Source organism: Streptomyces sp. NPDC055239 (genome assembly GCF_053606205.1).
This window is the reverse complement of sequence record NZ_JBSGRD010000001.1, coordinates 1234887-1290314: the sequence shown is the minus strand read 5'-3', so window position 1 is coordinate 1290314 and position 55428 is coordinate 1234887. Positions and strand designations below refer to the sequence as shown.

Annotated in this window: 51 protein-coding genes and 1 pseudogene (2 of these 52 running past the window's edge); 19 read left to right on the top strand and 33 right to left on the bottom strand. The window is 70.5% G+C overall.

Going from position 1 to position 55428, the window contains the following annotated elements:
* On the bottom strand, positions 1 to 820 hold the 5' portion of the coding sequence (locus ACWFRJ_RS05350) for a LysR family substrate-binding domain-containing protein (protein ID WP_453524847.1). 8 nt of this gene lie to the left of the window's left edge; 820 of the gene's 828 nt are visible here — the first part of the coding sequence; it begins with the start codon at positions 818 to 820; its stop codon lies beyond the left edge, outside the window.
* 58 nt (positions 821 to 878) lie between these two features.
* Between ACWFRJ_RS05350 and ACWFRJ_RS05345 the strand changes: the two genes are divergently transcribed.
* On the top strand, positions 879 to 1283 hold the full coding sequence (locus ACWFRJ_RS05345; RefSeq protein ID WP_453524846.1) for a DUF5997 family protein: 405 nt from the start codon (positions 879 to 881) through the stop codon (positions 1281 to 1283).
* Positions 1284 to 1447: 164 nt separating this feature from the next.
* Complete coding sequence (locus tag ACWFRJ_RS05340; RefSeq protein WP_453524845.1) at positions 1448 to 2212, top strand: YqjF family protein; 765 nt, start codon at positions 1448 to 1450, stop codon at positions 2210 to 2212.
* A gap of 39 nt (positions 2213 to 2251) precedes the next feature.
* On the opposite strand, the gene ACWFRJ_RS05335 is transcribed toward ACWFRJ_RS05340, so the two are convergent.
* Positions 2252 to 3595 carry an SLC13 family permease gene (locus tag ACWFRJ_RS05335; protein WP_453524844.1) on the bottom strand — a complete coding sequence of 448 codons (1344 nt, stop codon included), beginning with the start codon at positions 3593 to 3595 and terminating at the stop codon, positions 2252 to 2254.
* 272 nt (positions 3596 to 3867) lie between these two features.
* A complete protein-coding gene (locus tag ACWFRJ_RS05330; RefSeq protein WP_453524843.1) occupies positions 3868 to 4647 on the bottom strand; it encodes an IclR family transcriptional regulator in 780 nt (259 codons plus the stop codon).
* Positions 4648 to 4743: 96 nt separating this feature from the next.
* Here ACWFRJ_RS05330 and ACWFRJ_RS05325 point away from each other — a divergent pair, with 96 nt between their 5' ends.
* A complete protein-coding gene (locus ACWFRJ_RS05325; RefSeq protein WP_453524842.1) occupies positions 4744 to 5910 on the top strand; it encodes a pyridoxal-phosphate-dependent aminotransferase family protein in 1167 nt (388 codons plus the stop codon).
* Positions 5911 to 5962: 52 nt separating this feature from the next.
* The gene (locus tag ACWFRJ_RS05320; protein WP_453524841.1) at positions 5963 to 8923 is read left to right on the top strand and encodes an FAD-binding and (Fe-S)-binding domain-containing protein; all 2961 of its coding nucleotides are present in this window, start codon (positions 5963 to 5965) and stop codon (positions 8921 to 8923) included.
* A gap of 55 nt (positions 8924 to 8978) precedes the next feature.
* Here the strand turns inward: ACWFRJ_RS05320 and ACWFRJ_RS05315 are convergent, their stop codons facing one another.
* From ACWFRJ_RS05315 to ACWFRJ_RS05300, 4 genes are read right to left on the bottom strand one after another with little or no spacing between them, the layout of a single operon-like run.
* On the bottom strand, positions 8979 to 10121 hold the full coding sequence (locus ACWFRJ_RS05315) for an XdhC family protein (RefSeq protein WP_453524840.1): 1143 nt from the start codon (positions 10119 to 10121) through the stop codon (positions 8979 to 8981).
* Positions 10114 to 12240, bottom strand: a complete 2127-nt coding sequence (locus ACWFRJ_RS05310) for a xanthine dehydrogenase family protein molybdopterin-binding subunit (RefSeq protein WP_453524839.1) — start codon at positions 12238 to 12240, stop codon at positions 10114 to 10116. Before ACWFRJ_RS05310 ends, ACWFRJ_RS05315 begins: the two co-directional genes overlap by 8 nt.
* Positions 12237 to 13229: an FAD binding domain-containing protein gene (locus ACWFRJ_RS05305; RefSeq protein ID WP_453524838.1), complete on the bottom strand. Its 993-nt coding sequence runs from the start codon at positions 13227 to 13229 to the stop codon at positions 12237 to 12239. The genes ACWFRJ_RS05310 and ACWFRJ_RS05305 overlap by 4 nt, the downstream gene beginning before the upstream one ends.
* Positions 13226 to 13780, bottom strand: a complete 555-nt coding sequence (locus ACWFRJ_RS05300) for a 2Fe-2S iron-sulfur cluster-binding protein (protein WP_453524837.1) — start codon at positions 13778 to 13780, stop codon at positions 13226 to 13228. Before ACWFRJ_RS05300 ends, ACWFRJ_RS05305 begins: the two co-directional genes overlap by 4 nt.
* Positions 13781 to 14086: 306 nt before the next feature.
* Here ACWFRJ_RS05300 and ACWFRJ_RS05295 point away from each other — a divergent pair, with 306 nt between their 5' ends.
* Complete coding sequence (locus ACWFRJ_RS05295) at positions 14087 to 14665, top strand: TetR/AcrR family transcriptional regulator (protein WP_453524836.1); 579 nt, start codon at positions 14087 to 14089, stop codon at positions 14663 to 14665.
* Positions 14666 to 14694: 29 nt separating this feature from the next.
* Here the strand turns inward: ACWFRJ_RS05295 and ACWFRJ_RS05290 are convergent, their stop codons facing one another.
* Complete coding sequence (locus ACWFRJ_RS05290; RefSeq protein WP_453524835.1) at positions 14695 to 16191, bottom strand: MFS transporter; 1497 nt, start codon at positions 16189 to 16191, stop codon at positions 14695 to 14697.
* A 220-nt stretch (positions 16192 to 16411) separates the two neighbouring features.
* Between ACWFRJ_RS05290 and ACWFRJ_RS05285 the strand changes: the two genes are divergently transcribed.
* Positions 16412 to 18613, top strand: a complete 2202-nt coding sequence (locus ACWFRJ_RS05285) for an FUSC family protein (protein WP_453525072.1) — start codon at positions 16412 to 16414, stop codon at positions 18611 to 18613.
* A gap of 19 nt (positions 18614 to 18632) precedes the next feature.
* Here ACWFRJ_RS05285 and ACWFRJ_RS05280 read toward each other — a convergent pair whose 3' ends face one another.
* Both ACWFRJ_RS05280 and ACWFRJ_RS05275 read right to left on the bottom strand, forming a co-directional pair.
* Positions 18633 to 19121 carry a hypothetical protein gene (locus tag ACWFRJ_RS05280; RefSeq protein WP_453524834.1) on the bottom strand — a complete coding sequence of 163 codons (489 nt, stop codon included), beginning with the start codon at positions 19119 to 19121 and terminating at the stop codon, positions 18633 to 18635.
* Between the two features lie 252 nt (positions 19122 to 19373).
* Positions 19374 to 20075: a TetR/AcrR family transcriptional regulator gene (locus ACWFRJ_RS05275; RefSeq protein WP_453524833.1), complete on the bottom strand. Its 702-nt coding sequence runs from the start codon at positions 20073 to 20075 to the stop codon at positions 19374 to 19376.
* A gap of 106 nt (positions 20076 to 20181) precedes the next feature.
* On the opposite strand from ACWFRJ_RS05275, the gene ACWFRJ_RS05270 reads away from it, so the two are divergent.
* On the top strand, positions 20182 to 21186 hold the full coding sequence (locus ACWFRJ_RS05270; RefSeq protein WP_453525071.1) for an NAD(P)-dependent alcohol dehydrogenase: 1005 nt from the start codon (positions 20182 to 20184) through the stop codon (positions 21184 to 21186).
* A gap of 80 nt (positions 21187 to 21266) precedes the next feature.
* Here the strand turns inward: ACWFRJ_RS05270 and ACWFRJ_RS05265 are convergent, their stop codons facing one another.
* Complete coding sequence (locus tag ACWFRJ_RS05265; RefSeq protein ID WP_453524832.1) at positions 21267 to 22742, bottom strand: FG-GAP and VCBS repeat-containing protein; 1476 nt, start codon at positions 22740 to 22742, stop codon at positions 21267 to 21269.
* Positions 22743 to 22863: 121 nt separating this feature from the next.
* Positions 22864 to 23409: a GNAT family N-acetyltransferase gene (locus ACWFRJ_RS05260; RefSeq protein ID WP_453524831.1), complete on the bottom strand. Its 546-nt coding sequence runs from the start codon at positions 23407 to 23409 to the stop codon at positions 22864 to 22866.
* Between the two features lie 187 nt (positions 23410 to 23596).
* Between ACWFRJ_RS05260 and ACWFRJ_RS05255 the strand changes: the two genes are divergently transcribed.
* Positions 23597 to 24163 carry a dihydrofolate reductase family protein gene (locus tag ACWFRJ_RS05255; protein WP_453524830.1) on the top strand — a complete coding sequence of 189 codons (567 nt, stop codon included), beginning with the start codon at positions 23597 to 23599 and terminating at the stop codon, positions 24161 to 24163.
* 78 nt (positions 24164 to 24241) lie between these two features.
* Entirely contained in the window at positions 24242 to 24805 is a 564-nt protein-coding gene (locus ACWFRJ_RS05250) for a dihydrofolate reductase family protein (protein WP_453524829.1), read from the top strand.
* On the opposite strand, the gene ACWFRJ_RS05245 is transcribed toward ACWFRJ_RS05250, so the two are convergent.
* Entirely contained in the window at positions 24802 to 25779 is a 978-nt protein-coding gene (locus tag ACWFRJ_RS05245; RefSeq protein ID WP_453524828.1) for a helix-turn-helix domain-containing protein, read from the bottom strand. The genes ACWFRJ_RS05250 and ACWFRJ_RS05245 overlap by 4 nt on opposite strands.
* Positions 25780 to 26083: 304 nt before the next feature.
* On the opposite strand from ACWFRJ_RS05245, the gene ACWFRJ_RS05240 reads away from it, so the two are divergent.
* The 3 genes from ACWFRJ_RS05240 to ACWFRJ_RS05230 all read left to right on the top strand — a co-directional run bounded on the left by ACWFRJ_RS05240 (position 26084) and on the right by ACWFRJ_RS05230 (position 28635).
* Positions 26084 to 26908, top strand: coding sequence for an alpha/beta fold hydrolase (locus ACWFRJ_RS05240; protein WP_453524827.1), 825 nt, complete (start codon positions 26084 to 26086; stop codon positions 26906 to 26908).
* An 81-nt stretch (positions 26909 to 26989) separates the two neighbouring features.
* On the top strand, positions 26990 to 27829 hold the full coding sequence (locus ACWFRJ_RS05235) for an alpha/beta fold hydrolase (RefSeq protein ID WP_453524826.1): 840 nt from the start codon (positions 26990 to 26992) through the stop codon (positions 27827 to 27829).
* 14 nt (positions 27830 to 27843) lie between these two features.
* Positions 27844 to 28635, top strand: coding sequence for an alpha/beta hydrolase (locus ACWFRJ_RS05230; RefSeq protein ID WP_453524825.1), 792 nt, complete (start codon positions 27844 to 27846; stop codon positions 28633 to 28635).
* A gap of 103 nt (positions 28636 to 28738) precedes the next feature.
* On the opposite strand, the pseudogene ACWFRJ_RS05225 reads toward ACWFRJ_RS05230, so the two are convergent.
* Positions 28739 to 28966 (bottom strand): annotated as a pseudogene (locus ACWFRJ_RS05225) (GNAT family N-acetyltransferase); the annotation flags it as partial.
* A gap of 96 nt (positions 28967 to 29062) precedes the next feature.
* Between ACWFRJ_RS05225 and ACWFRJ_RS05220 the strand changes: the two are divergent.
* The 4 genes from ACWFRJ_RS05220 to ACWFRJ_RS05205 all read left to right on the top strand — a co-directional run bounded on the left by ACWFRJ_RS05220 (position 29063) and on the right by ACWFRJ_RS05205 (position 34112).
* Positions 29063 to 29572: a MarR family winged helix-turn-helix transcriptional regulator gene (locus ACWFRJ_RS05220; RefSeq protein ID WP_453524824.1), complete on the top strand. Its 510-nt coding sequence runs from the start codon at positions 29063 to 29065 to the stop codon at positions 29570 to 29572.
* Positions 29573 to 29823: 251 nt separating this feature from the next.
* Positions 29824 to 32223, top strand: coding sequence for an MFS transporter (locus ACWFRJ_RS05215; RefSeq protein WP_453524823.1), 2400 nt, complete (start codon positions 29824 to 29826; stop codon positions 32221 to 32223).
* A 75-nt stretch (positions 32224 to 32298) separates the two neighbouring features.
* Positions 32299 to 33399: a sulfite oxidase gene (locus tag ACWFRJ_RS05210; protein ID WP_453524822.1), complete on the top strand. Its 1101-nt coding sequence runs from the start codon at positions 32299 to 32301 to the stop codon at positions 33397 to 33399.
* A gap of 122 nt (positions 33400 to 33521) precedes the next feature.
* Positions 33522 to 34112, top strand: a complete 591-nt coding sequence (locus tag ACWFRJ_RS05205) for a histidine phosphatase family protein (protein WP_453524821.1) — start codon at positions 33522 to 33524, stop codon at positions 34110 to 34112.
* Between the two features lie 47 nt (positions 34113 to 34159).
* On the opposite strand, the gene ACWFRJ_RS05200 is transcribed toward ACWFRJ_RS05205, so the two are convergent.
* The 3 genes from ACWFRJ_RS05200 to ACWFRJ_RS05190 form a co-directional block, all read right to left on the bottom strand.
* Entirely contained in the window at positions 34160 to 34546 is a 387-nt protein-coding gene (locus tag ACWFRJ_RS05200) for a hypothetical protein (RefSeq protein WP_453524820.1), read from the bottom strand.
* 130 nt (positions 34547 to 34676) lie between these two features.
* On the bottom strand, positions 34677 to 35435 hold the full coding sequence (locus ACWFRJ_RS05195; protein WP_453524819.1) for a CbtA family protein: 759 nt from the start codon (positions 35433 to 35435) through the stop codon (positions 34677 to 34679).
* A 20-nt stretch (positions 35436 to 35455) separates the two neighbouring features.
* The gene (locus ACWFRJ_RS05190; RefSeq protein WP_453524818.1) at positions 35456 to 35677 is read right to left on the bottom strand and encodes a CbtB domain-containing protein; all 222 of its coding nucleotides are present in this window, start codon (positions 35675 to 35677) and stop codon (positions 35456 to 35458) included.
* Between the two features lie 335 nt (positions 35678 to 36012).
* Here ACWFRJ_RS05190 and ACWFRJ_RS05185 point away from each other — a divergent pair, with 335 nt between their 5' ends.
* Positions 36013 to 36720 (top strand): NUDIX domain-containing protein, encoded by a 708-nt coding sequence (locus ACWFRJ_RS05185; protein WP_453524817.1) that lies wholly within the window; start codon positions 36013 to 36015, stop codon positions 36718 to 36720.
* A 78-nt stretch (positions 36721 to 36798) separates the two neighbouring features.
* A complete protein-coding gene (locus ACWFRJ_RS05180) occupies positions 36799 to 38520 on the top strand; it encodes a GAF domain-containing protein (RefSeq protein ID WP_453524816.1) in 1722 nt (573 codons plus the stop codon).
* A 15-nt stretch (positions 38521 to 38535) separates the two neighbouring features.
* On the opposite strand, the gene ACWFRJ_RS05175 is transcribed toward ACWFRJ_RS05180, so the two are convergent.
* From ACWFRJ_RS05175 to ACWFRJ_RS05105, 15 genes are all read right to left on the bottom strand, one after another.
* Positions 38536 to 39219: a response regulator gene (locus ACWFRJ_RS05175; protein ID WP_453524815.1), complete on the bottom strand. Its 684-nt coding sequence runs from the start codon at positions 39217 to 39219 to the stop codon at positions 38536 to 38538.
* Between the two features lie 127 nt (positions 39220 to 39346).
* On the bottom strand, positions 39347 to 40390 hold the full coding sequence (gene hypE / locus ACWFRJ_RS05170) for a hydrogenase expression/formation protein HypE (RefSeq protein WP_453524814.1): 1044 nt from the start codon (positions 40388 to 40390) through the stop codon (positions 39347 to 39349).
* A complete protein-coding gene (gene hypD, locus ACWFRJ_RS05165; protein ID WP_453524813.1) occupies positions 40387 to 41487 on the bottom strand; it encodes a hydrogenase formation protein HypD in 1101 nt (366 codons plus the stop codon). The genes hypE and hypD overlap by 4 nt, the downstream gene beginning before the upstream one ends.
* Complete coding sequence (locus ACWFRJ_RS05160) at positions 41484 to 42146, bottom strand: CBS domain-containing protein (protein ID WP_453524812.1); 663 nt, start codon at positions 42144 to 42146, stop codon at positions 41484 to 41486. The genes hypD and ACWFRJ_RS05160 overlap by 4 nt, the downstream gene beginning before the upstream one ends.
* A 17-nt stretch (positions 42147 to 42163) precedes the next feature.
* Positions 42164 to 43495, bottom strand: coding sequence for a Ni/Fe hydrogenase subunit alpha (locus tag ACWFRJ_RS05155; RefSeq protein ID WP_453524811.1), 1332 nt, complete (start codon positions 43493 to 43495; stop codon positions 42164 to 42166).
* Positions 43492 to 44247: an NADH-quinone oxidoreductase subunit B family protein gene (locus ACWFRJ_RS05150; RefSeq protein ID WP_453524810.1), complete on the bottom strand. Its 756-nt coding sequence runs from the start codon at positions 44245 to 44247 to the stop codon at positions 43492 to 43494. The genes ACWFRJ_RS05155 and ACWFRJ_RS05150 overlap by 4 nt, the downstream gene beginning before the upstream one ends.
* Before the next feature lies 1 nt (position 44248).
* Entirely contained in the window at positions 44249 to 45055 is an 807-nt protein-coding gene (locus ACWFRJ_RS05145) for an FAD/NAD(P)-binding protein (protein ID WP_453524809.1), read from the bottom strand.
* Entirely contained in the window at positions 45052 to 45516 is a 465-nt protein-coding gene (locus ACWFRJ_RS05140) for a Crp/Fnr family transcriptional regulator (protein ID WP_453524808.1), read from the bottom strand. The genes ACWFRJ_RS05145 and ACWFRJ_RS05140 overlap by 4 nt, the downstream gene beginning before the upstream one ends.
* Positions 45513 to 46694, bottom strand: a complete 1182-nt coding sequence (locus ACWFRJ_RS05135) for a 4Fe-4S dicluster domain-containing protein (RefSeq protein WP_453524807.1) — start codon at positions 46692 to 46694, stop codon at positions 45513 to 45515. The genes ACWFRJ_RS05140 and ACWFRJ_RS05135 overlap by 4 nt, the downstream gene beginning before the upstream one ends.
* A gap of 116 nt (positions 46695 to 46810) precedes the next feature.
* Positions 46811 to 47326 (bottom strand): flavodoxin domain-containing protein, encoded by a 516-nt coding sequence (locus ACWFRJ_RS05130; protein ID WP_453524806.1) that lies wholly within the window; start codon positions 47324 to 47326, stop codon positions 46811 to 46813.
* 16 nt (positions 47327 to 47342) lie between these two features.
* Positions 47343 to 48074, bottom strand: coding sequence for a CBS domain-containing protein (locus ACWFRJ_RS05125; RefSeq protein ID WP_453524805.1), 732 nt, complete (start codon positions 48072 to 48074; stop codon positions 47343 to 47345).
* 13 nt (positions 48075 to 48087) lie between these two features.
* Positions 48088 to 50781, bottom strand: a complete 2694-nt coding sequence (locus tag ACWFRJ_RS05120) for a bifunctional acetate--CoA ligase family protein/GNAT family N-acetyltransferase (protein ID WP_453524804.1) — start codon at positions 50779 to 50781, stop codon at positions 48088 to 48090.
* A gap of 96 nt (positions 50782 to 50877) precedes the next feature.
* Complete coding sequence (locus tag ACWFRJ_RS05115) at positions 50878 to 51147, bottom strand: HypC/HybG/HupF family hydrogenase formation chaperone (protein WP_453524803.1); 270 nt, start codon at positions 51145 to 51147, stop codon at positions 50878 to 50880.
* A 7-nt stretch (positions 51148 to 51154) separates the two neighbouring features.
* Positions 51155 to 53449: a carbamoyltransferase HypF gene (hypF, locus tag ACWFRJ_RS05110; RefSeq protein WP_453524802.1), complete on the bottom strand. Its 2295-nt coding sequence runs from the start codon at positions 53447 to 53449 to the stop codon at positions 51155 to 51157.
* An 11-nt stretch (positions 53450 to 53460) separates the two neighbouring features.
* Positions 53461 to 53961 (bottom strand): hydrogenase maturation protease, encoded by a 501-nt coding sequence (locus tag ACWFRJ_RS05105; protein ID WP_453524801.1) that lies wholly within the window; start codon positions 53959 to 53961, stop codon positions 53461 to 53463.
* Between the two features lie 171 nt (positions 53962 to 54132).
* Here ACWFRJ_RS05105 and ACWFRJ_RS05100 point away from each other — a divergent pair, with 171 nt between their 5' ends.
* Positions 54133 to 54996 (top strand): universal stress protein, encoded by an 864-nt coding sequence (locus ACWFRJ_RS05100; protein WP_453524800.1) that lies wholly within the window; start codon positions 54133 to 54135, stop codon positions 54994 to 54996.
* Between the two features lie 46 nt (positions 54997 to 55042).
* On the opposite strand, the gene ACWFRJ_RS05095 is transcribed toward ACWFRJ_RS05100, so the two are convergent.
* Positions 55043 to 55428: the 3' portion of a hypothetical protein gene (locus tag ACWFRJ_RS05095; RefSeq protein WP_453524799.1), read on the bottom strand. The gene runs 358 nt beyond the window's last position; the window shows 386 of its 744 coding nt (coding positions 359-744); the start codon falls outside the window, past its right edge — the gene reads right to left on this strand; it ends in the stop codon at positions 55043 to 55045.

Below are 55428 nucleotides of genomic sequence, written 5' to 3'. Positions count from 1 at the left end.
GGCGTCCGCCGCCGGGCTTGCCCCGCTTGCCGCTCTTCGATGCGCCGCCGGAACCGCTCCGTGCGCTCTTGCCGGTCTTTCCGGTCGGCTTGCCCGTCTTGCCCGTCTTCCCCGTCGGCTTGCCCGCCGCGGGTTTGCGCCGGGCGCCGGCCTTGTCGGGGCTCTTGCCCTTCGGCTGGTCCGGGGTGGCGGCGGGAGTCTGGGCGCGGCCCCGTGAGCTGTTGACGGTGCGGCCCCGGACGATCCCGATGAAGTCCTCGACCAGGTCCGTGGTCGCGTCCTGCGGCCACGCCAGCGCGATCCGTGATTCCGGGGCTTCTGAGAGCGGTCGGTAGGTGAGGTCCTTGCGGTGGTGCAGGCGGGCGAGCGACTGCGGGACGACGAGTACGCCGACGCCCGCCGCGACCAGCTCGACGGCGTCCGCCGTCGTGGCGGGGCGTTCGCTCGCGGGCTGTCCCGGCAAGGTCTGGTTCTCCCACTCGAGGGTGTCGTCGAGCGGGTGCAGCACGATCTCGTCGGCCAGGTCCTCCGCGGACACCTCGTCGACCGCCGCGACGACGTGGTCCTTGGGGATCACCACGACCGTCGTCTCGGTGTAGAGGGGGATCGCGCTGAGGTCCGTACGGTCGACCGGCAGCCGTACGAAGCCTGCGTCGGCGCCGCCGTCGCGCAGGAGCTCGAACACCTCGCCCGGGGTCACGGAGACGAGGGTCAGCGGCACGTCGGGCAGCCGCTCGTGCCAGATCCGCACCCACTTGGTGGGCGTCACCCCCGGGACATACGCGAGCCTGAACGAAGGGGTTACTTGCGAGTCTGTCACTCCGCCAGGTTACCGGTCGTGGTCGGCGGTAGCTCACACGCTCGATACCCTGGTACCCATGACGTCGCACCAGACCACCCAGACCATGAAGCCCGCGACCGCGGCGAAGAAGCTGGGTGTGTACCTCGAGGCCACCCCCGCCGAGTTCCAGGAGGGTGTCGTCTCGCGCACCGAGCTCAGCGCCCTGCAGACCGAGCCGCCCGAGTGGCTGCAGGAGCTGCGGCGCACCGGCCCGCATCCCCGGCCGGTCGTCGCGTCGAAGCTCGGTGTGTCCATCGCCGGTCTCGCGCGTGGCGGGGTCACGGAGGCCCTCACCACGGAGCAGATCGACGCACTGAAGACGGACAACCCTGAGTGGCTGCAGAAGGAGCGTGCCACGCAGGCCGAGGTCCGCAAGGAAACGGTACGCATCAAGGAGAAGAACGCGGAGCGGGCCGAGCAGGACCCCAAGCCGCGTTCCTGACCTCGCTCGCAGCGCGAAGCCCCCGGCCACCGACGCGGTGAGCCGGGGGCTCAGTCGTGCGCGGTTGACGCCGATCCTCCTGGTCAGCGGCGCGCGGGCCCGATACCAACCCGAATGTCCGACCCCGTGACGGGCGTGGCCGACGTGCCTGCGATCCTGATCCCGTGGCCATCGTCCCCGCCGTACCGGAACCGATATCCGCCGATCCCCCCACCTCCGCCGAGAATCCCCTGCTCACGCAGTCGTGGCTCGACCTCGCCTTCGTGCACTGGGCCGTCGACCCCGCGGACGTGGCGCCGCTCCTGCCCGCCGGGACGTTTCCCGATCTCCACGACGGGGTGACCTACGTGGGTCTCGTCGCGTTCCGCATGCACCGGGTCGGCTGGTTCCGGCTGCCCGGGATCCCCTATCTGGGTACGTTTCCCGAGACCAACGTACGGCTCTACTCGGTGGACGCCCATGGCCGCCGCGGAGTCGTCTTCCGCTCCCTGGACGCCTCGCGCCTGATCCCGGTGGCGGTCGCGCGCGGCGCCTTCCGGCTGCCGTACCAGTGGTCGCGGATGAGCATCCGGCACAGCGGCGACACCGTCACGTACACGAGTGCCAGGCGTTGGCCGGGGCCGCGCGGCACGCACAGTCGTATCGCCGTCAGGGTGGGCGAGCGGGTCGAGGAGCCGACCGACTTCGAGCACTTCCTGACGGCCCGGTGGGGCATGCACAACACGTTCTTCGGGCGGCAGATGTTCCTGCCGAACGTGCATCCGCGCTGGCCGCTGCACCGGGCCGACCTGATCGAGTGCGACGAGGACCTGGTCGCGGCCGCGGGGCTGTCGCGGCCGGTCGGGGACCCGGTGAGCGTGCTGTATTCGCCGGGTGTTCCGGTCCGTTTCGGGCGTCCCGCCCGGCCTGGTGGCATCCCGACTCCCTGACGGGCGCCACGACGGCGTACGACATCACCCCGTGCGGCCTCACAGCGAAGTGGGCACGACGAACAGACCCCAGGTGACGAGCGGGCCGACCAGGCTGATGCCGAGCCCCCAGGCCATGAGGCGCCGGAAGACGAAGTCGCGCTGTTCTTCGGGGGTGTTGGCGGTCACCAGCGCTCCGCTGGTGGAGAACGGCGATGCGTCCACGACGGACGCGGAGATGGCCAGTGCCGTGATGAGTCCGACGGCTCCCACCTCGCCGGCGAGCAGGAAGGGCACGGCCAGCGGGATCAGCGCACCGAGCATTCCGGTGGTCGAGGCGAAGGCGGAGACCAGGGCGCCGATGAGACAGATCAGTAGGGCGCCGACGAGGGGGGCCTGGATGGAGGCGACCTGTTTGCCGAGGTAGTCGATGGTGCCCATGCGCTCCATCTGGCTCACGTAGGTGACGATGCCGCAGACGAGCAGCACGGTCGACCACGCGCAGCGGTCCACGGCGCCGGTGACCGACTTCGGTGAGACCAGGGAGAGGACGACGGTGATGGTGAGCGCCATCAGGCCGACGTCCAGGTCGAAGAAGAGCGCTCCGGCGACGAGGCTGAGCAGTCCGATGAGGGTGAGCGCGCGCGGCCCGTCGAGCTTGAGGGGCTCGGCCGGTGCCGTGCGGGTGGCGGTGGCCGCGACGGCGAGCGTGCGCCCGGGCGTCGGCGCCCCGCCCGGCTCGACCGGTTGCCCGCCGGGCGGGGGCCCGCCTCCGCCTTTGTACGTTTCCGCGCGTTGCCCGAGCAATCGCCGCCCGCCGAAGGCGAAGAAGACGATGACGCAGAGCACCACGTTGAACAGGAACGAGGCGGTGAACAGGAGGGCGGGGTTGCCCGGCAGATGGTTGCGCTCGACCACGTTGTTGGTGATGCTGCCGAACACACCGATCGGCGAGAAGCCTCCGGCGCTTGCCCCGTTGGCGATGAGCAGCCCCATGAGCACGGGGTTGATGCCGTAGGCGGCGGCGAAGCCGAGGCCGATGGGGGCGACGATGCCGACCGCCGCCGGGGTGACCGCGCCGACCGCGGTGAGGACGGCGGTGACGAGGAACATGACCCAGGGGATGAGGGCGATGCGGCCCCGGACCGCTCTCACCGCCGCGTTGACGAGCCAGTCCACCGTGCCGTTGTTCTTCGCTACGGCGAACAGAAGCGTGACGCCGACAAGGACGACGAAGAGGTCGCCGGGAAAGCCGGAGAAGAGGTCGTCCGTCGACTCGTCCGCCACGGTGGAGCCGACGATGAACGCGGCCACGAGGGCCAGCGCTCCCAGGTGAACGGCGGAGAAGGTCGCTATGGCGAAGACGAGGACCAGGGCGATGATGGAGATGACTTGATCTGACACGAGGGCTCCCTTGCCGTCGGCCGATGGTCATGTCGCGGTGTGCCGGGGCGCGTGACGAGGGGTGCGCGCGGCATCGAGGAGTGCGCGGTGTACGAAGGCGCGCACGGACGTCCACCCATGGGCCGAACGAGCCCAGGGGGGATGGTTAATTCCGCCTGACGGAATTGAGCTTTCGCATTGGGGAGTATTGGAGGGCGCTTCCCGGGGCGTCAAGGGGGACGCCCGAAGTCGTTGCGCGGGGCGGAGTGCGGGTGGAGTGCGGGCGGATTTCGCTAGCGTCCGGCCGTCGGGCCGCCCCCGCCACCCTGCCGCGGATGCCCCAGCGCGGCGCTGACCTGCCGTGCCGTCTCGCTCACCAGCGCTCCGAACTCGGCACTCGCCTCTCGCGTCATCCGGCTCGTCGGCATGTTCACGCTGATGCTCGCGACCGGCGTTCCCGACTCGTCCCACACGGCTGCCGCGACCGCGGAGACGTCGTCACGCCACTCTCCGCCGTTGGTGGCGTACCCCCGCTCCCTGATCCGCGCGAGCTCGGTGAGCAGCCGCTCCTTGTCCGTGATGGTCGAGTCCGTGAACCCCTCAAGGCCGAGGTCCAGTTGACGGTCGATCACTTCCCGAGGGCTCACCGCGAGGACCGCCTTGCCGTTCGCGGATGCGTGGATGGGCAGCTGGGTGCCGAGGGCCAGAATGATCCGTACCGGCTTGGAGGTCTCCAGGCGCTCGATGAGGACCACCCTGTCGCCGTCCGGGACCGTCAGATGAACCGTCTCGTCGATGCGCCGCCGCAGCTCTTCCATCAGCGGCAGGGCAACGTCTCGCAGGCTCAACTCCCCCGTGGCACGGCGGCCGACCTGCAACGCCTTGGTCGTCACGACCCAGCGGGTGACCTCTCCCCCGGCCGGGCGGATCCAGCCCGCCGTGTGCAGAGTGCGCAGGGCACGCTGCGCCGAGCTCTTGGGCAGCTCCAGGCCGCGGGCCAGGTCGGCGACGCCGATCGGCTGCCGCGCGGCGACCTCTTCAAGCACCCGAAGTGCGTTCAGAACGCTCTGCATCCGTTGACTCCCCACGCGGTCGGCCCTACGCTCCCCGTGCCACCTTACGACACACCGTGCCACAATGCGGCACACTTCTCAAGGGAGTTGGCCACAGTGACCTCTCAACCCGGGCGGCACTTCCTCCAGATACCGGGCCCCACCAACGTTCCCGACCAAGTGCTCCGCGCCATCTCGGCGCCGACCATCGACCACCGAGGCCCCGACTTCGCCGCTCTGACCACGGAGTTGCTGGCCTCCCTGAAGCCGGTCTTCGGTACATCGGGACCCGTCGTGGTCTTCCCCGGATCCGGCACCGGCGCCTGGGAGGCGGCCCTGGTCAACACGCTCAGCACCGGAGACCGGGTGCTGCATGTGGAGACCGGCCACTTCGCCACGCTCTGGCAACGGATGGCCGCAGGCCTCGGCCTGTACGTCGACTTCGTGCCCGGCGACTGGCGCCACGGCGTCTCGCCCGAGGCCGTCGCCGAACGCCTCACGGCCGACAGCGCTCGTACGATCAAGGCCGTCTGCGTGGTGCACAACGAGACCTCGACCGGCGTGACCAGCAGAGTGTCCGAGATCAGGCAGGCGATGGACGCCACGGGACACCCGGCGCTGCTGCTCGTCGACACCATCTCCTCGCTGGGTTCGATCGACTACCGGCACGACGAGTGGGGAGTCGACGTCACCGTCGCCGGGTCCCAGAAGGGGCTGATGCTCCCGCCGGGGCTCGGTTTCAACGCGGTGAGCGAGAAGGCTCTGGCCGCATCGCGCACCGCACGGTTGCGCAAGTCCTACTGGGACTGGCAGCCGATCATCGAGGCGAACCGACGCGGCTTCTTCCCGTACACCCCCGCCACCAACCTTCTCTACGGTCTGGCCGAAGCGCTGCGGATGCTGGAGGCCGAGGGGCTCCCCGCCGTCTTCGCCCGGCACGACCGGCATGCGGCAGCCACCCGATCCGCCGTGCGCGGCTGGGGACTTGAGGTGCTGTGCGCCGACGACCGCGAATACTCGTCCTCGCTCACCGCCGTACTCATGCCTGAGGGCCAGGACGCCGACAAGGTGCGCGAGATCATCCTGGAGCGGTTCGACATGTCCCTGGGAGCGGGCCTCGGCAAACTCGCCGGACGCGTCTTCCGCATCGGGCACCTCGGCCACTTCAACGATCTGACGCTCGCGGGCACGCTCGCAGGTGTCCAGATGGGCCTTCAGCTGGCCGGCGTACGCATCGACCCGAACGGGCTCACCGCCGCCCTGGACGTCCTGCGCTCCGAGTGACGGCGGCCGTGCGCACGCCGAACTCCCCACCCCGCCGAGGAGGTTGCCGAGCATGACCGTCACCGAGGGCGAGAGCCCCACCCACGAAAGCCCCGAGAACGCCGAGAGCCGGGATCGGGCCCGCGGTCTCCAGAAGGACCTGGTCAGGGATCTCGACGGAGAGGTCCAGTTCGACGACTACACACGGCACTTGTTCGCCCGGGACGCGAGCATGTACGCCATCACGCCGATGGGTGCGGTCTTCCCCCGGCACGCCGACGACGTCGCGGCCGCGGTCGCCGCCGCCGCGGCCCACCGGGTGCCCGTCGTGCCGCGCGGGGCCGGGACCAGCCTGGCGGGCCAGACCGTGGGACCCGGTCTGGTCCTGGACCTGTCCCGGCACATGAACCGCATCGTGGAGCTCGACCCGGGCAGCGGTACGGCCCTGGTCGAGGCCGGTGTCGTACAGGACCAGCTCAATCGTGCCGCGAGCCCGTGGGGGCTGATGTTCGGTCCCGACACCTCGACGAGCAACCGCGCCACCATCGGCGGGATGATCGGCAACAACTCGGCAGGCAGCGGATCGGTGCGCTACGGCATGACCATCGACCACGTCCGCGAGCTGGACGTGGTGCTCGCGGACGGCAGCCGGGCGCCTCTCGGCCGGGTCGACGAGGCGGAACGCGTCCATCGCGCCGCGCAGTTGACGCTCGAAGGCTCCCTCTACCGGGAGCTTCCCGAGATCGTCCGGGCCAATGCGACGGCCATCGCCGAAGGGTTCCCGGCACACTGGCGCCGCGCCTGCGGCTACCGCCTCGACCGTCTCGCCGGCGATGACGCGCCCTTCGACCTCGCCAAGTTCGTCGTCGGCTCTGAGGGCACCCTGGCCGTAGCTACTTCGGCCCTCGTCGATCTGGTGCCCAAGCCCGGCCGCACGGTGATCGCCGTCGGCCACTTCACCTCCGTGGCGGGTGCCATCGCGGGGACGGAGGACGCGCTGGCCTGCGATCCGGCCGCCGTGGAGCTGATGGACCGTACGATCCTCGATCTGTCCCGGCGCAAGATCGAGTACGCGGCGCTCGGCGACCTCCTCGAAGGCGAACCCGAAGCCCTGCTCTTCGTCTCGTTCACGGGCGACGAGGAGGGTGAACTCCTCGACCGGATGCGGCAGCTCACCGCGCTGTGGTCCCGGCACGGGCACGGCTACCACACTCTCCAGGCCATCACCCCGGCCCAGCAGTCGTCGCTCCTGAAGGTCCGCAAGGCGGGGCTCGGCCTGCTGATGGCCGCCAGCGAGGGCACCCGGCGCCCGCTCGCCTTCGTCGAGGACACCGCGGTCGACCCCGTGCATCTCGCCGAGTACACCCGTAGGTTCAAGGACGTCCTCGACCGGCACGGCATGACGGCCGGGTTCTACGGCCACTGCTCCGTCGGCTGTCTGCACATCCGGCCCTACCTCGACCTCGCCGACCCGGCGGACATCGGCCGGATGCGTGCCGTGGCGGAGGAGGTCAAGGATCTGGTCGCCGAGTACGGCGGGGTGAACTCCAGCGAGCACGGCGACGGGCTCGCGCGCAGCGAGTTCAACCGGGAGATATTCGGCGAGAAGCTGTACGAGGCGATGCGCCAGGTCAAGCGGCTCTTCGACCCCGACGGCATCCTCAACCCCGGCAAGATCGTGGACGCGGCGCCGATGACGGAGAACCTGCGCGACGCGGCGCTGCCGCCCGCCGAGCCGCTGCGCACCCGCCTTTCCTTCGAGGTCGTGGGCGGTGGCGGCATGCGGGCGGCGGCGGACCGGTGCATGAACATCGGCCTGTGCCGCAAGTCCGGTAGCGGCGCCATGTGCCCCTCGTACATGGCAACGCGCAAGGAGGAGGACTCCACCCGCGGTCGGGCGGGGGCCCTGGTCAAGGCGCTCTCCGAGCCCGACCCGCAGGCCGCGCTCGGGGACGAGCGCCTGCACGAGATCCTCGACCTGTGCCTGATGTGCAAGGCGTGCAAGAGCGAATGCCCCCTCGGCGTCGACATGGCCACCCTCAAGAGCGAGACCCTCTCGCACTACCACGACACGCACGGAGTGCCCCTGCGCACCCGCCTGTTCGGTGCGATCCGGCTCCTGAACCGGCTGGGTTCGGCGACCGCACCGCTGTCCAACCTGCCGGGGCGCATCACCCCCGTGCGGCGCCTCATGGACAAGGTGCTCGGCATCGCCCCGGAGCGGCCGCTGCCGGTGTTCGTACGCCGCAACCTGCTGCGCTGGTTCCGGCGACGTACGCCCGGCACCTATCCGGTCACCCAGGGCACCGTCACCTATCTCGCCGACTCCTTCACCACGTTCACGGAGCCCGGCATCGGCAGGGCGGCCGTCGAGCTTCTTGAACGGGCGGGGTGGCAGGTGCGGTTGGAGAGCGGGGGCTGCTGCGGCAGGTCCAGTCTCTCCAAGGGCTTGGTCGACGACGCGAAGAACAAGGCGCGTCAACTCGCGCATTCCTTGCGGCAGTCGACCGAACCGGGTTCGCCGATCGTGGGCTGCGAGCCCTCGTGCCTGATGACCCTGCGCGACGAGCACCGGGCCCTGCTGCCGGACGACACCGCAGTCAAGGACATCGCCGGCCGGGTCCGCCAGGTCGAGGAGCTGCTTGTGGAGGCCATCGACGACGGGCGGCTGCGGCTGCGCGACGACTCCTGGCTCGCGGGACGCAAGCTGCTCTACCACGGTCACTGCCACCAGAAGGCGGAGGTGGGGACGGCCGCGACCGTCGCGCTCCTGAACCGGATCCCGGGGGCATCCGTTTCCGAACTCGACGCCGGGTGCTGCGGGATGGCGGGCTCCTTCGGCTTCGAGTCGGAGCACTATGAGGTGTCGATGACGGTCGGCGAGGACCGGCTGTTCCCCGCGATCGAGGCGGAGGACGCCGACACGGTCGTGGTCGCCACCGGTGTGTCGTGCCGCCAGCAGATCTTTCACGGCACCGAGCGGAACGCCTGGCATCCGGTGCAGTTGCTGTGGGAGGCGGTGGAACCGGCATGAGAGCGAGGGCGGCCGTGGTGCCCGAGCACCACGGCCGCCCTCTTACTCAGCCAGGTCACGCAGCTACGGTGGAGCCGCCTGCCTCCGCTTCGTGGTGGATCGGCATCCCGGAGTCGGTCAGCGGAACGCCCGTCCCGCCCCGCCGCGCGGCGACGATCTCCGCCGCTATGGACAGCGCGGTCTCCTCCGGGGTGCGGGCCCCGAGATCGAGCCCTATCGGAGAGTGCAGGCGAGTCAACTCCTGCTCTGTGACGCCGACTTCACGCAGTCGGTGGTTGCGGTCCTCGTGGGTGCGGCGCGAGCCCATCGCGCCGACGAACGCGACCGGAAGGCGCAGGGCCACCTCCAGCAACGGGATGTCGAACTTCGCGTCATGCGTGAGTACGCACAGGACCGTGCGCCCGTCGACATCGGTGTCCCGGAGGTAGCGGTGCGGCCAGTCGATCACGATGTCGTCGGCCTCGGGGAAACGAGTCCGCGTGGCGAAGACAGGACGGGCGTCGCACACCGTCACGTGGTAGCCGAGGAACTTCCCGGTACGCACCAGGGCCGCGGCGAAGTCGATCGCGCCGAACACGATCATGCGGGGCGGAGGCACGCTCGACTCGACGAACAGGGTCAGGGGCACACCGCAGCGCGATCCGCTCTCCGAGACGACGAACTCGCCGGTGCGGCCCGCGTCCAGCATCGCGCGGGTCTCCCCCACCACCGTACGGTCGAGGTCCGGATGGCCGTCCAGGCCTCCTTCGTACGATCCGTCGGGGTGCACGAGCACGACCCTGCCGAGGAGTTCGGCCGGGCCCAGGGCCACGCGGGCGATCGCCGCCGCCTGTCCCCGGGCCGCGGCCGAGAGTGCCGCCGCGAAGACCTGTCTGCCCGGCGCGTCCACGCCCAGCGGCGTGACGAGGACCTCGATGACGCCGCCGCAGGTCAGGCCGACCGCGAAGGCGTCCTCGTCGCTGTAGCCGAACCGCTCGCGGACGGCCTGGCCGTCCTGGAGCGCCTGGACGCACAGGTCGTACACCGCCCCTTCCACACAGCCGCCGGAGACCGAGCCGATGGCCGTGCCCTCGCTGTCGACGGCGAGGGCCGCGCCGGGCGCGCGCGGCGCGCTGCCGCCCACCGTCACTACGGTGGCGACGGCGAAGGCCCGGCCCTCCTCGACCCAGCGGTGCAGCGCGTCGGCGATGTCAAGCATCCAGGGCTCCTCCCGCGTTCAGGACACGGTCGGGCCGGATCGGCAGGTTCCGGTGGCGTACGCCGGTCGCGTGCCAGACCGCGTTGGCGATCGCCGCGGCGACTCCGACAATGCCGATCTCACCGATGCCCTTGATGCCGATCGGGTCGTCGGCGTCCGTGTCGTCGACCCAGTCCGCCTCGATGAGCGGCACGTCGGCGTTCGCGGCGAAGTGGTAGCCCGCGAAGTCCGCGCCGACATGGCCGCCCGACGCCTGGTCCCGGTGGGCCTCCTCGTGCAGGGCCATGGACAGGCCCCAGGTCATCCCGCCGACGAACTGGCTCCGTGCGGTCAGCGGGTTGATGATCCGGCCCGCCGCGAAGATGCCGAGCATGCGCCGCACACGGATCTCACCGGTGGCGACGTCGACGGCGACCTCGGCGAACTGCGCACCGTAGGAGTGCCGTTCCTTCTTCGAGAGGGCCCCGACGGCCGCACTGGTGTCGGAGCGCACCGTGATTCCCTGCGGCGGAATGTCGCCGCCCAGGGCCAGTTGCTCCCGCAGTTCACCCACCGCGGCCGTGACCGCCCAGCCCCAGGAGCGGGTGCCCATCGAGCCGCCCGAGATCGCCGCCTGGCCGAAGTCGCTGTCGCCGATGCGCACATGGACGCGGTCCTGGGGCACCTCGAGGGCTTCCGCTGCGATCAGGGTCAGGGCGGTCCGCGCTCCGGTCCCGACGTCGGCGGCGGTGATCCGCACGGTGAAGGTGCCGTCGGCCTCCGCCGTGACGGCCGCCGTGGACGGCGCGACGATCACCGGGAAGGTGGCCGACGCGGTGCCTGTGCCGAGCAGCCAGCGCCCTTCGCGTCGCACGCCGGGACGCGGGTCACGGTCCGCCCAGCCGAACCTGCGGGCGCCTTCCTGGTAGGCGGACAGCAGATTGCGGCTGGCGAACGGCAGCCCGGAGACGGGGCCCACGTCCGGTTCGTTGCGGGCGCGCAGCGCGATCGGGTCGACGCCGCACCGCTCGGCGAGTTCGTCGAGCGCGGACTCCAGGGCGAAGGAGCCCGGAGCCTCGCCGGGCGCACGCATGTAGGTCGGCGTCGGCACGTCGAGGCGCACGACACGGTTGACGCTGCGGTGGGCGTCGGAGGCGTACATGGGGCGTCCGAACCCGGCGCTCGCCTCGACGAATTCATGGACCGTCGAGGAGAGGCTGTGCGCCTGGTGGTCGACGGCGCGCAGCCGTCCGTCGGCGTCGGCGCCGAGCCGCACGCGCTGGGCGGTGGGGCTGCGGTAGCCGGTGAGCGTGAACAGCTGGCGGCGGGTGATGACGACCCTGACGGGGCGGTCGAGCTGGGTCGCCGCCATCACGGCGAGGATCTGGTGCACGCGTAGGCCCTTGGACCCGAAGGCGCCGCCGACGTGTTCGGACCGTACCCGTACCGAGGAAGGGTCGAGCGAGAACAGCTTCGCCAGTTCGTCCGCGACCCAGGTGCTGCCCTGGTTGGAGTCGACGACTTCGAGGCGTCCGTTGTCCCAGCGCGCCATCGCCGCGTGCGGTTCCATCGAGCTGTGGTGCTCTTCGGGGGTGGTGTACTCCTCGTCCACCACATGGGCGGAAGAGGCGAGTTCGGCCTCCAGGTCGCCCTTCTCCACCAGCATGCCGTCGCCGTCCGGCGTGTACGTGCCGGGGTGCGCCGAGGAGAACGCGACGTCGTGCGGCTCCTCCTCGTACCGCACCACCAATGCCTCGGCGGCCTCCCTGGCCTGCTCGGAGGTCTCGGCGACGACCAGCGCCACCGGCCAGCCGACGAACGGGATCCGGTCGTGCTGGAAGACCTCGACGATCGGGTCGGGCTTGCCGAGCACGCTGACGTAGTCCGCGTCGACGCGCGGCGCGTTCCCGTGGTGCAGGACGGACAGGACACCGGGCATCTTGCGGACGGGATCGCTCTCGATCGAGCGGATCCGGCCGCGGGCGATCGTGGACAGCACCAGCCAGCCGTGGCCGAGTTCCGCGAAGGGGATCTCCCCCGCGTACCGGGCCGCGCCGGTGACCTTGTCCCGGCCCTCCACGCGGGTGAACGAAGCGCCGACGGCGCTCGCAGCCCCGGTGGATGTGGTCGTCGCCGTCATCGCGCGGCCTCCTCGGTGAGCTCGGTCAGCAGGGCGACGACGAGGTTGCGCATCAGCGTCACCTTGTAGCCGTTGTGGGGCAGTGTCCGCGCGGCGGCCAGTTCGGCGTCCGCAGCGGCGGCGAACGCCTCGGCGCTCGCCGGGCCTCCCGTCAGGACCCGCTCGGCCTCCAGGGCGCGCCAGGGCCGGGACGCCACCGCGCCGAAAGCCAGGCGTACTTCGCGTACGACACCGTCCTGGACGTCGAGCGCCGCCGCGATCGAACCGATCGCGAAGGCGTAGGACGCGCGCTCGCGCACCTTGCGGTAGCGGGAGTGGGCGGCGACCGGTGCGGGCGGCAGGGTGATGCCGGTGATGAGCGCGCCGGAGGGCAGTGCGGTCTCCAGGTGCGGAGTGCTGCCCACGGCCAGATAGAAGTCCGCGAGCGGCAACTCGCCGGTGCCCTCAGCCGTTTCGTACGAGATGACGGCGTCGAAGGCGGCGAGGGCCACCCCCATGTCGGAGGGGTGAACGGCCACGCAGTGCTCGGTGGCGCCGAGGATGGCGTGGTTGTGGTGTTCACCCCCGACAGCGGGACAACCGCTGCCGGGGTCGCGTTTGTTGCAGGGTTTGGAGAGGTCGGCGAAGTAGCCGCAGCGGGTGCGCTGGAGCAGGTTCCCGCCGACGGTGGCCATGTTGCGCAGCTGGCCCGAAGCGCCGGCCAGGACGGCTTCCGACAACGCCGGGTAACGGCGGCGCACTTCGGGATCGGCCGCGAGGTCGCTGTTGGTGACGGTCGCGCCGATCCGCAGACCGCCGTCGTCCGTGACCTCGATCCGGTCGAGAGGCAGCTCGCGTACGTCGATGAGCAGTCCGGGCCGCTCCACGCCGCTCTTCATCAGGTCGACGAGGTTCGTGCCGCCGCCCAGGACGCGCGCGTCGGGGTCGGTGCCGAGCAGCGCGACCGCGCCGGGGACGTCGAACGCCCGCTGGTAACCGAATTCCCTCATGCCACGGCCTCCGCACTCTCGGTCTCGGTGGCTGCCGCCTGTGCGACTGCCTGGACGATCGACACATACGCGCCGCAGCGGCACAGGTTGCCGCTCATGCGCTCCCGGATCTCGTCGGCGCTCAGCTCGGGCACACCCGCTTCGGGCCGTACGTCGGTGGTCGCGGCGCTCGGCCAGCCCGCCGCGTGCTCCTCGATGACGGCGATGGCCGAACAGATCTGCCCGGGTGTGCAGTAGCCGCACTGGTAGCCGTCGAGGTCGAGGAACGCCTGCTGCACCGGGTGCAGCCGCTCTCCTTGCGCCACGCCCTCGATGGTGGTGATCTCGCGGTCCTCGGAGGCGACGGCGAGTTGCAGGCAGGAGACCGCCCGGCGCCCGTCGATGAGGACCGTGCAGGCTCCGCACTGCCCTTGGTCGCAGCCCTTCTTGGTGCCGGTCAGATCGAGGCGCTCACGCAGGGCGTCGAGCAGGGTGGTGCGGTGGTCGACGGGCAGCGTGTGCTTTTCGCCGTTGATGTTCAGGGTGATGGCGCTGGACGTCGATAGGGCCACGATCAGCCTTCTTTCGCTTCTGTCAGCTTTTGTCACGTGAGGGGGGCGTCGTGCGGGGGTACGGGGCGATCCCGGCGGAGAGTCCGGGAAGGGATGGCGCTGTGCGTAAAGGGGGTCCGCCCGGGGCACCCATGGCGTACGCGAGGGAGCGAGCGGTCCGCGGCGATCGCGGCCGACCGTCCCCACCGGCTGGTTCTGCCGGTATGGTGACCCTAAGCGGACAGCTGTCCGTTAGCCTCAAAACTTAACGGACAGTTGTCCGCTTAGCAAGAGCGGCCCGGGCCGCGATTCTCGGTAGGAGGTCGAGTGCACCCGAAGAAGGACGCACAGTTGCGCTCGGACGCGCAACGGAATCGCGAGCGCATCCTGGAAGTGGCACTGGCCGAGCTCACGCGCTCGGCGGACGCCCCGCTGAGCGCGATCGCGAAGAAGGCCTGTGTCGGACAAGGGACGTTCTACCGCAACTTCCCCAACCGCGAGGCACTCGTCCTCGAGGTCTACCGCTACGAGGTACAGCAAGTCGCCGACACCGCCTGCCAGCTCCTCGACACCCGCGCCCCCGATCAGGCCCTGAGGGAGTGGATGGACCGCCTCGCGCAGTACGCCATGGCCAAGGCGGGCCTGGCCGACGCGATGCGCAAGGCCACCAGCACCATGGGCACGCTGGCCGGAGTGGGGCACGGCCCTGTGACATCGGCCGTCACGCTCCTCCTGAAGGCGAACGAGAAGGCCGGCACCATCCGCCCGGGGATCACCCCCGACGACTTCCTCCTCGCGATCGCGGGTCTCTGGCAGATCGATCCGCACGGCGACTGGCAGTCGCGCGCCGGACGGCTCATGGACCTGGTCATGGACGGACTGCGCGCCGGGGCGCCCGGGCGCTGAGGCGCCACACGGTCAACGGGACCGCGGGGTCAGCGGGATCGTACGGTCCTGGTCAGCGGCGCCGCGACGCACGCGGCGACGATCAGGATGACGAAGGCGACCGTCAGGGCCGTGGTGTATCCGTGCACGGAGGCCGCCGTGGAGGTGGCGTCCGCGGTGGACGCCGCATACGAGGCGGCGGCACTGGCCGCGACCGTGTTGAGCAGGGCCGTGCCGAGCGCGGCTCCCAGTTGCTGGGACGCGTTGTAGGCCGCCGCGGCTGAGCCGATGTCGTGCGGGGGCATGTCGGCGGTGGCCAGGCTCGCGGTGGGCGGCAGGACGCAGCCGAGACCGAGGCCGGTGAGGACCAGCGCCGGTACCAGGTAGAGCGGGAGGACCTCCGTGCTCTGCGATGTCAGGCGGGTCAGGAGGAGCATGCCCGCCGCCGCCGCGAGCAGCCCCGGCACGATCAGTGCGGCGGGCGCGACGCGTCCGTGGAGCTTCCCGGCGATCAGCGTCGCGCCGACCAGCGCGGCCACGGCGTTGATGATCAGGGTCAGACCCGCCTCGACGGGTGAGTAGCCGAGGATCGTCTGCGTGTAGTAGCTCATGAACAGGTAGAAGCCGAACATCGCGACGAACAGCAGGGTGATCGAGGCGAACGCGCCGGCGCGGGCCCGATGCACGAGTACGCGCATCGGGAGCAGTGGCCGTGGCACCCGGACCTCCACGGCGGCGAACGCGGCGAGCAGCAGGACACCGCCCGCGAGCAGGGCGAGGACCTTCGGTGCACCCCATCCGAGCGGTTGGGCCTCGTTGAAGGCGTACACGATCGCTGCGAAGCCCGTGGCGCTGAGCAGGGCGCCCGCCACGTCGAGCCGTCCCTCGCTCCGGACCGGCCGGTCCCGTGGCACGAAGGCCGCGCCGAGCACGGCGAGCAGGGCGACGGGGACATTGACGTAGAGGCACCAGCGCCAGCTCGCGTACTCGGTGAGCAGTCCACCTGCGACAAGCCCGACCGCCGAGCCCGCGGCGCCCACCGCGGCGAACACGCCGAAGGCCCGGCCGCGTTCGCCCGGCTCGGTGAAGGTGATCGTCAGGAGTGAGAGTCCCGCAGGCGCGAGGAGCGCGGCGAACACCCCTTGCAGGGCCCGCGCCCCGAAGAGCATCCCTGGATCCACAGCGGCACCACCGAGCGCCGACGCGGCGGCGAAGCCGATCAGACCGATGAGAAACGTACGCCGATGGCCGAGGGCGCTGCTGACCCGGCCGCCGATCAGCAGCAGCCCTCCGAAGGCGAGCGCGTACGCGGTGACGGCCCACTGCCGGCTCGCGTCGGACATGCCGAGCGCGCTCTGCGCGGAGGGCAGCGCGATGTTCACGATGGTCCCGTCAAGGACCACGAGGAGCTGGGCCGCGCTCACCGCGAGGAGCGTCCACCATCGGCGCCGGGTGAGTTCGGGAGCGGTCCCGCCTTGCGTGTCGTGGGGCTCCGAGGTGTCGGCGCGCAGCTGCGCCCCGGTCAGTTCGTCGTCTGCTGGATTCATGACTTCAAGTGTTTCGTTGAACTCGCCCCGGAGACTTCTCCTCACTTCCGGCCGACGCCCTGGGCGTATCACGCTGTGAACCCTCAAGCCCCGGTTGCACCCGCCATGACAGAATCGCGCCTTGAACAGCGGCGATGAGGGTGTGAGCGCAGTGAGACGGCGGACCAGGACCGGCACATGGGATCGTTTTGTGGCGTCGGACCCCGGGCTCCTGCGACTGATGGCGGGCCTGCGGACGGTCGGCTCGATCGCGCTCACGCTCGTCGTTCTCGCGCTGCTCGGCACCGACGTCACCCACATGGTCGCGGGCGCCATGACCGCGATGGTCTCCACCTTCGCCATCAAGGAGAAGGAGGTGCGCGGCCAGGCGATCACGCTCGCGCTCAGCCTGCCCGTCGCGATCACGGCGATCTCGCTGGGGGCGCTGCTGCACGATCAGGTCGTCGCGGGTGACATCTTCTTCATCGCGCTGATCTTCGGCGCCGTCTACAGCCGCCGGTTCGGCGACCGGGGCACGACCCTCGGTCTGATCGGCTTTCAGGTCTACTTCGTCTCGCTGTTCGTGGGCGCCACCGTGTCCGCGCTGCCCAGCCTGTACCTGTCTCTGGCCGTCGCCTTCGCGTGCAGCGCCGTCGTACGGTTCGCCGTCGTACCGGAGACGCCCGGGCGTGATCTCGCTCGGCTGCGTGTCGCCTTCAGAGCGCGGCTCGCGCAGCTGGTGGCGACGCAGACGGAGCTCCTCGACGCCACGCCCGAGCAGTTGGAGAAGGTACTCGGCGAGCTGCGGCGAGGCACCGCCCGGCTGCACGAGACGGCCCTGATGATCCAGGGCCGCCTCGAGGAGGGCACCCCCGACGCGGCCACGGCGACGCTGGTCCAACGCCGCGTGGCGGACGCGGAGATCGCGGCCGAACGTCTTGGCGTGCTGCTCCTGAACGCGCGCAGCGCCGAACGCGCGGACACCCTCACCCTGCACCTGCCGCACGCGCCCGTACCGGCGACGGGGACGCGCATCCGCGCCGAGGACGACGCGACCGTCACCCTGCGCCGCGATCTCGGCGCGCTGCACCTGCTGGTCGGCCGCCCGGTCGCCGACGACCGGGGCACGGGCCTCGCCCACGTACGCAACAGGCTGCTCGGCTACCGCGACGAGGACAATCTGCCCCGGGCCTCGATGGCCGTCCAGGACGTCTTCCGCGGAATCGGTGAGGCCGCGCGCGCCGTGCTCGGCCTGCGGATCGCGCTCGACGGCCCCCAGGACGAGTCGGACGACTCACCGGCGACGACCCGCTCCCGCGAGGAGTTCGACGCCGAGGACATCGCGATCGCCGGTGCCGAGGAGGCCGCCGAGAGCGACGAGGACGACCGCACGGGGCTGCGGCGCCCCACCACCAGGGCCGCTTTCCAGGTGGCGGTGGGCTCGACCCTGGCCATCATCGGCGGCGAGTTCCTCTCCACCCAGCGCTGGTACTGGGCGGTGCTCACCTGCTGGGTCGTGTTCCTCAACACCGCGTCCACGGGCGAGATCCTGGTCAAGGGCTATCGACGGCTCCTGGGCACGGTGCTCGGGGTGGTCGCGGGTGTGGCGCTCGCGGGTCTGGTCGGCAACCACACATGGGTGGCGTTCGCGCTCGTCCTGGTCTTCATCTTCGCGATGTTCTTCACCGCTCCCCTGTCGTACGCGCTGATGTCCTTCTTCGTCACGGCGATGCTCGGCCTGCTCTACACGCTCCTGAACACCTACAGCCTCTCGGTGCTCTGGCTGCGCATCGAGGAGACGGCGCTCGGGGCGGCCTGCGGCATCATCGCGGCGGTCCTCGTACTGCCGGTGCACACCGACCGGCGTACGGACGAGCTCCTGAACACGGTCCTGACCAGGCTCGCCGATGTCATCTCCGCGTCGGTCGAGCAGCTCAGCGGTGGTCCGGCGGCCGATCTCCTGGACAAGGCGCGGGATTTGGACACCGCGCTCGACGATCTGCGGGCCTCCATCCAGCCGTTGACCCACCCGATCACTCCGCTGCGCGGCCGCCGCCGTACCGCCCGCTATCTGGTGGCGCTCCTGGAGACCTGCGCCTATCACGCCCGTTCCCTCGCGGCGACGGCCGAGCTCGTGCCGTACAGCAAGAACATCGCGGCCGATCCGCGTCTGGAGCGGGCGGGCCTGCGCATCGCCCACAACCTCGAAGTCATCGCCGCGTACGTGGAGGACGACAAGGCCACCGGTGAGGTCGAGTCGGGTGCCAGCATCGCCTCGATGCTCGATGCCGAGGGATCCGGCGCGCCCCGCTCCGGCACGGTGACCTACCGCGTCCTGCGCCATCTGCAGCGCCTCGACGAGGGAGTGGTGGGTCTGGCCCGCCCGCTCGACGTGCCGGTCGAGGGCCGGGGCCGGTCGGCGAGCAGGGCTCCGCGGGTCTGAACGCGTCCGCGGACGCCGGTCACCTCGCGACGGCGCTCCTGGGCGCCTGTGCTGACGCGAGCCTGAGGTGCGCCGCCCCGCGCAGTGCGGTGCGGTGGCCGGAGAGCGCGGGATGGGTCAGGGCCAGGAACCAGGCGTCCAGGGCGGCGTGCATGCCGCGGGCCGCGGCGGCGCGGCGGCACGCGCGCAGTCCGTCGACGCTGACGATCCAGCGGGGCCGGGCCACGACGGTGACGGAGCTCACCCAGCGCTGGGCGTCGGTCAGGTCGTCGGTCTGCATGGCGACCAGTCTGCGCGGGGAGATGACGGCCGAGAGGGCCCGCGCGATGTCGCTGTCGTCGGGCAGCAGGGCCACCGGCTCCCCGTCGAGGTCGATCAGGCCGACCAGTTCGATGTACGGAAGGCCGCGATGGACGACGGACAGTCGAGCGGCCAAGGCACAGGCCAACAGCTCGCGGCATTCCTGGTCGGTCAGCGCACTGCGTGCGTGTCGTTCGCGTCGGTCCATGTCCCGGCTCCCCCGGCGGGATGCCCGCTGGGCGGGCAGGGTCCACATCACAGGCGTGATCTGTCGCCGGGGTCCGGGGCGGCCCTCCGTGGGCGAGCCATCAACTCGCCCTCACAAAGGGCACTTTGACTGTCGTACGACTGGGACGCGGACGCAATACGCCGCGGTGCGGCTCCGGTCGGAGGCTGAATGTCGCCCCATCGGAGCCGTCAGATGTCTCAGGTGTCCCCGGCGCACCGTGCGTGCGTCACCTCACCTGCCGGACCCCACGTGGCGCAGCTCCAGCGGAACCGGTGCGGGCAGGGGCTCGGGCGGTGCGGTGCGATCGGCGCGGAAGGAATCGAGGAGGTAGGCGACGAAGCGCCGGGACGCGGCCGCTGCCGCCTCGGCGGAGCCCATGGCGATGCCGCAGTTGGCCATGAGGAGGAGCGCGAGGTCCGCCGGGTCGAAGTCGGCGCGCAGCCGCCCGGTGTCCTTCGCGCGCCGCACCAGTTGTGCGAAGCCCCGCTCGGCACGGGCGCGTTCCCCCTCGTAGTCGATCGCGTCCGGGAATGCCGTCAGGAACGCGGCGGTGAATCCGCGGTCGACCACGTGCATGGCGCACACCTTCTCGATGGCCGTTCGGAACCCGCGCCACGGATCGGGGTCCGCGAGGGCGTGGTCGACGACTGCCACGCAGGCCGCGAACTGGTCCGCGAAGACCTCCGTGACCAGGGAGTCCCTGGTGGGAAAGCGGCGGTAGAGCGTGGCCACGCCGACGCCTGCCCGGCGGGCGATGGCGGCGATCGGCACGTCGAGGCCGCGTGTGGCGAACAGTTCGCGGGCGGCTTCGAGGACGCGTTCGCGGTTGTGGAGCGCGTCCGCGCGCAGCCCTGCGGCCGCGGCCGGAGCGAGCTCCGTCGTCGGCCGTACCGGAGAGGAATCGGTCCGCATCCGAGAGGAATCAGCAGGCATGTTTCTCACATTAGCTCAAGTGGACGATCCTCTCCGTTTAGGGCGTTAACGTCGCTGACAGTGACATCCAGCAGCCATAGACAGGGATACGGAAACGATGAGTGACATGCGTGCGGCGTTGTACGACAGCTACGGCTCTCCGGAGGTCCTGTACGAAGGCACCCTGGCGAAGCCGGTCGCGGGCCCGGGTGAGGTGTTGGTGCGCGTCCGTGCCGCCAGCGTGAACGGCGGCGAGCTGATGGGCCGTGCGGGCAAGGTGCGGCTGGTGACGGGACTTGCCGGGCGGGGCTTCCCCAAGCGCATGGGGATCGACTTCGCCGGTGAGGTGGCGGCTCTGGGCTCCCCCGTGCCCGGCCTCGCGGCGGGCGACCGGGTGTGGGGCGCCCTGGCACGGTCCCAGGGGTTCGGCAGCGCGGCGGAGTTCGTGGTCGTACGCCCTGGGCAGCTGGCCCTCGCTCCGGCCGGTCTTGATCTGGTCCGGGCCGCGGCTCTGCCCGGTGTCGGCACCACGGTGATCACGGCGCTGCGGGACAAGGCCCGTCTGGCGGCGGGTGAGCGGCTCCTCGTACGTGGCGCGAGCGGCGGCGTCGGGAGCGTCGCCGTCCAGTTCGGGCGGGCGTACGGCGCGCATGTCACGGCGCTCGCGAGTGCCAGGAACCTCGACTTCGTGCGGGACCTGGGAGCCGATGAGGCCTTCGACTACGCGACCACCGGGCCGACCGACCTCGACCGCTTCGACGTCGTACTCGACGCGGTCGGCACGGAGTTGAGCGCGTACCGCCGGTTGCTCGCACCGGGGGGCCGCATGGTGGCGGTCACCTTCGACGCCCGGCGTATGGCCGCTTCGCTCTCCTACATCGCGGGGTCCACGGTGTTCGGTTCGCGACGCGTGCGGTCCTTCAGCGGCAACCCCGGGCACCAACTCTTCGCGGAACTGACCCGGTTGACGGAGAGCGGTGCGATACGGCCCGTGGTGGACACGGTGTACCCACTGGCTGACATCGCTGGTGCGCACCGTGCGCTGGAAGCGGGCGGAGTCCGCGGGAAGCTCGTGGTCGACGTCAGAAAAACACAGGACGTCAGGACATCAGGGGCAGTGGAGCCGGGCTGAGCAGGTCACTCGGGCTCCGCCAGAGCCAGCGCCCGTGCGTTCGTCCGGTGGGCCTCACGGAGGCCCACCGGACGCGAACTCTAGGGGATCACCGTTCCGGGGCCGTTGTCGCCGCTCAGGTTCAAACCGAACAGCGCCTTCGCCGCCGGTGCCCCGATGTCCGTCGGGTTCTGCGCGGCCGACTGCGAGGCCGTCACGCCGGAGGCGGCGCCGCGCAGCAGCCACACCGCGCCAGCGTTCACGACGGTACCCAGGTTCTCGCCCGGCGCGCCCGCGGCCAGGTCCGCCTTGCCGTCCCCCGTCACGTCGAGCAGTCGTACCGAACCGCCGAACACGTCGCCGGACTCCGCGACACCCGGCACGCCCTCCGTGTCCTGGTGGAACGCCTGCGCGCCCTTGCCGGTGAGCCCGCTCTTGCCGCTCTTGAGCAGCACCACTGCGCCGGCCTTCGCCTTCGAGCCGATCGCCTCGCCGGGGACGCCGACAGCCAGGTCGGGGTATCCGTCACCGTTCGCGTCGCCCGCGCTCAGCCGGCCGCCGAACTGGTCGCCCTTCTCGCTCGCCCCGGGCACGCCCGCCGTGTTCTGCGTGATCGTCTGCGTACGGGTCTGGCTGGGGCCGGACGACGAACCGTAGTAGATCTTTACGGTGCCGGGGTCCTCCTCGGTGCCCTCGGTGTCGCCGTTCGGGAAGATGCGCGTGGCGAGGTCGGCGTAGCCGTCCTGGTCGAAGTCGGCGACGGCGGTGCTGGACGCGGAGTCGAGCCGCTGCGGGACGGTGGACAGGCCATCCTTGGTGCCGAGCCACAGTTTGCCGCCCTCGGCGTGGTTCTCGTAGACGTAGAAGGTCGCGAGGTCCTCGATGCCGTCGCCGTTGAAGTCGCCAGCGGCGGTCGAGTTGATGGAGTTGTCGGTGCTGTACACCTTCACCTGCTGCTCGCGGGCGGGGGCGCCGTCGCGGTCGAAGGGGCCGTAGAGCACGTCGTGGTAGTCGTAGTCCTCGCCGTTGCGCATGAACAGGTCCATGTGCCCGTCGTCGTCGAAGTCGCCCGCGGTGATGTCTTCGCCGACCTGGGCGTTCGCCGGTGCGTCGATACGGACGGCGTCTTGACCGGAGACTCCGGTCTTTCGGCCCCACAGGACGATCACCGATCCGCCGACGTTGTTCTCCGGCCGGTAATCGCGGGTGACCACCGCCAGGTCGGTCAGGCCGTCGCCGTCCAGGTCGCGGGAGACCATCGCGTAGCCGAAGACCTGGTTGTCGCCGGAGTCGCCGGGCACGCCGGGGGTGTCCGCGGTGATGACCGTGGTGCGCGCGGGGTCGAGGCCGTGCGCCGAGCCGTAGCTGATCGTGATGTAGCCGGCCCAGACATGGCCGCCGACCTTCGCGCCGGGGGCGGCGACGGCGATGTCCTGGTAGCCGTCGCCGTCGAAGTCCTCGCGCACGGTGGTGGCGCCGTCCTTCGCGGATGCGGTGCCCGCGACGATCGGCACGCCGAGAGACCCGATGAGGGCGGCGGCTACGGCGGTGGAAATGGCAGGTCTGCGGATGCCCACGGTTCCTCCTCATGGCGCGAGCGATGTCGAGACGCGTGCGCGCGAATGTGATTCATTTACGAGACACGCGGAAACAGCTGATGGTTGTGCGCCGAACGGCACGTGAACGGGCGCAGGCCGACTACGGGACGGACCCGGCTCCGGGCACCTGAGCTGTGTTCAGAAGGATCCAGTTGTCGTTCGGCAGATTCGCGGGAGCCGGTGGGGGCACCGGACGGGCCTCCTCGCGCCACGCGGAACCCACGGCCGCCGTGGCGACTCCCCGCCAGAAGCGCGCGGCCCCCGCGTTGGCTTCCTGGAAGGCGATGGCCCAAGCACCGGGCCGGGAGTGCAGCAGTTGCAGGGCAGCCTGCCGACCGACGCCGCGCCTGCGGAGCGCACGTACGACGAAGAACGCCGAGATCGAGGTCGCCCCCTCGGACAGGGGACGGGTCAGGACGAAACCGGCCGGTGCCGCGCCGTGCTGGATCAGCAGGGCCTGGCGCCCTGGCTCATCGAAGAACAGCGGCAAAGTGCTGAACCCGAACGTTCCGTCGAGTGTCGGGAGATGGCCCAGGAACTCCGACAGGTCGTGCCGGTACAGCTGCGCCAGCTGTTCGACGACGGGGCGCAGCTCGGCGGTCGCGGGGCGGATGGTGAGTGGCGCGCAGTCCATGGTCGAGCCCATCGGGAGATTCTGGCACGGTACGCGATCTTGGGCCGAGCGTCGTCTTCGAGGCGAGTGCGAAGAACCCCGGCGTCAGGCTCTCGGCGAAAGATGTGGCCGGGATGCCGAAACCGGCGTGGCGGCTCCGTCCCAGGGGCAGAGGATGCGGTCAGCACGGCCGCACCATCGCCGTACCGGAAGGACAGCCATGCGAAAGCTCGTAGTCCAGCAGTGGGTCACCGTCGACAACATCGCCGCGGAGGAGGACGGCGGACTCAGCTTCGTGTCGGGCGAGCCCTTCTCCGAGAAGACCGACCCAGCGTTCAAAGCGAGCGTGATGGGGTTCATCGACTCGGTCGACACGATGATCCTCGGCGCGAACACCTACGCCATGTCCAAGGACTACTGGCCGAACGCCGACGACCAGGGCGAGTACGGCGAGAAGCTCAACAACCTCACCAAGTTCGTCGTCTCGTCGAAGCTGGACGACGCCCCCTGGGGCGACTTTCCCGCCGCGACCGTGACGCGCGACCCGGTCGCTACCGTCCGGGAGCTCAAGGAGCAGAGCGGCAAGGACATCTGGCTGTGGGGGAGCTTGGAGCTCATGCACTCCTTGCTGGACGCCGGCGTGATCGACGAAGTCCGGATGCTGGTCTGCCCGGCGTCACGCGGGAAGGGAACGCGCGTCTTCGAGGATGGGCAAGATCTGAAGCTGGTCGAGGCCACCTCGTTCGAGAACGGCCTGGCACTTCTGCGCTACGAGATCAAGAAATAAGGGAATTCACCGCGCCGCGATGAATTCTGCGGCGTCCGGCGGTCATATGGGTGAACCCGTTACCGAGGAGGACATTTGATGCGCAGCGTGACCTATTCGATGGGCGTCTCACTCGACGGCTACATCGTCGGGCCGGACGGCGGCTTCGACTGGACGGAGCCCGACCCGGAGGTCTTTCGCTTCTGGATCGACGAGATTCGAGAGGTGGGCGTCCACCTTCTGGGACGACGGCTGTACGAGACGATGCTGTACTGGGAGACCGCCGACCAGGATCCATCGCTCGACGACGCGGCGCTTGAGTGGGCCGCGCTCTGGAACCCGCTGCCCAAGGTGGTGTTCTCCACCACGCTGTCGGCGGTGCAGGGCAGTGCCCGCCTGGCCTCCGGCGGCCTGGCGGAGGAGATCGAGCGGTTGCGGGCCGAGCCGGGGCCGGGTGACATCGCGATCGGTGGCGCGACGCTCGCCGCCGAGGCGGCCACGTCGGGTCTGATCGACGAGTACCGGACCATGGTCCACCCGGTCCTTGTGGGCGGTGGCATTCCGTTCTTTCCGCGGCGCGAGCGCCGGGTGGATCTCGAACTCGTCGAGAGCCGCGCCTTCGGCTCGGGAGTCGTCTACCTCCGCCACCGCGTGGCGCGTTAGCCGAACCGTCCGCCGAGCCCCGCCGTGTGGTGGTGGAGGCGGCGCCATTGGCGGGGTGTGGCGCCGTAGGTCTGGTGGAAACGGCGGGAGAAATAAGCGGGGTTGGTGAAGCCCCAGGACCGGGCGACGGCCTCGATCGTGCGGTGGGCGTGCTCGGGCGTGGCCAGGTCGTGGCGGGTGCCTTCCAGGCGTCGGCGGATGATCCATTTCTCCAGGCCCAGGCCACCCTGCTCGCACAGTCGGTAGAGGGTTCGTTCGGATACGTTGTGGGCCGCCGCGATGCTGTGGGGCGTGAGCCCGGGGTCGCTGAGATGCGCGCGGATGTAGGCGAGGACGCGGGTCAGGAGGGTGTCTTCCGCGACCGACCGCCGGGTGTGTTCGTCGGCGGCCACCGAGACGATGAGGGCACGGGTGAGTTCCAGGGTCGCGGAGGCGAGCGCCTCCGCGCCGGGGCCGGCGCTGAGCTGGTCGGCGCGTTCGTGCAGATCTCGTATGTGACGCAGTAGCAACGGCGCGACATCGCTGTGCCGCAGGAGCGGTATCGCGGTCCGGATCTGGTGTTCGGGCAGGCCGAGAAGTTCGGTGTCCACCATGAACGCGACGGAAAGACCGGCCCCGGACCACGCGTACTCGTAGCCGGCGGTCTTGTGTGCAAGAACCAGGGAATCGGGCCCCACATGCTGCTGATGGCCGTTCCAGGTGAAGGTCCCCGTCCCCTGGCTCTGGGTGATGATCGAGACGGTGTTCATCGAGTCGGATCGGGCGTGCCGCGAGGTGCGCCAGATGCGCATGCCGGAGCCGCGCGTGGCGAACAGGGTCAGGGGACCGAAGTTCCAGACTTCCAGCTTCTTCCGTGCGCCGCCCTCGGGGTGTTCCTGCTCCACCGAACAACTGCCGCTCTCACCGACGGCCGCGGCCTGGAAGGCCTCGATCCGGTCGGTGGCGGGTAAGTCGTCCGTGTCCAAGACCAGCATGGTCCCCCCAGGGCGGCGGCATCGGGCAGCGGCCTTTCCGCTGCCGTGCGGCGTCAGAATTCTTCAGCACCACGGGCGGCTTGGACAGGCGGGTTCACGTACTCCTGGGCACCCTTGAACCGGTGCTTCACCTCCCGCCACAGGAGTCACCGGAACGGACGGTGCCTTGGCGCGCAGGGAACAGTTTTCGGCGCGCACGGTAAAGAACCTCGACCGGGGTGCTGACACCATCCCCCTCACCTGAGTCGGGTACCGCGACCGGCACCGGCAGACACCGACACCGACTGCTGAAGGGTGTGCTCTCATGAGCAACTTCATCACGACGCGCGACGGTACAGGGATCTTCTACAAGGACTGGGGCAGCGGCCGGCCGGTGGTGTTCAGCCACGGCTGGCCGTTGAACGCCGACGCCTGGGACGACCAACTGCACCTGGTCGCCTCGCACGGCTACCGGGCGATCGCGCACGACAGGCGCGGCCACGGCCGCTCCGCTCAGCCGTGGAACGGCAACGACATGGACACGTACGCCGACGACCTCGCCCAGCTGGTCGAAACCCTGGACCTGCGCGAGGTCGTGCTGGTCGGCCACTCGACGGGCGGCGGTGAAGTGACCCGTTACATCGGGCGGCACGGCACCTCCCGGATCGCGAAGACCGTCCTCCTGGGTGCGGTGCCGCCCCTCATGCTCAAGACCGGCACCAACCCGCAGGGCCTGCCGATCGAGACGTTCGACGCCATGCGTGCGGGTGTGTCGGAGGACCGGTCACAGTTCTACCGGGAGCTGAGCCTGCCCTTCTACGGATTCAACCGGCCCGGCGCGAAGGTCTCGCAGGGTGTGTCGGACGCGTTCTGGCTGCAGAGCATGCAGGTCGGGCTCAAGGGCGCCCTCGACTGCATCCGCGCGTTCTCCGAGACCGACTTCACCGAGGATCTGGGGCGCTTCGACATCCCCACCTTCATCGCTCACGGCGACGACGACCAGATCGTCCCGATCGTGGCCGCAGGACTGGAGTCGGCCAAGCTCGTCAAGGACGCGACGCTGAAGGTCTATCCGGGTGCTCCGCACGGTCTCGTGGGCGCGCACAAGGCCGAGTTCAACGCCGATCTGCTGGCGTTCCTCTCCTCCTGACCCGACCGCGCCGACCGCGCCGATCCCGCCGACCGCCGGTACAGCCGCACCGTCCGACCCTCCCGTCCGAAAGGGTTAGCCATGCGTGTTCCAGCACCGCGCCGTCTGTTGACGGCAGTGGCCGCCGCCGTTCTCATCGTCGCCGGCGCGGTCTCCGCCCAGGCGACCTCCCATGAAGTCGAGGGAGCCGTACAGGCCGGGAAGAAGGAGCCGAAGCCGACCGTCGTGCTCGTGCACGGGGCGTTCGCCGACGCCTCGGGCTTCAACGACACGATCGCTCTGCTGCAGAAGGCCGGCTTCCCTGTCATCGCGCCCGCCAACCCGCTGCGGGATGCGGTGGACGACGCCGCTTACCTCTCCAGCGTGCTCGACACCATCGACGGCCCGGTCATCCTGGCGGCCCACTCCTACGGCGGACTGGTCATCACCAACGCCGCCCGCGGACACGCCAACGTCAAGGCCTTGGTGTACATGGGGGCGTTCGCGCCGGACAAGGGTGAGAGCGCGCTGCAACTGTCGGACCGGTTCCCCGGCAGTGAGCTGGGCGGCGCCCTGATCACCCGGCAGTACCCGGTGCCCGGCGGCGGTACGGGCACCGACGGCTACATCGATCCCGCGAAGTTCCGGTCCGTTTTCGCCCCCGACCTGCCCGCCTCCCGGACCCGTCTCATGGCGGCCACCCAACGCCCCGCCAGCGTCCAGGGCCTCAGCGGCGCCAGCGGTGCTCCCGCATGGAAGACGATCCCGTCCTGGTATCTGATCCCGACCGAGGACAAGGTCATCCCGCCCGCCGCCCACCGGTTCATGGCCAAGCGCGCAGGCAGCAAGGTGACCGAGATCCGGTCCTCGCACGTGGTCATGATCTCCCACCCGGAAGCCGCCGCGAAGATCATCAAGTCGGCCTACACCGCGACCCGTTGAAGGAGCGAAGGCTCATGAAACCGGACACGATCGTCCTCGTCCACGGCTTCTGGGTGACGCCCCGCAGCTGGGAACACTGGCTCGCTCACTACCAGTCCCAGGGTTTCAGAGTCCTCGCCCCGGCCTACCCCGGTTTCGAGGGGGAGGTGGAGGCGCTCAACGCCGACCCCACCCCGATCGAGGAACTCGCCGTCCCCTCGGTCATCGCGTCACTGGAGAAACTGATCGACGGCCTCGGCACGCGCCCGATCATCATGGGCCATTCCGCCGGCGGAGCATTCACCCAGATCCTGCTCGACCACGGGTACGGCAGCGCCGGAGTGGCCATCAACTCCGCGCCCACCGAAGGGGTGGCGACGGTTCCGCTGTCGCAGCTGAAAGCGGCGTTCCCGGTCCTGAAGAACCCGGCCAACCGGCACAAGGCCGTCGGACTCACCTACGACCAGTGGCGCTACGCCTTCACCAACACCTTCCCCGAGGACGAGTCCCAGGCCCTGTACGAGCGCTATCACATCCCCGCGTCCGGCCACGTGTTCTGGGGCAGCGCGCTGGCGAACATCCACCCGGGCCACGCCGACACGTACGTGAACTACCGCAATGACGACCGGGCTCCGCTGCTGTTCATCTCGGGCGAGCGCGACCACCTGATGCCGCCGAAGATCCAGCAGTCCAACGCCAAGCACTACAAGTCCAACACCGTCACCGAAATCGTCGAGTATCCGGGACGGTCCCATCTGATGCCCGCGCAGGACGGCTGGGAGGAGATCGCCGATCACGCCCTGGCATGGGCACTCGATCACACCTGACCACCGCCTGACCCCAGCCTGACCTCCGCCTGACCAACCGGCCGTGGTGCCCGATCCCGCCGGGCACCACGGCTCTGGTGCGCGCGGTGATCCAGCAGGAGGCTCAAGCGGGCGGCGCGACCGGGGACCACACGCCCATCAGCTGTTCGGCGCCCCACGCCTCGTACCGTCGTACCTCGGCGAACCAGTCGAGCGCCGCCGCGCACGCCTCGGCGGCGTACCCGCGACCCCATGCCTCTGGCAGGAGCAGGTAGCCGAGTTCGGCCTCCCCGGCATCCGGACGGACCTGACTCCGTCGCTCCGCGTCGCGCCGGTTGAGCACGATCAGGCCGTCACTCCGCCACGCCCCCCCCTCCCCGCAAGTGGTCGAGCCCGGGCCGGTCCCCCACCGCTAGGATGAGGGCCGTTTGCCCGCAGGGAGTTGAAGATGCCGAGCCGTCGCCCGGAGGGGACCGCCTCCGACACGCCGTGGAACCAGACGTTCAACCACTCGATGTGGCGGGCGAACAACTCCGTGCATCGCGCCCTGAACGAGCGGCTGCGCTCCCTGGACGTCACGATGACGCAGCTCGGGATCGTGATGACGCTCGACCAGTACGGGCCGCTGTCCGGGGCGGACCTGGCCCGGATGCAGAACATCACGCCGCAGAGCGTGACGACGGCGCTGGCGCATCTGGAGCAGATCGGGTGGATCGAGCGGCATCCGCACGCCGTGCACAAACGAGTGGTGCTCGTCGAGCCGACCGAGGCCGGACTGCTCGGCATGGCCAAGGGGCGGCGGCTCGTCGAGGCGGTAGTGGAACGACTCTCCGACGCGGTCGGCGGGCCCGAGGAGCTGGCCCGTCTGACGCTCGGCATGCGCCGCATCGCCGTGGCCCTCGACGGCCCCGACTCCCCCGTGGCCCGCATGTGGCCCGACCCGCCCAAGGCCGACTGAGAGCCTTTCGCCGCCGGACCACCCGGCACAAGCCCCACGACGAACGGGCACCGCCGACGACCGGCCGGCCCACGCCTCGACGCCCGAGCAGGCACCACAACCCCCGATCGCGCCACAACCCCTGATATCGGGCGGACCCACGCGCCCCAGCAGGGGCCAAGCCTCCCACCCCCTCTGATCTCAGCCATTTGGGACTTTGACAGGCAACTGATAACTTGACCGGCGCGTTCGATCAGGAGGGCCGTCTCACCATGTCCGCGATATCCACCCCCCACCACCGCGCCGTCGCGCGCCCGGCACTGACCACCGTCCTTGCGTGTCTCGGGATGTTCGCCGCATACGTGCCCATCGGCAGCGTCTCGGTGTCCCTGTCGCGCATCCAGCAAGGGCTCGGCGCGTCCACGTCCGACCTGCAATGGGTCTCCGACGCGTTCATCCTGCCGATGGCCGCGCTGATCCTCACCTTCGGCCTGATCGGTGACCTGTACGGCCGCAAGAAGGCCTATCTCGCGGGCATGCTCCTGTTCGCCGCCGGTTCCGTGACCTCTCTGACCGCGCACAGCGTCGAGCAGGTCTGGGTCGGCCAGGCCGTCGCCGGCGCGGGTGCGGCGGCTCTCGCCTCCTCCACGCTCGCCCTCATCAGCCACGCCTACCCGGACTTCCGGGCCCGCGCCAAGGCCATCGCCGCCTGGGCCGCGTCCCTGAGCATCGGTATGGCCCTTGGCCCGCTGATCAGTGGCGTCATCCTGGAGCACGCCTCCTGGCGCTGGATCTTCCTGCCCGCCGCCGTCATCACCGCCGTCACCGGCCTGGTGGCCCTGCGGATGCTGGAGGACTCCCGCTCCGCGCACGGCCGCGCCATCGACGTCCCCGGTCAGATCGCCGCGATCATCTTCATCATCGGCCTGATCTACGGTGTGATCGAGGGCGGCGGGGCCGACGGCTGGGGCCAGACCAAGGTCATCGTCGCGTTCGCCGCCGCCGCGCTCGGCCTGATCGCCTTCGTCATCGCCGAACTGCGCTCCCCCTCGCCGATGCTCTCCCTGAAACTGTTCGCGGTGCGCCCCTTCACCGGCGCCGGCGTCGTGAACGCCATCGTCATGTTCGGGATGATCGGCTCCGTCTTCACCCTCAGCCTCTTCTTCGGCAGCGTCCAGCAACTCTCCGTCCTCGACATCGCCTGGCGGATGCTGGTCTTCAACGGCGTCTCCATCGTCACGGGACCGCTCGTCGGCCGTCTGATGGGCAAGGTCGCCCCCGGCGTGCTCCTGTGCGTCGGCCTGCTCGGCACCGGCGGCGCCATGCTGTGGCTGACCGGCCTGGAGACCGACTCCGGATTCGGCGCGATGGCAGGCCCGCTCGCCCTGTTCGGCCTCGGCATGGGCTTCGTGATGACGCCGATCAGCGCGGTCGCCGTCAGCAGCGTCCCGCACCATCTCGCAGGCATGGCGGGCGCGGGAAACAACACCCTGCGCCAGCTCGGCGGCGCCCTTGGTCCCGCAGTCCTCGGCGCCGTTCTCACCAGCCGGCTCACCTCCGCCCTGCCCGGGCACCTCGCGGACTCCGGACTGCCCGCCGCCGAACAGGAGCAGGTGAGCGAGGCCCTCGCGAAGGGCGGCGTGGGCGCCGCGGGTCACCTCGGACTCTCCCCCGAGGCGACAGGACCCGCGCTCGGAGCGATCGGCGCGAGCTTCACCGACGCCGTCCACGTCTGCATGACCATCGGCGCGGTCGGCATGCTGGTGGCCCTGATCGCCACGGCCACCTTGATCGGCTTCCGCCGCCCGCAACCGGCCCGGCCGACTCCGGCCTCCGCCCAGGCGACGCCCCCGGCTAAGACCCAGGTCCAGGTCCAGGCCCAGGTCCAGACCCAGCAAGCGGCAGTCCGGACCGGCCCCGTCGTCCACGGACTCATCCGCAGCTCAACCGGCGCCGCCCGCTCCTCCACGGTCACCCTGATCTCCCTGACGGGACGTCAACTGAGCCGTACCGTGGCTGGTTCAGACGGCGGCTACGAGCTCACCGCACCGGGCGCCGGGACCTACGTACTGATCGCTGCCGCCGAGGGGCACCAGCCGGAGGCGGCCACCGTCACCGTCGGCGACGAGCCACTCGCGTACGACATCCTGCTCTCCGGCACCCGAGGCCTGAGCGGGGGCATCCGCGACGCCGCCGGGCTGCCGGTCGCCGCCGCCATGGTGATCGTGACCGATGTGCGCGGCGAGGTGCTCGCCACCGGACGTACCGGCCAGGACGGAGAATTCGCCTTCGGGGATCTGCCCGCCGGTGAGTTCACCGTCGCCGTGAACGCGGAGGGGCACAGGCCGGCCGCCGCCCCCGTCATCGTCGGCGACGGCGGACCCGGCCGGGTGGAGATCGCCCTCGCCCCCGGCACCTGGCTCCGGGGCGAGGTGCGCGCCGGAGCCGACCAGCGCTTGCTGCCCGACGCCCGCGTCACACTCGTCGACGCGGCCGGCAACGTCGCGGCGACGGCCACCACCGACGCGGAGGGCGTGTACGCCTTCACGGACCTGGACACCGGTGAGTACTCCGTCATCGCCAGCGGCTACCCGCCTCTCTCCACCCCGTTGCGCGTCACGGGCCCCGGCACCGAGGCCCTCGACATCGAGCTGTCCCACCCCATGTCCTGAGCCCCATGAGTTCTGAAGGCCAAAAGAAGCCGGTCGCCCGTGCGCGTCCGGCCCGTACGGGCTCATCATGGAGGCATGAAGCGGACATCCCTCGGTGATGTCAGCACACCGGGGCGCGTCGCCGCTCCCGGTGAGGGCATCGGCGAGGAAGAACTGGCGCTCGCGGCACGCAATCACGGGCTGCCGCTGGAGGCCTTGCGCTACGACGTCACACCGCTCGGCCTCCACTACGTACTGGTCCACTACGACATCCCCGTGATCGACGCGGGCGCGTGGCGGCTGTCCGTCGGCGGGCAGGTCCGTACCCCGCTGGAACTGGGGCTTGACGAGTTGCGGGCGCTGCCGGCCGTCACTCACCGGGTCACGATGGAGTGCGCGGGCAACGGCCGTGCCCGCCTGAGCCCGCGTCCGGTCAGCCAGCCCTGGCTGGTGGAGGCGGTGGGTACCGCCGACTGGACGGGCGTACCTCTGCGGACGGTGCTCGCGGAGGCGGGGGTCCAGGACAGCGCGGTCGAGGCCGTTTTCACGGGCGCCGACCATGGAGTCGAGCGGGGCGTCGAGCAGGACTACCGGCGCAGCCTGCCACTCCCCGTGGACGCGGACGTGCTGCTCGCGTACGCGATGAACGGCGGGCCGCTGCCGCCCCAGCACGGCTACCCGCTGCGGCTCGTGGTCCCCGGCTGGTACGGCATGGCGCACGTCAAATGGCTCCGCGCCGTCGAACTGACCGACACCCCGTTCACCGGGTTCCAGCAGGCCGTGGCGTACCGCTTCCAGCAGTCTCCCGACGACCCGGGCGAGCCTGTCACCCGGATCGCCCCGCGCGCCCTGCTGATCCCGCCCGGCTTCCCGGACTTCATGTCACGTGTACGGGTCGTGCGCCCCGGACCCCTGGAGCTGGAGGGACGCGCCTGGTCCGGGTACGGGCCGGTGACACGGGTCGAGGTCAGCGCAGACGACGGCCGCACCTGGATCGACGCCGAGGTCGCTCCCCGTGGGCCGCACCGCTGGGGATGGCAGACCTGGCACACCAACTGGACCGCAGTCGCCGGCCGCCACACCCTGACCGTCCGGGCGTCCGACGCCGACGGCCATACCCAGCCCCTCGAGCAGCCGTGGAACCGGGGAGGCTTCGGGAACAACCTCGTACAACGCGTCCCTGTGCTGTGCTGCTGATCGACGGCCAGGAGGACTCCTGTGGAGAGCGACGCCCGCGCGGGGCGCACGTATAGTGCGCCGCTGTGATGCCACGCAGACGTCGTGCGCATGCACCCGGCACGAGGAACAGGAGCGAAGGCGTGACCAGTCGCGTCACCTTGATCTCGCCGGCGACGAGCCGATCCCTGCGGGAGGCCCGGTTCGACGACGGCAGCCCGATCGACACGCGAGGCGCCGCACTCGCCAAAGCGGCCGCCGGTACGCTTCCCGCCGCCGACCGGGTGTTGGCCTCGCCCACCGTGCGCTGCCGGGAAACGGCGTCGGCCCTCGGTCTCGCGGCCCTGGACCAAGCCGAACTGGGCGCTCTGGACATGGGGCACTGGCGGGGCAGAACACTCGAAGAAGTCAGTACCTGGGAGCCGGAGGCGGTGAGCCGCTGGCTGTCGGCCCCGGCCATCGCGCCTCCCGGCGGAGAATCGGTACTGGCCCTTTGTGAGCGCGTCGCCATATGGCTGGAGGCGGCTTCCGAGGTCACGGGCAGAACCCTGGCCGTGGTGGAGCCGGAGATCGTTCGGGCCGTCGTGGTCACGGTCCTCAAAGCACCCTCGGCGGCCTTCTGGCGGCTCGACGTGCCTCCGCTGACGGCTACCCACATCAGCGGACGCTCCGGGCGATGGAATCTGCGGCTCGGAGAGGCGCTCGGCACGCAGCGTGCCGACACTGAAGAATGATGCGGCAACCGTCGGCGACCGGAGTCGGAAGCTGCCTGCTACGCGCCTCACGACAGCGAGGTCTGCCCGCTGCCTGAGGCTCCCGCGCTGCGACCGTTCCGGTGGCGCTGGAGCAGGGCGGCGAGCGCGCAGCGGAGACATTCGCTGTCCGACGCTCCCGCGACATCTGCGTCTGCGTCTGCGTTGGCGTCTGCGTCTGCGTCTGCGGAGATGTGCGGACCTGGGCAGGCGTCCGTCGGCTGCTCGACCAGTAACGCGATTTCCCGCAGCAGTTCTTCGGTCTGCTTCACTTGCTGCGCCAACACCCTCACCCGAGCGCTCTGGCCGCCGATCTGCTGCCGACTGACGATCAGCCGTTCGTACTCCTGCGGGGTCAGTGCCACAGCGTCGCGGCCGCCGAGAGTGATGTGCCGTGGTTGTGGTGGTCTGGCCACTCGATCCTCCGCCCCTTTCGGTACCGGGATAACGCGAGAGGGCCCCCGGATGGTTCCGGTGGGCCCTCTGTCAACGACTGCCTGCTGGTGTCTCGGACACTGCTTTCGGACACTGCTCGGCAGGAATGTCTCAATGCGGTGCGGGAGTTGACTCCGTCGATACTGTCGCTTCCGCTCGCGGAGTCAGCACACGGTGTGCCAACTCCCCGAAGATCAGCCCGAATCCGGTCCACATGGTGAGCTGGATGGCGAGCGCCGAGGTGCGGAACCGCCACAGCAGAGTGGCGGGGAAGTCCTTCGGGACCTCGTTGATCACCGGCAGGAACTGATACGCGAGAGCGATCACCAGGATGAAGAAGGCGCCTGCCGCGACAGTGGCGTACCAGGTGCCCCATCTGGGCGCGAGCCGCTTGCCGAGGATCACGGCGGCGATCGCGAGGAGCACGCTGAGCACCATCATCAGGAAGTACAGGATCGTGCGCTTGCTGATGGTGTCGGGGTCACCGACGGACGGCGGGTTGGCCGGGTACTTCAGGAACGGTACGACGTATACGGCGAGCAGGGCCGTGCCCGAGAGCAGCAGTGCCGTGGCACGAGGGGTGAAGCGGCCGACGCGTCCGAGGGCGAAGCAGTAGGCGAGGGCGGCGATGCCGCCGAAGGCCACACCGTAGATCAGGACGCCGGTGGCGAGGCCGCCGGTGGACTGGAGGCTACGGCTGACGAGCTCGACCTCGTGTTCGTGGGCAGGGGCGTGAGCCTCTTCGAAACCGATGGCGTTGTCGACGCTGGGTTCGCCCAGGAAGTAGGCGACGAGAAGGGCGAGCACGCCGGCGCCCAAGCCGGCGAGCATGCCCCGCACCAGGAGTTTTCTGACAGTTGCGGAGTTCATGGGGTGCGCGGTCTTCCTCGTCAGTGGCAGGGGAAGCCGAGCAGGTGGCGGGCGTCGTGGACCCACTCGTGAACACCTGCGCCATTGACCACGGAGGTGGCACCCTGCTCCGCGCCGACGAAGTACAGCAGGACGAGCATCAAGATGCCGAAGAAAACCGCCCAGGGGACGATCGCGCCGATCGGCAACTTCGCAGGAAGAGCAGGGGTGGTGGCTGTCGACTGGGCGACGGTCTGCGCCATGGCAGATCCTCCTCGGGAGTTCGCGTCCCATCTCGGTGGTGCACAGGACGACAGCTGCGGGTCTGACTCACGCGACATTTCCCCCTCTACGGGGAGCTGCCTCGTTCACAGTGGCGCGACCGTGCCGGAGTTCCACCGGCTTCCGCCTGCCGTCGTCGATATCGAACAGACCGTACCGCGCACAAGCTGCCTGGCCAAGAGCGCCTCCAGTTCCGTGACCTTGCGACACCGGCCACGAGCCCCGCACACCGTCCACGTGAACCGGGGCCGCCCGAGATCCCGGGACAGTGATCGCAGGCTCAGCATCCGCCATGGGAGGGATCTAGTCTGCCCGGATGAACGACGAACCCCTCACGGTGAACCTGGAGTTTGACGCCACCGGTCTGGTCGTGGCCGAGCACCCCGATGAGGACGGGACGTACTGCCTGCCTCGCCATGGCGAGAGGTCCGACAGCAACTGCCGCACTCTCCCGCTGGCCGAGGCACTGCACGCGCGTATCCGGCCCGTCGGCACTGCCGAAGTCGTGCTGCGGGACTGGGCTACGGGAGCCCCCGCACGGCGAACAGCCGCCTGGGATGATCCGACGGCAGCCGAGCCGGTGCGGGTCCGGGCCGGTGCGATCGTGATACGTGATGCGCAGATGCTGCTCATCGGCTTCGAGGAGCACGGACAGCCGTACTACGAGATCCCGGGCGGCGGAGTCGAGGACGGCGAGACCCTGCACGCTGCGGCCGTTCGCGAACTGCGGGAGGAGAGCGGTCTTGCGGGGCACGTGGTCGGGGAGGTGGCTCGCGTCTGGAAGGACGATCGCCTCGAGCACTATTTCCTCCTGAACGCCACAGGCGAGCTCGGCGCCCATGAGGAACTCGACAACCACGGCGGCACTCCCACCTGGGTGCCGGTCGATCAACTTTCCTCCACCCCGGTCTGGCCGCGGCGCCTCGCCTGGCGCATCGCCCACTGGCACGCGACGCATTGGCCGGCCCGGCCTGCCGAACTCGCCGACAGCATCCACGACCTCCGAGCAGACTGCACGTGGTGAGCCCTACACAGGGGCCCGGTGGCTACCGTGAGGACATACCTGCAATGCCTTGTCCGACAGACCCGGCGGAGGCAGCACATGGGTGGGGACGCGCAGAACGAGTCACAGCGATTGCCGCGACTGCGTCTGGATGAGCTGCTCGAAGAGCTCCAGGTACGGATCGACGCGGTTCGCGGAACCCGGGACCGGCTGCACGGCCTGCTGGAAGCTGTGTTGTCCGTCGGGCGCGAGCTCGATCTTCCGCAGGCCCTTCGGCGCATCGTCGAGACCGCAGTGGCGCTGGTGGACGCGGAGTACGGGGCGCTCGGCGTCATCGGCGCGGGGCGCAAGTTGGACGCGTTCCTGCCGGTGGGGATCAACGAGCAACTGCAGGCGCAGATCGGTGATCTCCCTTCGGGGCACGGGCTGCTGGGTGAGTTGATCCGGCATCCCGAACCGTTGCGCCTGCGGGAATTGTCGGAGCACCCGGCCTCGTCCGGCTTTCCGGCCCACCATCCGCCGATGCACTCGTTCCTCGGCGCGCCCGTCCGGGTCCGCGAGGAGGTGTTCGGGAATCTCTACCTCACCGAGAAGCGTGGCGAGGTCGAGTTCGACGCCGAGGACGAGGCGGTGCTCTCGACGCTGGCCGTGGCGGCGGGTGTGGCCATCGAGAATGCCCGGCTCTACGAAGAGGCGCGACTGCGCGAGCGGTGGCTGGCGGCCGGAGCCGAGTTCACCAACGCCCTGCTGTCCGGGACATCCGAGACTCGCGTACTGGAGTTGATGGTCGAGCGGGCCCTTGAGATCACCTCGGCCGACATCGGTGTGGTGGACCTGGTCATGGCGGAGAGGGAAGAGCTGCAGGGCGCCCTGGCCCTGGGCGAGGGCGCGGCAGTGCATCAGGGCCAGCGCATTCCCCGTCGAGGGACCCTGGCCGGGGCCGCGTTGAGCAGCGGCGGAGTGGTGGCCACGGAGGATGTGACCAGCGATCCTCGGGTCACCTTCAGTCCTGACAGGTGGAAGGGGATGGGTCCTGCGGTCGCCGTTCCCATAGGGACGGCCGAAGGGTCGCGCGGTGTACTGGTCCTCGCGCGCCGGGCGGGGCGTCCCGCCTTCAGTGAGGCCGAGATCGCTCCGCTGCCCGGGTTCGCCGGGCAGGCCGCACTGGCCCTGGAACTCGCGGAGCGGCGACGCGACGCGGAGCAGATGAGTCTGCTCGAGGACCGGGACCGGATCGCTCGGGACCTCCATGACCTCGCGATCCAGCGGCTGTTCGCGACCGGCATGACGCTCCAGAGCACGCAGCGCTTCGTCCAGCACCCGGAGGCTTCCGAACGCTTGATACGCGCGGTCGACGACCTCGACACCACCATCAAGATCATCCGTTCGACCATCTTCGGGCTCCGTGCCCACGACACGGGCGCTACGGCCGAACCCGGGTTGCGCGTGCGGACCGCGCGGACGGTGGAGGAGGCCGTCGCCACCCTCGGGTTCACACCCGCGCTGCGGATGGAGGGACTGATCGACACCGATGTGCCGGCCGATGTCGCCGACGACGGCGTGGCTGTGCTGAGCGAGGCGCTTGCCAATGTCGCCCGGCACGCCGAGGCAACGGCCACAGATGTCTCCATCGTCGTACGCGAGAGGCACCTGACGCTCACCGTGGCGGACAACGGCATCGGCATCGGCGAGAGCGGACGCCGCAGCGGGCTGCGCAACATCGCGGAGCGGGCTCAAAGGCTGGGTGGCACGCTGGCTCTTGAGAGCGGGCCGGATGGCGGCACGCGCCTGGAGTGGCGGGTTCCGCTGCCCGGCCGGTGAAGCAGGAGAGAGCGATCAGCGTGACTGCTCCGGGTCGAAGTGAGCGGCGATCACGGCGGCTTGAACGCGGCGCTCGACACCCAGCTTCGACAAGAGCCGGGAGATGTGGTTCTTCACGGTCTTCTCGGAGAGATAGAGCTGTTTGCCGATCTGGCGGTTGGTGAGGCCTTCGCCTATCAGGGCCAGGATGTCGCGCTCGCGTTCGGAGAGTCCGGCCAGCTTGTCGTCCTGCGGCGGCGCCGTCTCGTCCGGCCCCCGCAGCGTACTCATCAGGCGGGTCGTGGTGGCCGGGTCGAGCAGGGACTGGCCCGCGGCGACGGTGCGTACCGCGTCGATCAGGTCGGTGCCCTTGATCTGCTTCAGGACGTAGCCCGCGGCCCCTGCCATGATCGCGTCCAGGAGCGCGTCGTCGTCATCGAACGAGGTCAGCATGAGGCAGGCCACATCCGGCAGCTTCGAACGCAGCTCACGGCAGACCGTGATGCCGTCGCTGTCGGGCAGGCGGATGTCGAGGATGGCCACGTCCGGGCGCAGGGCGGGGCCACGGATCAAGGCCTGCTCACTCGTGCCTGCTTCCCCGACGACCACGATGTCGGGTTCGGAGTCGAGCAGGTCGTGCACTCCCCTGCGCACGACCTCGTGGTCGTCGAGGAGGAAGACCCGGATCGGGTGGTCAGGTGAGAAGGAACGTTCGGCCATGACTGCCCCCTGGGTGTCGACGGGTCCGTTCAGATCGTGTCGGGTGGGCGGTGCGGCGCACCAGGGCCGGATGGGCCCCACTGCCCGATTCCGAGGCCGTCTCCCGGCAGATGCGCGGGAGTTGCTCTCAGCAGATGCGCGGGAGTTGTTCGCCCAGCGGCATGTCCACGACCCGTCGCGCGCCGATCAGCGTGCGTAGCTCGACCCGGCCGGCCGGGCTTGCCGTGCAATGCCCGATGCGGACGGCCTGGGCTCCTTCGGGGTACGCGCGCAGTGCGGTGAGCGCCGCGTCGGCCCTGTCCGCCTCGATGAAGGCGGCCAAGCAGCCCTCGTTGGCGACGATCAACGGATCGAGGCCGAGCAAGTCGCACGCGGCGGCCACGGCCCGGGGTATCGGAACAGCACACTCTTCGATCTCCACTCCGACCCCCGAGGTACCCGCGATCTCGTTCAGCGTGGCGGCAAGGCCGCCCCTCGTGGGGTCGCGCAGGCTGTGGACGGCTGCGCCCAAGGGGGCGAGGGCCTGGACGAGGCGGTGCAGGGGGCGGGTGTCGGAGGCGATGTCCGTCTCGAAGCCGAGCCCTTCGCGCGTGGAGAGGACGGCGGAGCCGTGCAGGCCTATCGGTCCGGAGAGCAGGACCACGTCACCTGGGCGGGCCCCGGCGGCGGAGGGCACCAGGCCGGGGATGCGGCGGCCGATACCGGTCGTGTTGAGGAAGAGGCGGTCGGCGGCGCCGCGGCCGACGACTTTGGTGTCCCCTGTGATGAACGGGACACCTGCCTCGTACGCGGCTTTCCCCGCGGAGTTGAGGACGGCACGGAGTTCCGCCAGCGGAAGTCCTTCCTCGGCGATCACCGCGAGGGTCATGGCCAGGGGCAGGGCGCCGCGCATGGCCAGGTCGTTGACTGTGCCGTGGACGGCAAGGGAGCCGATGTCACCGCCGGGGAAGACGAGCGGGCTGACCACGAACGAGTCGGTACTGACGACGAGCTCGTCCGTCCCCGGAAGGCGCGGGAGAAGGGCCGCGTCTTCGAGTGGACCATCCGGCGGTCCGCCCAGCGCGGGCAGGACGAGCGTGTCGAGCAGTTCAGCGGTGAGTCTGCCGCCCGCGCCGTGGCCCAGCTGGACGAGTTCGTGCTCGCCGTTCGGGAGGGGGCAGTCGAGGTTCATGACGGGGTGCTCCTCGTTCGTCCGGCGGCGTGGAAGGCCGCACAAGTGCCCTCGCCGGAGACCATGGGGGCACCGAGCGGGGTGCGGGGCGTGCAACGGGTCCCGTAGGCACGGCAGTCAGTGGGCAGTCGGGCGCCGGTGAGGATGCCGCCCGCGATGCAATCGGGGTCCTCGGTGGAGTGCGGACCGCGCACGTCGAATCGGTCGGCGGCGTCGAAGGAGGCGTACTCCGGGGCGAGTTCGAGGCCGCTCGCGGGGAGTGTTCCGATGCCGCGCCAGGCCCGGTCGGTGATCCGGAAGACGCGGTTGAGGATGTCCTGGGCCTCGCTGTTGCCCGTGCGGTGGACGGCCCGGACGTACTGGTTCTCGACGTCGTGCCTGCCCTCTTCCAGCTGAGTGACCGCCATCAGGATGCCTTCGAGCAGGTCGAGCGGCTCGAATCCGGTGACCACGACCGGCACGTGGTACCGCGCGGCGATCGGCTCGTACTCCGTCCAGCCCATGACCGCGCAGACGTGCCCGGCGGCGAGGAACGCCTCGACCTCGCACTCCGCGTCGTCCAGGAGGGCGGTCATGGCGGGCGGTACGAGAACGTGGCTGACCAGGAGCGAGAAGTTGGAGAGGCCGACCCGAGAGGCGTGCAGGACGGTCATCGCGTTGGCGGGCGCGGTGGTCTCGAACCCGACGGCCAGGAAGACGACTTGGTGGTCGGGGTTCTGCTCGGCGATCCGCACGGCATCCATCGGCGCGTAGACCACCCGTACGTCCGCTCCACGCGCCCGCAGGGCCAGCAGGTCGGTGGTACTGCCGGGGACGCGCAGCATGTCGCCGAAGCTGGTGAGGATCACTCCGGGGCGAGCCGCGATGGCCATGGCGCGGTCAAGGGTCTCCAGCGGGGTGACGCAGACCGGGCAGCCGGGGCCGTGGATCATGCGGATACCGGCGGGGAGCAGTTCGTCGATGCCCTGCCGGACCAGGGTGTGGGTCTGGCCGCCGCAGACCTCCATGATCCGCCAGGGGTGTGTCGTCGTGCGCCGCAGCTCCGCAAGCAGCTTCCGGGCCAGTGCGGGGTCACGGTATTCGTCGAGGTACTTCATCGGGGCAGTGCCTGATCGGGTTCGGGCCGGTCCAGGTCCATGCGGACGTCCACGACTCCTTCGACGGCCCGGGCGAGCCGGGCGGCGGCCGGGACGAGGGTCTTGTCGCGGACCGCGCCGCCGAGGGTGACCACGCCGTCCTCCACGACCACCGTGACGGCGCCGTCCGGGAAGAGGAGAGAGGTCACGGTGCGGGTCACCTCGTCGGCGAGTTCCTCGTCGGTGCGCAGGAACACCTTGAGCAGGTCGCTGCGGCTGACCACACCCTGCAGCAGTCCGTGGGCGTCGGTCACGGGGAGCCTTTTGACATGCCGCAGGGCCATGATCCGCGCGGCCTGCGGCAGAGTGGTGTCCGCGTGGACGGTGACGGCGGGAGTGCTCATCACATCGCCCGCGCTCACGCCACCGGCCTTGGCCAGGTCGGGGAGGCGGCGCACCTGGTCGAAGCGGGAGGGGTCGCTGTCGCGGAATTCCTCCTTGGGCAGCAGATCCGCCTCGGAGACCACACCGATCACCCGGCCCTCGCCCTCCAATACGGGCAGCGCGCTGATCTTCCACTGTTCCATCAGCGAGACGATCTCTTTGAAGGGGGCCTCGCGGCCCACGGCGATGACGGTGTGGGTCATCACGTCGCTCACGGTGCGCGGGGTGTGGAGCACGGCAGCCTCCCCAGGAGTCAGGTGCGGTCGACGGTCAGGTCGAGGAAGTGGGTGGAACAGGAGATGCACGGGTCGTGGTTGCGGATGGCGCGCTCACACCACCGCGTCAGCTGCTCGTCCCCCGCGTCGTACCGGGTGATCGCGTGCTGGGCGGTGCGGCGCAGGTCGTCCTCGATCGCCCCCTGGTTCTGCGCGGTGGGCGGCACGAGACGGGCGTCGGTGACGGTGCCTTCGGCATCCAGGACGTAGCGGTGGTAGAGCAACCCTCGGGGGGCCTCCGTCGCGCCGTGCCCGGTGCCCGCGAGTGCCGGGACTTCGGTGTACGGGCGCCTGGGTGGCTCGTACGCCGCGATGATCCGGAGCGCTTCGTCGACGGCGTACACGGTCTCGACGGCTCGGACCAGGATCGACCGGTACGGATTGCGGCAGACGGCACCTTCTCGGGGATCCCCGAGCCCCGCGGTGCGGGCGGCTTCCACGGCCGTACGGGACAGGCGCCTGCCGCCGATCGCGAACCGGGCGAGGGAGCCGGTGAGATGGCGGCGCCCGTCAAGGGTGGAGTGCAGGGCGGTGGAGTGCGGGAGGTGCTCCTCACGCACGTGGTCCAGGAAGGCCGGTAGGAGGAAGGCGCTGCGCGTGCCGTCCGCGCGCAGGACGGTGGGGGTACCGCTCTCGATGGCGTACGTTCCCGGGTCGGCGAGGGCGAGCAGGTCGGCGTCGGTCTGCGCATCGGGGAAGTCGAAACCGGAGACCCACTCGACGGTCCGCCAGGCGTCGTCGAGAGCCCGCTTCAGCTGGACAGCCAACGGCTTGAGTTCGCCCGCTGTCGGGGTGCGGTGGAAGCCGCCGAGGCGGACGTTGACCGGGTGGATGGCACGGCCGCCGAGGAGTTCGAGGATCGCGTTGCCGGCCTGCTTCAGGCGCAGTCCCCGTTCGACGTGCCCCCGGGCGGTGCGGGCGAGCTCGATGGCGCTGTCGCAGCCGAGGAAGTCGGGGGCGTGCAGGAGGTAGATGTGCAGGGTCTGGCTCTCGATCCACTCGCCGCAGTACAGCAGCCGTCGCAGTGCGCGCAGGGCCGGGTCGACGGTGACTCCGCAGGCGTCCTCGATCGCGGCGCAGGCGCTCAGCTGGTAGGCGACCGGGCAGATTCCGCACACGCGGGCCGTGATGTCGGGCGGCTCGGTGTATGACCTGCCCCGCAGGAACGCCTCGAAGAACCGCGGCGGTTCATAGATCTGCAGCCGTGCCTCCGTGACGGTCCCGTCGTGGACGCTCAGGTGCAGCGCGCCTTCGCCCTCGACCCGGGAGAGCGAGCCGACGTGGAGGACACGGGAGCCGCGGTGCGTCATCGGCGTAACTCCTCCTCGAAGGCAGCCGAGTTGAAGGTGTGCAGGAAGCGCTCGGTGTCGCGGTCGTCCATGCCGTCGCGGTGCAGGACCGGGATCAGCGCGGGCAGGTTGACCGAGCCGGACGGGCCGAAGCAGCCGTAGCAGCCGCGTCCGTAGGCCGGGCAGATCGCCCCGCATCCGGCGTGGGTGACCGGGCCGAGGCAGGGCGTGCCGTGGGCGACGGTGACGCAGACCGTGCCGCGCCGCTTGCACTCGAAGCACACGCTGTGGTCGGCGATGTCCGGCTTGCGGCCCGCCAGGTACGCGGTGATGACCTCCAGGAGCTGACGGCGGTCGACGGGGCAGCCTCGCAGCTCGAAGTCGACGTCCACGTGCGCGGACACCGGTGTGGACGTGGCGAGCGTGTCGATGTAGTCGGGGCGGGCGTAGACGGTGCGGGTGAACTCCTCGACGTCGGCGAAGTTCCGCAGCGCCTGGATGCCACCGGCCGTCGCGCAGGCCCCGATCGTCACCAGGTGCCGGCAGACGTCCCGGATCTCGCGGATCCGCGCGGCGTCGGCGGGCGTGGTGACGGAGCCCTCGACCAGGGCCAGGTCGTACGGGCCCGGTGCGGTCGCGCTGGAAGCCTCCAGGAAGTGGGTGATCTCCACCTGCCCGGCGAGGCCGAGGAGTTCGTCCTCGCAGTCGAGCAGGGTGAGCTGGCAGCCGTCGCAGGAGGCGAGCTTGAACACGGCCAGAGTCGGTGGAGTCATCTCACAGCTCCCTGACGTAGAGCAGTGGTTCCGCCTGGCTCCAGGTGACGACGGGGCCGTCCCGGCACAGCAGCAGCGGGCCGAGCTGGCAGTGGCCACAGTGCCCGGTCGCACAGCGCATGTTGCGTTCGAGGGAGACGCGGATGCGGTCGCCGGACACGCCACGGTGCAGCAGGTCACGGGCGGTCGCCCGGATCATCGGCTCGGGTCCGCAGACGAATGCGGTGGTGTCCCGTGGAGCGAACCGCGCCTGGTCGAGCAGTCTGGTGACGACGCCGATCTGGCCCGTCCAGCGGCCGTCGGGCCGGTCGACGGTCACTCCCGTGTACGCGGTCTTCCACCGCCGGGTCTCGATCTTCGCCATGAGGTCCGCGGGGGTACGTGCGCCCACCAGGACGTTCAGTCTCCCGTACGGTTTCGGGTCGGCCTCCGCGTCCCGGATGAGGGGACGCAGCGGTGCGAGGCCGATGCCGCCCGCGACGACCACGAGGTCCTGTCCGACGGCCTTCTCCAGCTCCCAGCCGGTGCCGTACGGCCCGCGCAGTCCGAGTGTGTCGCCGACTTCTGCGGCGTACAGCCCCTCGGAGACGGCACCGACGCCGCGTACCGTGTGCGCAAGCCCGCCGGTGGTGGGGAGGGCGCTGACCGACAGCGGGATCTCGCCCCGGCCGAACGCCCACACCATGGCGAACTGCCCCGGCACGAAGGCGGGCAGCGGCTCCCCGACCGGCTCGAGGCGGAGCGTGGCCGTGTCCGGCGTCTCCGTCCAGCGGGCGACGACCCGGTAGGGAACCGGCGTGGCGGTCATCCCCGCACACCGCTTCCGCTGCCGTAGGGGGCGTACAGGTCCAGGAGGCGGGTCCTGGCCGCCTGCAGGCGGTGGGCGAGGACGCGCCCCACCCACTGGCCGACGACCGTACCCAGGGCCGGGTCGTCCTCGCACATCAGCCGCACGGCGAGGGCGTCGAACTCGTCGGCCCGTACGGGGCTCTGTGCCACGGCGCCCAGCTGCCAGACGTACGGCGTGAACATCCAGGACCAGCCGAGGAGTTCACCGTGGCCGAGGGTCTCGATCGCGGGTGACCGGCGGCCGGGGACGTGCATGTCGAGCACGACTGATCCGGTGCGGATGATCCAGAACCGGTCGGCGTGCCCGCCCTCCTCGAAGATCCGGCTCCCGGCCGGGAAGGAGACCTGGCGGGCGATCCGCATCAGCCGGTTGCGGTGCTCGGCCGGAAGGGCGCTCATCATCGTCGTGGTGTTGCTCATCGCTGTGTCTCCTTCTGGTCTGCCTCGTCCTTGAGGGCCGCCACCTCTTCGGTGATGTCGATGCCGACCGGGCACCAGACGATGCAGCGGCCGCAGCCCACACAGCCGGAGCTGTCGAACTGGTCGTGCCAGGTGCCGAGTTTGTGGGTGAGCCACTGCCGGTAGCGGCTGCGGGCCGAGGAGCGCACGGGCCCGCCGTGCACGTAGGAGAAGTCCAGGTCGAAGCAGGAGTCCCAGCGCTGCCAGCGCTCCGCGTGGTCGCCGGTGAGGTCGGTGACCTCCTCCGTGGTGGTGCAGAAGCAGGTCGGGCAGACCATCGTGCAGTTGCCGCAGGTCAGACAGCGCGAGGCGACGTCGTCCCAGCGTTCGGCGTCCAGACTCGAACCCATCAGCTGCCGCAGGCTCACCGGCGGCATGGCCCGGCCCATCTTGTCGACGGCCTCGGACACCGCGGTGGCTGCCGCGTCCTGTGTCCCGATGTCGGCCTCACGGTGCGGGATCTTGGCGAGCAGTTCCGCGCCCGCCTCACTGCCGACGCGTACGAAGAAGCGGTGCTCCCCGGCGTCGATCACCTCGGTGAGTGCGAGGTCGAATCCGGCATCGGCTCCTGGGCCGCTGCCCATGGAGACACAGAAGCAGGTAGCGCCCGGTTCGGTGCACTCGGCGGCTATGAGGAACGCTCCCCTCCGGCGGACCCCATAGCCGCTGTCCTGGGGTGGGGTCTCCCCTGCTCGAGCGGAGCCGAGAGCTTGGGGAAGTCCGCCCGCCAGTACCCGGTCCTGGATCGCTATGGCCCGCAGGTCGCAGGGCCGGACTCCGAGGAACGCGTACGAGGGCTGATCGGCGGCATCGGTACTGATGGCCACCGTTCCGTCGGGTGCGCGGTCCGCGCTCCACATGCGCTCGCGCTGCGGGTGGAGATAGTTCTTCCAGGACTGCGGACCGGCGGAGTGCGCGAAGGCGGCGCCGTCCTCGCGGGGCCGCAGGCGGTAGTGTCCGGCTTCCAGCTCCACGCCCCAGCCGTACGGGAGTTGATCGGCCGAGTCGAGTTCGGCGAGGACGACGGCACCGTCACGGACAGTGGGTCCGACGACGGTCCGGCCGTCGGCCACCAGCTGCGCGACGAGGGCGTTCAAGCCGTTCCGGTCGAGGACTGCCGTGGCTCCGGGGGTCGTCATGTCCGTCCTCCCACACATCGGGTGGTTCTTCCCTGCTCACCAGGCTCGAAGAGGAGCCGCACGCGGGGCAGGGGCCGAGCGGTCCCCTTTCGGGTCCGGCCGGGCCAGGTTGAGGCTCACCACCGGTCCACCGCGACCTCGCCCCGCAGCGTGGCGCCGATGCCCCGCGCCCAGGCGGAGATCTGGTCGAAGTCGCGGAAGTCGCCGCCCTTCCCGGATTTGATGATCATGCGGGCGATGCGGCCCTTCGCTCCCTCTTCCAGACAGCCGCCGAAAGTGACGTGATCCCTGGCGTCGAGCCGGATGAGGGCACGGCGCACGGCAGGTACCGGTGGGATGTCCCGCTCGCCCGCCGACGCGTCGAGAGGGCCGCTGCTGAACAGCCACACCGGCCGCTCAGCCAGCGACTTGGCCCTGCGCCTGACGAACCGGCGGGCGTCCTTGTGCCAGCGGCCCGCGTAGAGCGGACTGCCGAGCACGACGGCGTCGTACGCCTGGACATCGCCGACCTCGGAGACCGGCCGCATCTCGGACTCCAGGCCCTCCTTGCGCAGGACCTCCGTGATGGTACGGGCTATCTCGGCCGTGGAGCAGTTCTTCGTCGCGTACGCGACGAGCACCTTGACGGTCATGGTGGTCCGCCCCTCATCAGAGTTTGCGCAGCCAGTCGTCGGCCACGCCCCGAAGCGCCTGATCGCTCGGCTGAAGGTGGGAGTCGTCCAGGCGGAAGGTGAGCTTGTCGACGACTGCGACGACTCCGTCCGTCTCGCGCGTCATGTGCAGGGCGACGGATACTTCGCTGCGGCGCTCCAGCTGTCCCTCGAGGGTCACCACACCGTTCTGCACATCGACCCTGACGGCCTGGGGTGTCAGCCAAAGAGTGCGCACCAGGATCTGTTCGATCACCTCGTGACGGATCTCGTGGTCGGCGCGCAGGAACACCTGGAGCAGGTCGCGCCGGGTGACGATGCCGACCAGGCGGTCCTCGTCGTCGACGACGGGCAGCCGCTCCACCTTGTGCTGGGCCATGCGACGGGCACCTTCGGCGATGGTGTTGTCGGCGTGGACGCAGACGGGAGGCGTGGACATGAGCTGTCCCGCCGTCCGTGCCGTGGCCTTGGCCCGGTCCTTCCGCGCGGCGCCGCTCATCCGGGACAGCCGGAATCGGCGCGGCGGCCGGTGCGGGTCGGGAGCCTGCGCTTCGCGCACCAGCAGATCCGTCTCCGAGATCACTCCGACCACCTTGTCGTCGGCGTCGATCACGGGCAGCCCACTGATGCGGTACTCGGAGAAGCGCTTGGCCACCTCCTTGAACGGTGTGCCGTACTGAGCACTGACCACCTCGCTGGTCATCACCGAGCCGATCTTGCTGTGCCTCATCTCTGTCTCCTCCTCAGCGCAGTCGGCGCAGGTACGGGTCGTGGGCGGTACGAGGCAGCAGTCGTATGCGCACATCGAGTGCCGTGGTGCCGCCCGGCCAGGCCAGGACGGGGTTGAAGTCGGCCTCGGCGAGCTGCGGCAGGTCGCAGGCCATCCGGGACAGCCTGTGCAGCAGTTGCTCGAGACCTTCGAGGTCGACCGGGCCGCTGCCGCCGTGGCCGAAGAGCAGCGGGGCGCAGCGCGGCGCGGTGATCAGGTCGTGGACGTCGAGGTCGGTGAGCGGGGCCAGGCGGGCCGCGTGGTCCGCGAGCAGTTCCGTGGCCGTGCCGCCGAGTCCGAACAGGACAAGGGGGCCGAACACCTCGTCCTGGACGACGCCCGCGAACATCTCGGTGCCGCGCTCGGCGAGGGGCTGGACCACCACACCGGTCAGCAGACCGGCGAACCGGGTCTCGAAGTCCCGGAAGGCGGCCCGCACCTGGGCGTCTCCCCGCAGATCGAGGTGGATGGCGCGCTGCTCACTCTTGTGCACCAGGCCCGGCCAGTGGGCCTTCATCACCACCCGGCCGTCCGGACCGCGCAACCGCTCGGCGGCGAGGACCGCGTCGTCCTCGGTCTCGGCCCACGCCCAGGGCAGTTGGGGTATGCGGTAGCAGGCCAGGAGATCGGCGCAGGTGCCCGGGTCCAGCCAGCCGCCTTCGGGGTGCTCTGCGAGCCAGGTCTCGGTCACCGTTTGGGCGCGTCGTGTCTCCACGCCGACGAGGTCCGGGACGGTGCCCGGCGGACGGGCCAGCCACTGGGCGCGGCGGACGGCGTGAGCCAGGGCGCGTGCGGCCGCCTGCGGATCGGCGAAGGAGGGTACGGTGCCGCCTTCCGCGGTCGGCAGCAGCCGCACGGGCAGTGTCTGGTCGAGGCGAACCGCGGCGACCGTTCGGGAACGACGACCGGGGGCGTGGGTGAGGGCCCGTACGAGGTCGTCGCCGGTCGCCGCGGCGACCGCGGTGGGGACAAGCACCACGAGGACGGCGTCGATGGCGCCGGACAGAGTGAGCCGGTCCACACAGTTCTTGAGTTCCTCCTCGGTGACGGCGGCGGTGGCGTCGACCGGGCCCGCGGCCGAGGCGCCCGCGGGCAGGACGGCCAGCAGGTCGTCCATGAGATCGGTGGGGAGCGGCGGCAGGACGAGTCCGGCCTCGGCGCACGCGTCCGCCGCGAGCACGCCCGCGCCGCCCGCGTTGGTGACGAGGACGACGCGGTTCCCGGCCGGCACCGGCTGGGAGTGCAGAAGGGCGGCGGTTTCCAGGAGTTCACCGATCGTGCGGGTGGCGGTGACGCCTGCCTGGGTGAACAGGGCCTGCCGGGTCATCGTGCGTGTGGCGGCTGCGGCGGTGTGCGAGGCGGCGGCCCGCCGACCGGCCTCGGTACGGCCCGCGTCCACGGTCAGGACCGGCATCCGGCGGGTCACCCGGCGCGCGGTGCGTGAGAAGGCCCGCGGGTTTCCGAAGGACTCCAGGTGCAGCAGGGCCAGGTCCGTGACGCCGTCGAACTCCCACCACTGGAGCAGGTCGTTGCCGCTCACGTCGTACTTGTCGCCGAGCGAGACGAAGCTGGAAACGCCGAGGCCGAGCCGGGACAGGCCGCCCAGCAGGGCGATTCCCACTCCCCCGGACTGCACGGCGACACCGGCCGTGCCGCGATGCGGATGCCGGGCGGCGAAGGTCGAGTCCAGCGACAGCGCCTTGTCCGTGTTGGAGATGCCCAGGCAGTTCGGGCCCACCAGACGCATTCCGTAGGTCCGGCAGGTGGCAAGGAGGGCGGCTGCCTGTGCGCCGTCCAGGCCGGCCGTGACGACCACAAGAGCGCGTACGCCCGCCTTGCCGCACTCCTCCGCCGTCGCGGACAGGCCCGACGCGGGTACCGCGAGGACCGCCAGGTCGGGGACTTGCGGCAACGCGGCGACCGACGGGTAGGCGGGCACGCTCATCAGCGATGACACGCTCGGGTTGACGGCGAAGAGCTGCCGGGTGAAGCCACCGGTGCGCAGATTGCGCAGAACGGCGCGACCGACCGAACCGGCCCTGCGGCCCGCTCCGACCACGGCTATCGAATCCGGCCGCAGCAGCGGCCGCAGGCTTGCCACGTCGGCCGCGCTGCCGCGTGCCTCGACCGCCGCCAGGTAGGTCTCGTCCTCCTCCAGACGGATGGTGCAGCGCAGTTCGGGACCCTCGAAGCGGCGGGCGGTGCTCAGTCCGAGGTCGGCGAAGACCTTCAGGACCTCGTGGTTCTCGGCGAGCGCGTCGGCCGTGAACGCGTTGATGCCGTCGGCCCGGGCAGCGGAGACCAAGTGCTCCAGGAGCAGGGTGCCGATCCCCCGGTGGTGCAGGCCCTCGGCCACGGCGAGTGAGATCTCGGCGGTGTCGGGCTCATCGGTCCTCTCGTACTCGGCAAGACCGATGACCTGGCCCTTGGTCTCGGCGAGCAGCACGCGGTATCCGGCGTGGGGAGCGGCGCAGGCCCGGTCCGCGGCCTGTGCGGCGGACCGGCGGCTCGCCGCGAAGAACCGCAGGCGCAGATTCTCCGGCGACATCTCCTCGTAGAGGCCCTGAAGTTGTGCGTGATCTTCGGGACGGACGGCCCGTATGCAGGTGGTCGTCCCGTCGGCGAGCAGGGCGTGGACCGGAGCTCGGCTTCGCTCGTCGTGCGTCATCTCGGGCCTCCAGAGAGCAGGTTGACTCTTCCAGGGTCGAGCGGTCGGGGGCGGTGCCCCAGGGGCTGGCCGGGTGCGGTCGGGGGCCGACCGGCCCTATGCGGACGGGCGGGGCAGCGGTTCGCCGAGTTCGGCCTCCACCGCCCCTGCCATCGCCCGCAGGACGTCCAGGGTCCGTTCGGCCTCTGCTTCGTCGACCTCGGTGATGGCGAACCCGACGTGCACGATGACGTACGTACCGACCGTGGCCGTCGGTGTGCAGGCCAGGCAGGCCTCGCGTCGTACGCCGCCGAAGTCGACGGTGGCCATGCGGAGACCGGCGTCGTCCCTGATCTCCAGGACCCGGCCGGGAATGCCCAGGCACATCGTGCGCTCACTCCTTCGCGAGCCGGGCGGCGGCGATGGCGGCCTGCCCGTAGCTGATGCCGCCGTCACCCACCGGAACGGCCTCGGCGACCAGCACCCGCAGACCCTGTGCGCGCAGGCGGCGGCTGACCTCGGTGAGCAGACGGCGATTGAGGAAGCAGCCCCCGGCGAGGCAGACGGTGCGCGGGGCGCCGTCCTGAACGGCGTGTGCGACCAGTTCGGCGGTCACGAGGGCCAGGGCCTGGTGGAAGGCCGCGGCGAGCGCCGGGACGCTCTCGCCGCCGCGCTGCCTGTCCAGAAGGTCGATCAGGGTCGGCCCCGGGTCATACACCCACAAGCCGTCCACCTGCACGAGGCGGCGGGCCAGAGGCAGCGCGCTGACGGTACCTGCCGCCTCCTCCAGTGCCATGGCGGCTTCCCCTTCGTAGCTGACGGAATCGGCGAGGCCGAGCAGGCTCGCCACGGCGTCGAAGAGCCGTCCGGCGCTCGAAGCACGCGGGGAGTTGATGCCCCGGGCCACCATGGCGCGGACGACGGCGGCTTCCGTCGGATCGAGCCGCTCGGTGAACGATCCGGTCAGCCAGTGGCACGGGCGCGGGCTGCCGAGGAGCTCCGATCCGTGGAGGTAGCCGAGGGCCATCCGGTACGGGTGACGGACCGCGGCCTCGCCGCCGGGCAGCGGCGCGGTCGCGAAGCGGCCCGCCCGCCGGTATCCGGTCAGGTCGGCGACAAGGACCTCCCCTCCCCACAGCGTCCCGTCGTCACCGAACCCCAGGCCGTCGTAGGCGACCCCGACGAACGGGGTACGCAGTCCGTGCTCGGCCGCGCATGCCGCCAGATGGGCGTGGTGGTGCTGGACGGGTATGCGGGGCAGTGGTCGGGCCTTCGCCCATTGGGTGGAGAGATAGCCGGGATGCAGATCGTGCGCGACGACGCTCGGGGTGATGCCGGTGAGCCGGACGAGATCGTCGTAGGCATGCGTGAAGGCGTCCAGCGCGGTCACGTCCGCGAGGTCACCGCCGTGCGGGGAGAGATGGGCGCCGTTGCCGTCCGCCAGCGTGAACGTGTGCTTGAGCTGCGCACCGACCGCCACCAGAGGTGTGGGGGCGGCGACCGTCAGGGGAAGCGGCGCCGGTGCCAGGCCCCGCGCCCTGCGGACCGTGAGCACAGAGCGGCCCACGGCCTGGACGACCGAGTCGTCGTAGCGGGCGCGGATCGGCCGGTCGTGGGTGAGGAATCCGTCGGCGACCGCGGCAAGCGCGCGGCGGGCCTCCGCGTCGTCGGTGGCGATCGGCTCGTCGGCGAGGTTGCCGCTGGTAACGACGAGCGGGCGGGCGAGTTCGGAGACGAGGAGGTGGTGCAGGCCGGTGGTGGGCAGGAACAGCCCGGTGCGGTGGGTGCCCGGATGCACGGCGGGCGCGAGAGCCGCTCCCCGTGCGGTGAGCAGTACGACGGGACGCGCAGCCGACTCCAGAACGGACTGTTCAGCCCCAGACATCCTCGCCAACTCCCGTACGGCAGCGACGTCCTGGACCATGACGGCGAAGGGCTTGGCCGGTCGGTGTTTGCGCTCCCGCAACGCCTCGACCGCGGCCCGGTCGGTGGCGTCGCACACCAGCTGATAGCCGCCGAGTCCTTTCACCGCGACGACGGCCCCGCTCTCCACGGCTTCGACCGCGGCGCGCAACGCGGCTTCCGCGCTCAGCGTGCCCCAGGTGAGCTGTGGTCCGCAGGCGGGGCAGGCGAGGGGTTCGGCGTGGAAGCGCCGGTCGGTGGGGTCGCCGTACTCCCCCGAGCAGGCCGTGCAGAGCCGGAAGTGCCGCATCGTGGTGCGGACGCGGTCGTACGGGAGGTCCTCGATGACGGTGGCGCGCGGGCCGCAGTCGGTGCAGTTGATGAACGGGTAGCGGAACCGGCGATCGGCCGGGTCCAGGAGTTCACTCAGGCAGGCGGCGCAGATCGCCGCGTCGGGCAGGATCTCGCGTGGTCCTCCCGCCGGCGCACGGCCGGTTTCACTGTGCCGGATGGTGAAGCCGGACGCAGGGAGCGGCAGTTGCCCGCGGACGGCGGTCACCCGCACCTGCCGCACCCGGGCCAGTGCGGGAGCGTCGGTGTGCAGCTGCGCGGCGAACTCCTGGACGGCGCGCGGCGATCCGGCGATCTCGCCCTGTACGTGTCCCCCGGTGTTGGTGGCCCAGCCGTCCAGGCCGAGGCCGGTCGCCAGCCGGTGCACGAAGGGCCGGAAGCCGACCCCTTGCACGGTGCCGAACACCTCGAAGCGGAAGGCGCTGCGCTCCGGCATCGCCACTCCTCTCAGCCGCGCGCGGCGGCGTCTCGGTGCCGCACGATCTCGTCCTCGATGCCTTCGACGAGCGGTGCCACCACGGCCTCGACGCTCGACGACAGTCCGGCGCCCGGCGCGCTGTCGGCGCCTTCCACGGCGTACAGGACCATTCGGCCCGGCAACCGGCCGAGTACCCGGGCGAGTTCGACCGCCTCCCCCAGTCCGAGCCCGTGCGAACTGGTCGTCTGTGGCCGGTACAGCACGTCGGCATCGAGCGAAAGCCGGTGCACCCGCCCGGCGCAGGCGGGGTGCGCGTGCGCGGCGTCCACGACCACCGCGAGGTCCGCACCCTCCCACAAGCCGAGGAGGCGGGCGGGATCGCCGTCGCAGGTGGCAAGGAGCGTCCCCGTCGGAAGGGGCCGGTCGACAGCACGTGCGCGGAGCCGGGCGATCACGGCCCAGCCCACACCGTCGTCGCGCCGGAATTCGTTGCCGACGCCGATCACCGCGATACGTGTCCGAGTGGGCATCACGCCTCCTTCCGCCGGGCGGCCGTGCTGCCACTGTGCGGACACCGGGAAGACCCCGACAGGGGCCGGGTGTCCCTTTCCGGGGCCGGTTCGCCCCTCCCCTGCCGACCTCCTCGGTGGCACGGTCCGAAGCAGAACCCCTGCCGGGGCCTGCCGAAAGGTGGTGGCAACGTGGACAAGCCCCTGATCGTCGGAGTCGACGGTTCGGATCCGAGCCTGCGCGCACTGGACTGGGCGGTGGATGAGGCAGCGGCGCACGGTGTGCCGCTGCGTGTCGTCCATGCGTCGAGGTGGGAGTGGTACGAGGGCCACGAACCGTCCTTCGGTGTGAACCGCCCCTCAGCCAAGGTCCTTTCGGACCACATCGCGGCATCGGCCGTCGAGCGCGCTCGGCGCCGCGCCGCCTCCGTGAAGGTGACGAGCGAAGTACTTTCCGAGGATCCGGCCCTGGCGCTCGTGCGGCTCAGCCCGGAAGCCGATGCGATCGTGGTCGGCAGCCGGGGGCGTGGCGCGTTCGCCGAGTTGATGCTCGGCTCGGTCAGTCTGTCCGTCGCCGCGCACGCCGCGTCGCCGGTGATCGTCGTACGCGGCAGCGAGGAGAACGTGCCGGACGGCTCCCGAACCGTCGTCCTCGGCATCGGCAACCCCGAAGAGGCTGCCCCCGCAGTGGAGTTCGCCTTCCACGAGGCTCTGTCGCTCAAGGCTTCCCTGACCATCGTCCACGCCTGGCGCTGCCCGGCCCTGGAAGTCCCCGACTTCCCCGCGACGGTTCACGACGAACATCAGCAGCGCGCCGCCTCTCAGGTCGACGAGGCCGTACGGGACGCGACGGCCGCACATCCCGGCATCACGGTCCACCGCCAGATCGCCGAAGGCCACGCGCACACGGTGCTTCTCGCCGCTTCTCGCCACGCCGACCTACTGGTGGTCGGCGCCCGCCGCAGGAAAGGGCACATCGGCATGCAACTCGGCCCGGTCAACCACGCGGTGCTGCACCACGCGGCGTGCCCGGTGGCCGTCGTCCCGCACAGCTGACAGTCCCCTGACCGAGAACGAACCTGACCGACGTCCCGTCAATGGCTCATCGGTACACCTCGGCGGAACGCGAGCGGCCGATGTCGCGGACGACTTCGAGACCGAGTACGCGGTCGAGGTGCGCGAACGTCTCGAACTTGGCGCCGCCCGGTACGTCGGCGGCCGCCTCCAAATCGTCGAGGAGCCGCAGCACGGCCGGGGTGTCGAGCCCCTTCTCCAGGGCGGCACCGGCCCGTTTCACGAAGTCGGCGGGCATCGCCTTGGACGGTTCGTCGGCCCAAGCCGCCACGGCTTTGCGCCAGTTGGCCAGCTTCTCGGCGGCGGCAGCGACGGCTTGCTCTGTGACGTCGACCGGTTCGTGGTGCGGGTGGCCGAGGAGGAGCAGCCGCAGGGCGAGCGCGTCACGGTCCTCGTCCCGGCCCATGTCGCGAT

Coding starts and splice junctions, on each gene's coding strand:
- ACWFRJ_RS05345 (WP_453524846.1), top strand. CDS start 879: ATGACGTCGCACCAGACCACCCAGACCATGAAGCCCGCGACCGCGGCG.
- ACWFRJ_RS05330 (WP_453524843.1), bottom strand. CDS start 4,647: ATGCAGAGCGTTCTGAACGCACTTCGGGTGCTTGAAGAGGTCGCCGCG.
- ACWFRJ_RS05320 (WP_453524841.1), top strand. CDS start 5,963: ATGACCGTCACCGAGGGCGAGAGCCCCACCCACGAAAGCCCCGAGAAC.
- ACWFRJ_RS05315 (WP_453524840.1), bottom strand. CDS start 10,121: ATGCTTGACATCGCCGACGCGCTGCACCGCTGGGTCGAGGAGGGCCGG.
- ACWFRJ_RS05310 (WP_453524839.1), bottom strand. CDS start 12,240: ATGACGGCGACGACCACATCCACCGGGGCTGCGAGCGCCGTCGGCGCT.
- ACWFRJ_RS05305 (WP_453524838.1), bottom strand. CDS start 13,229: ATGAGGGAATTCGGTTACCAGCGGGCGTTCGACGTCCCCGGCGCGGTC.
- ACWFRJ_RS05290 (WP_453524835.1), bottom strand. CDS start 16,191: ATGAATCCAGCAGACGACGAACTGACCGGGGCGCAGCTGCGCGCCGAC.
- ACWFRJ_RS05285 (WP_453525072.1), top strand. CDS start 16,412: ATGGCGGGCCTGCGGACGGTCGGCTCGATCGCGCTCACGCTCGTCGTT.
- ACWFRJ_RS05280 (WP_453524834.1), bottom strand. CDS start 19,121: ATGGACCGACGCGAACGACACGCACGCAGTGCGCTGACCGACCAGGAA.
- ACWFRJ_RS05275 (WP_453524833.1), bottom strand. CDS start 20,075: ATGCCTGCTGATTCCTCTCGGATGCGGACCGATTCCTCTCCGGTACGG.
- ACWFRJ_RS05270 (WP_453525071.1), top strand. CDS start 20,182: ATGCGTGCGGCGTTGTACGACAGCTACGGCTCTCCGGAGGTCCTGTAC.
- ACWFRJ_RS05260 (WP_453524831.1), bottom strand. CDS start 23,409: ATGGGCTCGACCATGGACTGCGCGCCACTCACCATCCGCCCCGCGACC.
- ACWFRJ_RS05255 (WP_453524830.1), top strand. CDS start 23,597: ATGCGAAAGCTCGTAGTCCAGCAGTGGGTCACCGTCGACAACATCGCC.
- ACWFRJ_RS05250 (WP_453524829.1), top strand. CDS start 24,242: ATGCGCAGCGTGACCTATTCGATGGGCGTCTCACTCGACGGCTACATC.
- ACWFRJ_RS05245 (WP_453524828.1), bottom strand. CDS start 25,779: ATGCTGGTCTTGGACACGGACGACTTACCCGCCACCGACCGGATCGAG.
- ACWFRJ_RS05240 (WP_453524827.1), top strand. CDS start 26,084: ATGAGCAACTTCATCACGACGCGCGACGGTACAGGGATCTTCTACAAG.
- ACWFRJ_RS05235 (WP_453524826.1), top strand. CDS start 26,990: ATGCGTGTTCCAGCACCGCGCCGTCTGTTGACGGCAGTGGCCGCCGCC.
- ACWFRJ_RS05230 (WP_453524825.1), top strand. CDS start 27,844: ATGAAACCGGACACGATCGTCCTCGTCCACGGCTTCTGGGTGACGCCC.
- ACWFRJ_RS05220 (WP_453524824.1), top strand. CDS start 29,063: ATGCCGAGCCGTCGCCCGGAGGGGACCGCCTCCGACACGCCGTGGAAC.
- ACWFRJ_RS05215 (WP_453524823.1), top strand. CDS start 29,824: ATGTCCGCGATATCCACCCCCCACCACCGCGCCGTCGCGCGCCCGGCA.
- ACWFRJ_RS05210 (WP_453524822.1), top strand. CDS start 32,299: ATGAAGCGGACATCCCTCGGTGATGTCAGCACACCGGGGCGCGTCGCC.
- ACWFRJ_RS05195 (WP_453524819.1), bottom strand. CDS start 35,435: ATGAACTCCGCAACTGTCAGAAAACTCCTGGTGCGGGGCATGCTCGCC.
- ACWFRJ_RS05190 (WP_453524818.1), bottom strand. CDS start 35,677: ATGGCGCAGACCGTCGCCCAGTCGACAGCCACCACCCCTGCTCTTCCT.
- ACWFRJ_RS05185 (WP_453524817.1), top strand. CDS start 36,013: ATGAACGACGAACCCCTCACGGTGAACCTGGAGTTTGACGCCACCGGT.
- ACWFRJ_RS05180 (WP_453524816.1), top strand. CDS start 36,799: ATGGGTGGGGACGCGCAGAACGAGTCACAGCGATTGCCGCGACTGCGT.
- ACWFRJ_RS05175 (WP_453524815.1), bottom strand. CDS start 39,219: ATGGCCGAACGTTCCTTCTCACCTGACCACCCGATCCGGGTCTTCCTC.
- hypE (WP_453524814.1), bottom strand. CDS start 40,390: ATGAACCTCGACTGCCCCCTCCCGAACGGCGAGCACGAACTCGTCCAG.
- hypD (WP_453524813.1), bottom strand. CDS start 41,487: ATGAAGTACCTCGACGAATACCGTGACCCCGCACTGGCCCGGAAGCTG.
- ACWFRJ_RS05155 (WP_453524811.1), bottom strand. CDS start 43,495: ATGACGCACCGCGGCTCCCGTGTCCTCCACGTCGGCTCGCTCTCCCGG.
- ACWFRJ_RS05150 (WP_453524810.1), bottom strand. CDS start 44,247: ATGACTCCACCGACTCTGGCCGTGTTCAAGCTCGCCTCCTGCGACGGC.
- ACWFRJ_RS05145 (WP_453524809.1), bottom strand. CDS start 45,055: ATGACCGCCACGCCGGTTCCCTACCGGGTCGTCGCCCGCTGGACGGAG.
- ACWFRJ_RS05140 (WP_453524808.1), bottom strand. CDS start 45,516: ATGAGCAACACCACGACGATGATGAGCGCCCTTCCGGCCGAGCACCGC.
- ACWFRJ_RS05135 (WP_453524807.1), bottom strand. CDS start 46,694: ATGACGACCCCCGGAGCCACGGCAGTCCTCGACCGGAACGGCTTGAAC.
- ACWFRJ_RS05130 (WP_453524806.1), bottom strand. CDS start 47,326: ATGACCGTCAAGGTGCTCGTCGCGTACGCGACGAAGAACTGCTCCACG.
- ACWFRJ_RS05125 (WP_453524805.1), bottom strand. CDS start 48,074: ATGAGGCACAGCAAGATCGGCTCGGTGATGACCAGCGAGGTGGTCAGT.
- ACWFRJ_RS05120 (WP_453524804.1), bottom strand. CDS start 50,781: ATGACGCACGACGAGCGAAGCCGAGCTCCGGTCCACGCCCTGCTCGCC.
- ACWFRJ_RS05115 (WP_453524803.1), bottom strand. CDS start 51,147: ATGTGCCTGGGCATTCCCGGCCGGGTCCTGGAGATCAGGGACGACGCC.
- hypF (WP_453524802.1), bottom strand. CDS start 53,449: ATGCCGGAGCGCAGCGCCTTCCGCTTCGAGGTGTTCGGCACCGTGCAA.
- ACWFRJ_RS05105 (WP_453524801.1), bottom strand. CDS start 53,961: ATGCCCACTCGGACACGTATCGCGGTGATCGGCGTCGGCAACGAATTC.